This is a genomic window from Streptomyces sp. A 4/2 (genome assembly GCF_940670765.1).
Taxonomy (GTDB): domain Bacteria; phylum Actinomycetota; class Actinomycetes; order Streptomycetales; family Streptomycetaceae; genus Streptomyces.
In genome coordinates this window covers 57,672-114,025 of sequence record NZ_CALNVW010000051.1, presented here as the reverse complement: position 1 = coordinate 114,025, position 56,354 = coordinate 57,672, and the positions used below count along the sequence as shown (strand labels likewise).

The 56,354-nt window shown below is 70.9% G+C and carries 50 protein-coding genes and 1 pseudogene (2 of these 51 cut by a window edge); 24 read left to right on the top strand and 27 right to left on the bottom strand.

Translation table 11 applies throughout. From position 1 onward, the window contains the following. Positions 1 to 463 carry the 5' portion of a hypothetical protein gene (locus NBY69_RS33995; RefSeq protein ID WP_250305918.1) on the bottom strand. Its footprint begins 20 nt before the window's first position, so only the first 463 of its 483 coding nucleotides appear in the window; its start codon is at positions 461 to 463; the stop codon falls past the left edge of the window. A gap of 270 nt (positions 464 to 733) precedes the next feature. On the opposite strand from NBY69_RS33995, the gene NBY69_RS33990 reads away from it, so the two are divergent. Further along, positions 734 to 1,879 carry a D-alanyl-D-alanine carboxypeptidase family protein gene (locus NBY69_RS33990; RefSeq protein WP_250305917.1) on the top strand — a complete coding sequence of 382 codons (1,146 nt, stop codon included), beginning with the start codon at positions 734 to 736 and terminating at the stop codon, positions 1,877 to 1,879. An 89-nt stretch (positions 1,880 to 1,968) separates the two neighbouring features. Here the strand turns inward: NBY69_RS33990 and NBY69_RS33985 are convergent, their stop codons facing one another. Then, the gene (locus NBY69_RS33985; RefSeq protein WP_250305915.1) at positions 1,969 to 2,838 is read right to left on the bottom strand and encodes a UbiA family prenyltransferase; all 870 of its coding nucleotides are present in this window, start codon (positions 2,836 to 2,838) and stop codon (positions 1,969 to 1,971) included. 157 nt (positions 2,839 to 2,995) lie between these two features. Between NBY69_RS33985 and NBY69_RS33980 the strand changes: the two genes are divergently transcribed. The 8 genes from NBY69_RS33980 to NBY69_RS33945 all read left to right on the top strand — a co-directional run bounded on the left by NBY69_RS33980 (position 2,996) and on the right by NBY69_RS33945 (position 9,914). Next, positions 2,996 to 4,063 carry a type III polyketide synthase gene (locus tag NBY69_RS33980; protein ID WP_250305913.1) on the top strand — a complete coding sequence of 356 codons (1,068 nt, stop codon included), beginning with the start codon at positions 2,996 to 2,998 and terminating at the stop codon, positions 4,061 to 4,063. 13 nt (positions 4,064 to 4,076) lie between these two features. Next, positions 4,077 to 4,622 carry an isoprenylcysteine carboxyl methyltransferase family protein gene (locus NBY69_RS33975; protein ID WP_250305912.1) on the top strand — a complete coding sequence of 182 codons (546 nt, stop codon included), beginning with the start codon at positions 4,077 to 4,079 and terminating at the stop codon, positions 4,620 to 4,622. Further along, on the top strand, positions 4,619 to 5,632 hold the full coding sequence (locus NBY69_RS33970; protein WP_250305910.1) for an NAD(P)/FAD-dependent oxidoreductase: 1,014 nt from the start codon (positions 4,619 to 4,621) through the stop codon (positions 5,630 to 5,632). Before NBY69_RS33975 ends, NBY69_RS33970 begins: the two co-directional genes overlap by 4 nt. 49 nt (positions 5,633 to 5,681) lie before the next feature. Next, a complete protein-coding gene (locus NBY69_RS33965; protein WP_250305909.1) occupies positions 5,682 to 7,397 on the top strand; it encodes an FUSC family protein in 1,716 nt (571 codons plus the stop codon). A gap of 55 nt (positions 7,398 to 7,452) precedes the next feature. Next, complete coding sequence (locus tag NBY69_RS33960) at positions 7,453 to 7,959, top strand: MarR family winged helix-turn-helix transcriptional regulator (protein ID WP_250305907.1); 507 nt, start codon at positions 7,453 to 7,455, stop codon at positions 7,957 to 7,959. A 95-nt stretch (positions 7,960 to 8,054) separates the two neighbouring features. Beyond that, positions 8,055 to 8,234, top strand: a complete 180-nt coding sequence (locus tag NBY69_RS33955) for a hypothetical protein (protein ID WP_250305904.1) — start codon at positions 8,055 to 8,057, stop codon at positions 8,232 to 8,234. Positions 8,235 to 8,460: 226 nt separating this feature from the next. Further along, complete coding sequence (locus tag NBY69_RS33950) at positions 8,461 to 9,444, top strand: glycosyltransferase family 2 protein (RefSeq protein ID WP_284350081.1); 984 nt, start codon at positions 8,461 to 8,463, stop codon at positions 9,442 to 9,444. Further along, positions 9,441 to 9,914, top strand: coding sequence for a GtrA family protein (locus NBY69_RS33945; protein ID WP_250305902.1), 474 nt, complete (start codon positions 9,441 to 9,443; stop codon positions 9,912 to 9,914). Before NBY69_RS33950 ends, NBY69_RS33945 begins: the two co-directional genes overlap by 4 nt. Here NBY69_RS33945 and NBY69_RS33940 read toward each other — a convergent pair. From NBY69_RS33940 to NBY69_RS33915, 6 genes are all read right to left on the bottom strand, one after another. Beyond that, a complete protein-coding gene (locus tag NBY69_RS33940; RefSeq protein WP_250305900.1) occupies positions 9,889 to 11,385 on the bottom strand; it encodes a DUF6056 family protein in 1,497 nt (498 codons plus the stop codon). The genes NBY69_RS33945 and NBY69_RS33940 overlap by 26 nt on opposite strands. Before the next feature lie 137 nt (positions 11,386 to 11,522). Beyond that, positions 11,523 to 12,674 carry an XdhC family protein gene (locus NBY69_RS33935; protein ID WP_250305899.1) on the bottom strand — a complete coding sequence of 384 codons (1,152 nt, stop codon included), beginning with the start codon at positions 12,672 to 12,674 and terminating at the stop codon, positions 11,523 to 11,525. A gap of 36 nt (positions 12,675 to 12,710) precedes the next feature. After that, positions 12,711 to 14,189 carry an NCS2 family permease gene (locus tag NBY69_RS33930; RefSeq protein ID WP_250305898.1) on the bottom strand — a complete coding sequence of 493 codons (1,479 nt, stop codon included), beginning with the start codon at positions 14,187 to 14,189 and terminating at the stop codon, positions 12,711 to 12,713. A gap of 274 nt (positions 14,190 to 14,463) precedes the next feature. After that, positions 14,464 to 16,848: a xanthine dehydrogenase family protein molybdopterin-binding subunit gene (locus NBY69_RS33925; RefSeq protein WP_250305897.1), complete on the bottom strand. Its 2,385-nt coding sequence runs from the start codon at positions 16,846 to 16,848 to the stop codon at positions 14,464 to 14,466. A 2-nt stretch (positions 16,849 to 16,850) separates the two neighbouring features. Continuing rightward, positions 16,851 to 17,444, bottom strand: a complete 594-nt coding sequence (locus NBY69_RS33920; protein WP_250305894.1) for a (2Fe-2S)-binding protein — start codon at positions 17,442 to 17,444, stop codon at positions 16,851 to 16,853. Next, positions 17,435 to 18,334 (bottom strand): xanthine dehydrogenase family protein subunit M, encoded by a 900-nt coding sequence (locus tag NBY69_RS33915; RefSeq protein WP_250305893.1) that lies wholly within the window; start codon positions 18,332 to 18,334, stop codon positions 17,435 to 17,437. The genes NBY69_RS33920 and NBY69_RS33915 overlap by 10 nt, the downstream gene beginning before the upstream one ends. Positions 18,335 to 18,619: 285 nt before the next feature. Between NBY69_RS33915 and NBY69_RS33910 the strand changes: the two genes are divergently transcribed. Both NBY69_RS33910 and NBY69_RS33905 read left to right on the top strand, forming a co-directional pair. Continuing rightward, the gene (locus NBY69_RS33910) at positions 18,620 to 20,320 is read left to right on the top strand and encodes a PucR family transcriptional regulator (protein ID WP_250305891.1); all 1,701 of its coding nucleotides are present in this window, start codon (positions 18,620 to 18,622) and stop codon (positions 20,318 to 20,320) included. Positions 20,321 to 20,472: 152 nt separating this feature from the next. After that, positions 20,473 to 21,243, top strand: coding sequence for a hypothetical protein (locus tag NBY69_RS33905; protein WP_250306025.1), 771 nt, complete (start codon positions 20,473 to 20,475; stop codon positions 21,241 to 21,243). Between the two features lie 99 nt (positions 21,244 to 21,342). Here the strand turns inward: NBY69_RS33905 and NBY69_RS33900 are convergent, their stop codons facing one another. Beyond that, complete coding sequence (locus NBY69_RS33900; protein WP_250305890.1) at positions 21,343 to 22,143, bottom strand: GntR family transcriptional regulator; 801 nt, start codon at positions 22,141 to 22,143, stop codon at positions 21,343 to 21,345. Between the two features lie 120 nt (positions 22,144 to 22,263). Between NBY69_RS33900 and NBY69_RS33895 the strand changes: the two genes are divergently transcribed. Together NBY69_RS33895 and NBY69_RS33890 are read left to right on the top strand one after the other, a co-directional pair. Next, the gene (locus tag NBY69_RS33895) at positions 22,264 to 23,115 is read left to right on the top strand and encodes a (2Fe-2S)-binding protein (protein WP_250305889.1); all 852 of its coding nucleotides are present in this window, start codon (positions 22,264 to 22,266) and stop codon (positions 23,113 to 23,115) included. Positions 23,116 to 23,281: 166 nt separating this feature from the next. Beyond that, positions 23,282 to 24,343: a DUF2637 domain-containing protein gene (locus NBY69_RS33890; RefSeq protein WP_250305887.1), complete on the top strand. Its 1,062-nt coding sequence runs from the start codon at positions 23,282 to 23,284 to the stop codon at positions 24,341 to 24,343. Between the two features lie 109 nt (positions 24,344 to 24,452). Here NBY69_RS33890 and NBY69_RS33885 read toward each other — a convergent pair whose 3' ends face one another. Then, complete coding sequence (locus NBY69_RS33885; protein WP_374211370.1) at positions 24,453 to 25,007, bottom strand: ATP-binding protein; 555 nt, start codon at positions 25,005 to 25,007, stop codon at positions 24,453 to 24,455. Positions 25,008 to 25,184: 177 nt separating this feature from the next. On the opposite strand from NBY69_RS33885, the gene NBY69_RS33880 reads away from it, so the two are divergent. Then, positions 25,185 to 28,355: a glycoside hydrolase family 38 C-terminal domain-containing protein gene (locus tag NBY69_RS33880; RefSeq protein ID WP_250305886.1), complete on the top strand. Its 3,171-nt coding sequence runs from the start codon at positions 25,185 to 25,187 to the stop codon at positions 28,353 to 28,355. Between the two features lie 137 nt (positions 28,356 to 28,492). Here NBY69_RS33880 and NBY69_RS33875 read toward each other — a convergent pair whose 3' ends face one another. The 5 genes from NBY69_RS33875 to NBY69_RS33855 all read right to left on the bottom strand — a co-directional run bounded on the left by NBY69_RS33875 (position 28,493) and on the right by NBY69_RS33855 (position 33,072). After that, the gene (locus tag NBY69_RS33875) at positions 28,493 to 30,007 is read right to left on the bottom strand and encodes a hypothetical protein (RefSeq protein ID WP_250305884.1); all 1,515 of its coding nucleotides are present in this window, start codon (positions 30,005 to 30,007) and stop codon (positions 28,493 to 28,495) included. Positions 30,008 to 30,635: 628 nt separating this feature from the next. Further along, positions 30,636 to 31,229 (bottom strand): hypothetical protein, encoded by a 594-nt coding sequence (locus tag NBY69_RS33870; RefSeq protein ID WP_250305883.1) that lies wholly within the window; start codon positions 31,227 to 31,229, stop codon positions 30,636 to 30,638. 54 nt (positions 31,230 to 31,283) lie between these two features. Next, positions 31,284 to 31,490 carry a hypothetical protein gene (locus tag NBY69_RS33865; RefSeq protein ID WP_250305877.1) on the bottom strand — a complete coding sequence of 69 codons (207 nt, stop codon included), beginning with the start codon at positions 31,488 to 31,490 and terminating at the stop codon, positions 31,284 to 31,286. Between the two features lie 455 nt (positions 31,491 to 31,945). Further along, positions 31,946 to 32,728 (bottom strand): NUDIX domain-containing protein, encoded by a 783-nt coding sequence (locus NBY69_RS33860; RefSeq protein WP_250305874.1) that lies wholly within the window; start codon positions 32,726 to 32,728, stop codon positions 31,946 to 31,948. Further along, positions 32,725 to 33,072: a hypothetical protein gene (locus NBY69_RS33855; RefSeq protein WP_250305873.1), complete on the bottom strand. Its 348-nt coding sequence runs from the start codon at positions 33,070 to 33,072 to the stop codon at positions 32,725 to 32,727. The genes NBY69_RS33860 and NBY69_RS33855 overlap by 4 nt, the downstream gene beginning before the upstream one ends. Positions 33,073 to 33,176: 104 nt before the next feature. Here NBY69_RS33855 and NBY69_RS33850 point away from each other — a divergent pair, with 104 nt between their 5' ends. Continuing rightward, on the top strand, positions 33,177 to 34,007 hold the full coding sequence (locus NBY69_RS33850) for a helix-turn-helix transcriptional regulator (protein WP_250305872.1): 831 nt from the start codon (positions 33,177 to 33,179) through the stop codon (positions 34,005 to 34,007). Next, positions 34,004 to 34,207, top strand: coding sequence for a DUF397 domain-containing protein (locus NBY69_RS33845; RefSeq protein WP_250305870.1), 204 nt, complete (start codon positions 34,004 to 34,006; stop codon positions 34,205 to 34,207). The genes NBY69_RS33850 and NBY69_RS33845 overlap by 4 nt, the downstream gene beginning before the upstream one ends. A 112-nt stretch (positions 34,208 to 34,319) precedes the next feature. Here the strand turns inward: NBY69_RS33845 and NBY69_RS33840 are convergent, their stop codons facing one another. Continuing rightward, positions 34,320 to 34,937, bottom strand: a complete 618-nt coding sequence (locus NBY69_RS33840; RefSeq protein WP_250305867.1) for a TetR/AcrR family transcriptional regulator — start codon at positions 34,935 to 34,937, stop codon at positions 34,320 to 34,322. Between the two features lie 68 nt (positions 34,938 to 35,005). Between NBY69_RS33840 and NBY69_RS33835 the strand changes: the two genes are divergently transcribed. Next, the gene (locus NBY69_RS33835) at positions 35,006 to 36,340 is read left to right on the top strand and encodes an alpha/beta fold hydrolase (protein WP_250305865.1); all 1,335 of its coding nucleotides are present in this window, start codon (positions 35,006 to 35,008) and stop codon (positions 36,338 to 36,340) included. A gap of 144 nt (positions 36,341 to 36,484) precedes the next feature. Then, a complete protein-coding gene (locus NBY69_RS33830; RefSeq protein ID WP_250305863.1) occupies positions 36,485 to 37,030 on the top strand; it encodes a hypothetical protein in 546 nt (181 codons plus the stop codon). 193 nt (positions 37,031 to 37,223) lie between these two features. On the opposite strand, the pseudogene NBY69_RS33825 reads toward NBY69_RS33830, so the two are convergent. From NBY69_RS33825 to NBY69_RS33805, 5 genes and pseudogenes are all read right to left on the bottom strand, one after another. Next, positions 37,224 to 37,619, bottom strand: a pseudogene (locus NBY69_RS33825) (VOC family protein); the annotation flags it as partial. Continuing rightward, positions 37,620 to 38,111 (bottom strand): MarR family winged helix-turn-helix transcriptional regulator, encoded by a 492-nt coding sequence (locus tag NBY69_RS33820; RefSeq protein WP_250305861.1) that lies wholly within the window; start codon positions 38,109 to 38,111, stop codon positions 37,620 to 37,622. A 237-nt stretch (positions 38,112 to 38,348) separates the two neighbouring features. Beyond that, the gene (locus tag NBY69_RS33815) at positions 38,349 to 38,504 is read right to left on the bottom strand and encodes a hypothetical protein (protein ID WP_250305860.1); all 156 of its coding nucleotides are present in this window, start codon (positions 38,502 to 38,504) and stop codon (positions 38,349 to 38,351) included. After that, complete coding sequence (locus NBY69_RS33810) at positions 38,501 to 39,433, bottom strand: DMT family transporter (RefSeq protein WP_250305858.1); 933 nt, start codon at positions 39,431 to 39,433, stop codon at positions 38,501 to 38,503. The genes NBY69_RS33815 and NBY69_RS33810 overlap by 4 nt, the downstream gene beginning before the upstream one ends. Further along, on the bottom strand, positions 39,430 to 40,248 hold the full coding sequence (locus NBY69_RS33805; RefSeq protein ID WP_374211371.1) for an SDR family NAD(P)-dependent oxidoreductase: 819 nt from the start codon (positions 40,246 to 40,248) through the stop codon (positions 39,430 to 39,432). The genes NBY69_RS33810 and NBY69_RS33805 overlap by 4 nt, the downstream gene beginning before the upstream one ends. A gap of 158 nt (positions 40,249 to 40,406) precedes the next feature. Between NBY69_RS33805 and NBY69_RS33800 the strand changes: the two genes are divergently transcribed. Continuing rightward, positions 40,407 to 41,018, top strand: coding sequence for a TetR/AcrR family transcriptional regulator (locus NBY69_RS33800; RefSeq protein ID WP_250305855.1), 612 nt, complete (start codon positions 40,407 to 40,409; stop codon positions 41,016 to 41,018). Positions 41,019 to 41,185: 167 nt separating this feature from the next. Here the strand turns inward: NBY69_RS33800 and NBY69_RS33795 are convergent, their stop codons facing one another. Both NBY69_RS33795 and NBY69_RS33790 read right to left on the bottom strand, forming a co-directional pair. Then, positions 41,186 to 42,928, bottom strand: coding sequence for a pyruvate dehydrogenase (locus tag NBY69_RS33795; RefSeq protein WP_250305853.1), 1,743 nt, complete (start codon positions 42,926 to 42,928; stop codon positions 41,186 to 41,188). An 89-nt stretch (positions 42,929 to 43,017) separates the two neighbouring features. Further along, positions 43,018 to 44,844 carry a protein phosphatase 2C domain-containing protein gene (locus NBY69_RS33790; protein WP_250305851.1) on the bottom strand — a complete coding sequence of 609 codons (1,827 nt, stop codon included), beginning with the start codon at positions 44,842 to 44,844 and terminating at the stop codon, positions 43,018 to 43,020. A gap of 289 nt (positions 44,845 to 45,133) precedes the next feature. Between NBY69_RS33790 and NBY69_RS33785 the strand changes: the two genes are divergently transcribed. The 4 genes from NBY69_RS33785 (at position 45,134) to NBY69_RS33770 (ending at position 49,681) form a co-directional block, all read left to right on the top strand. Further along, positions 45,134 to 46,123, top strand: coding sequence for a helix-turn-helix domain-containing protein (locus NBY69_RS33785; protein WP_250306022.1), 990 nt, complete (start codon positions 45,134 to 45,136; stop codon positions 46,121 to 46,123). 80 nt (positions 46,124 to 46,203) lie between these two features. After that, a complete protein-coding gene (locus NBY69_RS33780) occupies positions 46,204 to 46,686 on the top strand; it encodes a DUF456 domain-containing protein (protein ID WP_250305850.1) in 483 nt (160 codons plus the stop codon). A 216-nt stretch (positions 46,687 to 46,902) separates the two neighbouring features. After that, complete coding sequence (locus NBY69_RS33775) at positions 46,903 to 49,260, top strand: glycosyl hydrolase family 95 catalytic domain-containing protein (protein ID WP_250305848.1); 2,358 nt, start codon at positions 46,903 to 46,905, stop codon at positions 49,258 to 49,260. Between the two features lie 55 nt (positions 49,261 to 49,315). Next, on the top strand, positions 49,316 to 49,681 hold the full coding sequence (locus NBY69_RS33770) for a PPOX class F420-dependent oxidoreductase (protein WP_250305846.1): 366 nt from the start codon (positions 49,316 to 49,318) through the stop codon (positions 49,679 to 49,681). Positions 49,682 to 49,769: 88 nt separating this feature from the next. Here NBY69_RS33770 and NBY69_RS33765 read toward each other — a convergent pair whose 3' ends face one another. From NBY69_RS33765 to rsgA, 3 genes are all read right to left on the bottom strand, one after another. Beyond that, on the bottom strand, positions 49,770 to 51,083 hold the full coding sequence (locus NBY69_RS33765) for a DNA-3-methyladenine glycosylase 2 family protein (protein WP_250306020.1): 1,314 nt from the start codon (positions 51,081 to 51,083) through the stop codon (positions 49,770 to 49,772). 79 nt (positions 51,084 to 51,162) lie between these two features. Then, positions 51,163 to 52,446, bottom strand: coding sequence for a mannosyltransferase family protein (locus NBY69_RS33760; RefSeq protein WP_250305844.1), 1,284 nt, complete (start codon positions 52,444 to 52,446; stop codon positions 51,163 to 51,165). A 436-nt stretch (positions 52,447 to 52,882) separates the two neighbouring features. Next, positions 52,883 to 54,001 (bottom strand): ribosome small subunit-dependent GTPase A, encoded by a 1,119-nt coding sequence (rsgA, locus tag NBY69_RS33755; RefSeq protein WP_250305842.1) that lies wholly within the window; start codon positions 53,999 to 54,001, stop codon positions 52,883 to 52,885. 796 nt (positions 54,002 to 54,797) lie between these two features. Between rsgA and NBY69_RS33750 the strand changes: the two genes are divergently transcribed. Beyond that, the gene (locus NBY69_RS33750; RefSeq protein WP_250305838.1) at positions 54,798 to 55,382 is read left to right on the top strand and encodes a cutinase family protein; all 585 of its coding nucleotides are present in this window, start codon (positions 54,798 to 54,800) and stop codon (positions 55,380 to 55,382) included. A 126-nt stretch (positions 55,383 to 55,508) separates the two neighbouring features. Here NBY69_RS33750 and NBY69_RS33745 read toward each other — a convergent pair whose 3' ends face one another. Next, positions 55,509 to 56,354, bottom strand: the 3' portion of a protein-coding gene (locus NBY69_RS33745; protein ID WP_250305836.1) for a tetratricopeptide repeat protein. Its footprint extends 135 nt past the window's final position; the window shows 846 of its 981 coding nt (coding positions 136–981); its start codon lies off the right edge, out of view; its stop codon occupies positions 55,509 to 55,511.

Genomic DNA, 56,354 nt, shown 5'->3' with positions numbered 1-56,354 from the left:
CGCGACGGCGCAGGTGGATCACGCCGCCGAGGGCCGCGGCGATCAGTACGCCGCCCGCTGCCAGTTCCATGGTGTTCATCCCGGTGATCGATCCGCCGAGACCGGCCCTGACACCCTTGGAGGGGCTGGAGATCGTGAGGGGGGTGGTGCCCGTCTCGCCTTTGCACTCGAACGTCACGTCGTACTGGGCGCCGACCCTGGCGTCCGGATCGACCCTGGCGGTGGCGGAGTGGCCTTCTTCGAGCGTGACGGTGTCGAAGACCCCCGACGAAGCGGTGACGCTGGGCACTTCGCAGCCGTTGGCGCTGAGGGTGACCGTGCCGCCCGGGGCGACGGATGCGGGCGAGACGCTGAATCCGAAGGACGTGATGTTTCCGTTGTCGCCCGCCATGGCTGCCGGGGCGGTCAGAGATATGACGACGGCGCTCAGCAGGGCGGCGGACCCGACACTCGTCAAACGCATGGGTGTACCTCCGGGCACAGGAATGCATGTGCGGCAATTGCCGACGCTCAGCAGGAAATGCACCCCATTGGCGAGCAACGCTAGGCCGGGAGTGATCACCGTGCGAGCCCGGCCACCCGAACGGGTAAGCCGGTTGCGCTGGACGGTCCAGCCGTCCGCCGCACGGCAACAGGGCTCCTCCGCAGCGCCCTTGCTCCGTTCGGACTCCGCGGTCAACCCTGCGGCGACTCCTGGGATGCGAGCGGCGCCGCCCCTTCTTAACGTGACGGAATGATCTTCAGACCAGCCGTACGTAGTCTCTGCGCGGGAGCTGTGGTGCTGGCGGCGAGCACCGCCATGATCGCTCCCTGCGCCGCCGAAGCCCCGCTTCCGGGCCCGCACGCACCGGCCGGACAGACCGGGCACAAGACCCGGGCCCCCGCCCTGCCCAGTCAGGTGTCGGCCCTGTCCTGGGTGGTCGCGGACGCCGCTACGGGCGATGTGCTGGCCTCCAAGGACGCGCACCGCCATCTGCCCCCGGCCTCCACGCTCAAGACGCTCTTCGCGCTCACGGTGCTCCCCAAGCTGTCCGGGCAGGGGCTGCACACCGTGTCGCACGAGGACCTCGCGGGGATGGGCGAGGGCAGCAGCCGGGTCGGCCTCGTCGAGGGGCGCGCGTACCGGGTACCGGACCTGTGGCGCGGGGTGTTCCTGAGTTCCGGGGGCGATGCGGTACACGTGCTGGCCGCCATGAACGGCGGCTGGCAGAAGACCACCGACGAGATGCGGAAGCGGGCCGTCGAGCTGGGGGCCCACGACACGCAGGTCATGTCCCCGGACGGCTACGACACCCCGGGCCAGTACTCCTCGGCCTACGACCTGGCGGTCTTCGGCCGGGCGGGCCTGTCCGACCCGGCGTTCGCCCGGTACTGCTCGACCAGCGTCGCCCAGTTCCCCGGCGGCCTGGACAAGGACGGCCGGAGCGGCCCGTCCTTCGAGATCCAGAACACCAACCGTCTCCTGGCGGGCACCCAGGACGTCAGCCCCTACCCCGGCCTCATCGGGGTCAAGAACGGCTACACCACGGACGCGGGCAACACCCTGGTCGCCGCCGCCCGCCACGGGGACCGCACCCTGATCGTGACGGTGATGAACCCGCAGGAAGGCTCGGTGTACGAGGACGCCCGTGCCCTGCTCGACTGGGGCTTCGCCGCCGACGGCGCGGTCAGGCCGGTCGGCACCCTCCAGCCCGCCGCGGCGAAGACCACCTCCGACGCCAAGGGCGCGCAGGCACCCCCGGCGGCAGCGGCGGCTGCGGCCGGTCACCACACCACGACGAAGAAGTTCTCGGTGCTGGCGGGGGTGGCCGCGGTCGGCGCCCTCCTCGCCTCGCTGGCCTGCTCGCTGTGGCTGCTGCGGCGCCGGATGCGCCGCTAGGACCTGTCACGGCGAGCCGTGCCCCGTCACGGCACCGGATTCCGCGGACCCCGGTCTCGACCGCCGACTCGCGTCGTACGGCGGTCCGTTCAGGCGATGGTGGCGCCGCTCCACAGCAGCAGCGCCACATCCACCACCGCGACGGTGACCGCCGCGGCGAACGCCGCCCGCTCCCGGCGGCGCCCCACGACCGTCCCGGCCACCGCGACAGCGGCAGCCACTCCGAGAGCCGCCGGCGCCCAGCTGTCCGGCGTTCCGGCGGGTCCCAGCACCAGTACGGCCGACGCGGCCACCAGCGGGACCGGCAGCAGCAGCCGCGCGCCGTCGGGGCCCAGCCGGTGCGGCCAGCCCCGTACCCCCAGCTCCAGATCGCTGCGGATGTCGGGCAGCACATCCCCGAGATGGGCGCCGATCCCCAGCAGCGCGCCCGCGACGACGATCCACCACGCGGGCCACGGCTGCCCCGGCAGCCCCAGCGCGACGAAGGCCGGAAGGCCCGCGAACCCGATCGCGTACGGCAGCCAGGACCAGGCGGTCGCCTTGAGCTTGAGGTCGTACGCCCAGGCCCACGCGACCCCGGTCAGATGCACGGCGCCCGCCCGCGGCCCGCAGCCGAACGACAGGGGCACGCACAGCGCCAGCGCGAGGAACGCGGCAGTCCAGACGGTGCGTACGCCGACCGCGCCGTCGACCAGCGGCTTGCCGCGCTGCCGGGCGGCGATGTCCCTGGGCGCGTCGAACGCGTCGTTGCACCAGCCGACCGACAACTGGCCGGTGAGCACGGCGGCCACGGTCAGCGCACACCGCGGCGCGCTCTGCCCGGCGGTGACGGCGAGCGCGGCCATCAGGGCGGTGACCGCCAGCACGGGGCCGGGGTGACACGAACCCGCCAGAGCGGCCGTCACACCGCCGCGTCGACCGGCCGGGAGACCGGCCGGCGGCTGTTCGGGAGTTCCCACCCGGCGATCGTAGGGTCGGCCCCCTGCCCGGTGGCGCTGCGCCGCTCCCGCGCGTACGGGCGAACCGACCGTCGGGGCACCGGGTGTGTCGGGACCTCCGCCGAGGGGGCGGGGATGCTGCAATGCAGGGCAAGCCATCCCCGAGGCGGGAGAGCACATGACCCGGATCGCAGCCGTTCACGGCACCTTGGCACCGCACCGCCATCCCCAGCACGAGATCACCGACATGGTGGCCCGCGCCTGCCTGCCCGCGGGCGCCGACCGGCGGGCGCTCGACCGGCTGCACCGGAGTGCGAAGGTCCACTCACGGCACATGACGCTGCCGCTGGAGGAGTACGGGAAACTCGACGGGTTCGGCGCCGCGAACGACGCGTTCATCACCGGCGCCACCGAGCTGGGCGCGAAGACCGTCCGGGGCGCCCTGCACGCGGCCGGGCTGGCCGCCGACGACGTGGACCTGCTGATCTTCACCTCGGTCACCGGCATCGCGACGCCCTCCATCGACGCGCGGCTGGCCGTGCGTCTCGGTATGCGCCGCGACATCAAGCGGCTGCCGCTGTTCGGTCTCGGCTGCGCCGGGGGCGCCGCGGGGCTGGCCCGGATGCACGACTTCCTGGTCGGCAGACCGGACCAGGTGGCGGTGCTGCTCTCCGTCGAGCTGTGCTCGCTCACGCTTCAGCGCGGTGACAGCTCGATGACCAACCTGATCGCCTCCGCCCTCTTCGGGGACGGCGCGGCTGCGGTCGTCGCCTGCGGTGCGGACCGCTCCGACGTGGCGACCGGCGGTCCGGGGGCGACCGTCGTGGACACCCGCAGCACGCTCTATCCCGACACCGAGCACATCATGGGATGGGACATCAAGAGCTCCGGCTTCCAGGTCGTGCTCGACCCTTCCGTACCGGACATGATCCGCCGTCATCTCGCCCCGGACGTACGGAGTTTCCTCGGCGATCACGGGCTGAAGCCGAAGGACGTGGCGGCCTGGGTCTGCCATCCCGGCGGCCCCAAGGTCCTGGAAGCCGTCAGTGACGCGCTCGAACTGCGGGACGGGGCGCTCGACATCACCTGGCGTCACCTCGCCGACGTGGGCAACCTGTCCTCGTCCTCGGTGCTCCATGTGCTGCGCGACACCCTCGCCGGGGACCGTCCGGCACCGGGCACCCCCGGGCTGCTGCTGGCGATGGGCCCCGGGTTCTCGTGCGAAATGGTTCTGCTGCGCTGGTAGTCCGGAGGACCCCATGATCTGGTACGTGCTGCTGGTGGCCGCGGTCGCCGCCGAACGCGTCGCCGAACTCGCCGTCGCCCGACGCAACGAGCGCTGGAGCACGGCGCGCGGTGCGACCGTCGCGGGGCGCGGCCACTATCCGGCGATGGTCGCCCTGCACACCGGCCTGCTGGCGGGCTGCGTGGCCGAGACCTGGCTCGGCGCCCGGCCGTTCCTGCCCGCGCTGGGCCTGCCGATGCTGGCCGTGCTGGTGGCCGCGCAGGGCCTGCGCTGGTGGTGCATCGGGACGCTGGGGCCGCGCTGGAACACCAAGGTGATCGTCGTTCCGGGACTGCCACTGGTACGGGGCGGGCCCTACCGGTGGATGCGGCACCCGAACTACGTGGCCGTCGTCGCCGAGGGCATCGCGCTGCCGCTGGTACACACCGCGTGGGTGACCGCGCTGGCCTTCACCGCGCTCGACGCCGTACTGCTGTCCGTCCGCATCCGCTGCGAGAACGGGGCGCTGACCGCCGCGGAGGCACCACGGCCCGGTACGGGACAGGACGTCACGGCGTGATCGATGTGCTGGTGGCGGGCGGCGGTCCGGCCGGTCTGGCCACCGCGGTGCGGGCCGCGCTGGCCGGTATGGAGGCGGTCGTCGTGGAGCCGCGGACCACTCCCGTGGACAAGGCCTGCGGGGAAGGCGTCATGCCCGGCGGGGTCGCCGCACTGCGCGACCTGGGCGTCGAGGTGACGGGGCGTGAGCTGCGCGGCATCCGCTATCTGGACGGGGCCTCCCGCGCCGAGGCACCGTTCCGGGGCGCCGCCGGGCTGGGCATCCGCCGGACCGTGCTGCACACCGCGCTCCACCGGCGCGCCCGCGAACTGGGCGTACGGATGGTCACGGGCCGGATCGGCGCGGTCACCCAGACCGGGGACTCCGTCGGCGCGGCCGGTCTCACCGCGCGTTGGCTGGTCGCCGCCGACGGGCTGCACTCGCCGGTGCGCCGCGGCCTCGGCCTGGAGCTGCCCGACCGCTCCCCGGCCAGGTACGGGCTGCGCCGTCACTACCACTGCGCGCCGTGGACCGACTTCGTCGAGGTCCACTGGTCCCCGTACGGCGAGGCCTATGTGACTCCGGTCGGCGAGGACCTGGTGGGGGTCGCCGTACTGAGCCGGATCCGCCGGGGGTACGACGACCATCTGACCCGATTCCCCGCCCTGGCCGCCGCCTTGAGCGGTCCGCACGCGAGCACGGTCCGCGGCGCGGGCCCGCTGCGGCAGCGGGCGAAGCGCCGGTCGGCCGGGCGGGTGCTGCTCGTCGGTGACGCCGCGGGGTACGTCGACGCCCTCACCGGCGAGGGCATCGCCCTGGCGCTGGCCACCGCGGAAGCGGCCGTCCGGTGCCTGGCCGCGGGCCGCCCGGAGGCGTACGAGAGCGCCTGGGCCCGGCTGACCCGGCGCCACCGGCTGCTGACCGGAGCCCTCCTGGCCGCGAGCAGCCGCCCCCGGACCGCGCGCCTCGTCGTGCCCGCGGCAGCCCGCGTACCGGCCGTCTTCGCGGCTGCCGTCCGGGCACTCCAGTAGCCCGCCCCCGACATTCTTTTACGAGTAAAACACCTGTTAAGCTTTTTGCATGCCGAAACACGCCAGCAGCCCGCACGCGGGCGCGCCGCCCCGCCCCCAGCGGGTCCGTCCGCTGCCCCTGCGGACCACCGTGCAGCTGCGACGGCCCGTCGACGGCTGGCACAAGCCCGCCCTGAGCGCGGCGGCGGCGCTCGCCGTGCCCGATGTGACGCTCCTGGCGCTGGGCCGGATGGACCTCGTCCTGTACACCTCGGCCGGTGCGATGTGCGCGCTGTACGCACACGGCCTGCCCTACGCCGCGCGGGCCCGCACCCTGGTGCGGGTGGTGCTGTGCATGGTGGCGAGCCTCGGTGCCGCCCTGCTGGCCGGCTCGCTGATCAGCTCGCCCGCGCTGCTGGTCCTGCTGGCCTCGCTGCTCGCCGCCGTTCACAAGATGGTCTGCGACGCGACGCGTATCGGTCCGCCGGGCAGCCTCATCCTCACCTTCATCGCGGCCTCCGCCTTCTTCGTACCCCAGCACCTGGGCCAGCTGCCCCTGCATCTGGCCCTCGCCGTCGGCGGCGGGGCGGTGGCCTGGCTCGTCTGCATGGCGCCCGCGCTGGTCCGGCCGCAGGGGCCGGAGCGGATCGCGGTCGCCCGCGCCCTGGAAGCGGCGGCCGGACTGTGGCGGGCGGAACGGACGGGCGCGCTCCCCGGCCGGCGGGCCACCGCCACCGCGGTCAACGCCGCCTGGCACACACTCTTCCTCGTTCCCTCCGGCAGCACGGACCGGGCCGGTCTCGAACGGCTGCTCGTCCACGCGGAATCCGCGCTGGCCGCGCCCGCGGCGGAACCGGCCACCGGCCGTCCGGCCGCAGATCCGGCCGCGGAGGCCCAGCGGTGCGCGGAGCTGGCCCGCTCCCTGCGACGCGACCGGTCCCTGCCTGCGTTTTCCCGGACCGCGGCCGGGAGCAACGGGGTCAGCCACCCGCCCAGGCTTCCGGTGCCGGACCGGGCCGGTGGCGTGCGGGCCGTCCTGGCGCGGCTGCGGCCCGGATCTCCGCTGCTGCCGATCGGAGCCCGGGTGGCCGTCGGCTGCACGCTCGCGGGATGGGCCTCGCTGGCGGTCGGCGTCGGGCACCCGTACTGGGCCGTCGTCACGGCGGCCTCGGTCTTCCAGGCGAACACCACGCTCACCTGGCAGCGGGCCGTCCAACGGCTCATCGGCAACCTGCTCGGGCTCGCCCTCTTCTTCGCCCTGCTGCCGCTGATCCACACCGGTCACCTGGCGATGGTGCTGCTCGCCCTGACCTTCCAGATCGGCGCGGAGGCGCTGATCACGCGCAACTACTGGCTCGGTTCGATCTGTGTCACCCCGATGGCGCTGCTGCTCACCGAGTTCGGCACCACCGTGCCGGCCCGCACCCTGATCTCCGACCGCGCCCTGGACACCCTGGCGGGGACGCTGGTGGGGCTGGCCTGCTGCCTGCTGGTCACCAACCGCCGGGCCACCGACCGTATCCACCAGGCCCTGGACCGGGTCACCGCAGCGGAGACCACGGCCCGCGGCGTACTCGCCCCGGACGGGGCTCCCGACCACACCGCGGGATGGGCCCGCGACCGCCTGGCGCTGGCGCTCGTGGAGCTGCGCGAGGCCGTCGACGTGGCGTCGGGCGAGTGGTGGCAGCGGGCCCTGCCCTCGGAGCACGTCGCCTCGGCCGAGCTGCACGGTCACCACACGCTGTCGCTCCTGGTCCGCCACACCGCCCCGCCGGTACTGGCTTAGGCCGCCCGGCGAACGGGAGGCAGAATCGTCCCGGACCGAGAGCGAGGAGGGGTACATGGCCGAGGACATCGTCGCGGGGGTGATCCGGCAGTGGGGGCAGGTGCTGCCCGGTCTCGACACCGGCCCGATGGCCGTGATCGGACGGCTCAACCGCTGCTCCGCACTGCTGCAGCAGGCCGCCGACGCCCCGCTCCGGCGGGAGGGGCTCTCCCGCCCGGAGTTCGACGTCCTGGGCACCCTGCGCCGCGTCGACCACGAGTTGACGCCCGGCCGGATCGCCCGCGAGACCTTCGCCTCCGGCGCCGCGGTGACCAAGCGCGTACGGCAGCTGGAGGAGCGGGGGCTCGTCGCCCGGCGGCCCGACGACCGCGACCGCCGGGTCTCGCACCTGTCGCTCACCGAGGAGGGACGCACCCTCCTGGACCGGCTGCTCCCCGAACAACTGCGGTACGAGGCGGCCCTGCTGGACGGAATCGACGAGCAGCGCCGGGAGGAGCTGTCCGAGTCGCTGGGCGAACTGCTCGTGCTGCTCGAAGGGCGGCTGGGCAGCCTGCTGGGCTGACCCCGCCATCGGCCGGGCCCGATCGCGCATGGTCCGTCGCTTTCCGGGCACCAGCGGCTGGAAGGGACCGCCCAAGAGCGAAGGAACGTACGACTGTGGACTCTCTCCCCACCCCCGGTTCGCCGATATACGACCAGTTGGTCCGGGAACACGGCGACGTGCTCGCCGAGGCCCGGAAACTGGCCGACCAGGCGCTGCTGGAGGCGGACCCGGCACAGTTCTGGGGTCGCACGCCGATGCGCCACCGCGTCCCCGAGGAGGTCCGCGCGGGCTGATCGCGGTGCCCGCACCCGGCACCGGACCGTACTGCCACAGGTAGGTTTTCGGCCACGAAGTCCGGCTCACGCCGTTCGGAGCCTTTTCGAGTGGCATGGCCCATTGGTGCAAAGTCTGAATCGGTTTGGTCACGACAGGCAACCACTCCGTCGTCTCACCGTTCTTCATGAGTAGCGATTCCCGAAGAGGGATCGCCGTTCGCACACAGACACGGAGTGAATGACGATGGTGCACCTTTCGGTTGTCGTACCGTGCTTCAACGAAGCGGAGGTGATCGACGCGTTCCACACCGCGTTGGTCGCCGCTCTCGAACCGACCCGGGAGACCTTCGAGATCTGCTACGTCGACGACGGCAGCAGTGACCAGACCCTGCGTCAGCTGCGTCGACTCGCGGCCGACGACCCCCGGGTGCGCTTCACCTCCTTCAGCCGCAACTTCGGCAAGGAGTCGGCCATGCTCGCCGGGCTGCGGATGGCGGGCGGCGACGCGGCCGTTCTGATGGACGCCGACCTCCAGCACCCGCCGGAGTTGCTTCCGCGCATGCTGGATCTGCACCGCCACGGCTACGACCAGGTCGTCGCCCAGCGCGACCGTGCGGGCGAGGGAAAGCTGCGGACCGCGCTCAGCCGTACGTATTACCGGATCGTCCGGCGCTGCATGGACGTCGAGGTCATCGACGGGGCCGGGGACTTCAGGCTGCTCTCGCGCCGGGCGGTGGACAGCGTGCTCTCGCTCCCCGAGAGCAACCGGTTCTCGAAGGGGATCTTCTCCTGGATCGGTTTCGACACGGTCAGCTTCACCTACCGCAATGTCGAGCGGGCGGCGGGCGAGTCGAAGTGGGGTGGCCGCCGACTGCTCAACTACGGCATCGACGGGCTGCTCTCCTTCAACAGCAAGCCCCTGCGGCTGGCCATCCACACCGGGCTCTGCCTCTTCCTCTCCGCTCTCGCGTACGCCCTGTGGATCATCGGCAACGTCGCGTTCGACGGCGTCGACACCCCCGGCTACACGACCCTGCTCACCGCGATCGTCGCGCTCAGCGGCATCCAGCTCGCCACCCTCGGTGTCATCGGTGAGTACGTGGGACGGATCTACCACGAGTCGAAGCGCCGGCCGCACTACGTGGTCCGCGAGACGGACACCGCCCCGAAGGACTTCTCGCCCCGCTCCGCCCTGGAGTCCGCGGTCCCGGCGCGGCCGGCTTCATGAACCCGCAGCAGTCGCAGGACACCCGGGCGCAGGCCCCGCAGGCCCCGCCCACGAAGACCCGTACGCTCGGGCAGTTCCTCACCTTCGCGGCCATCGGGGTCGCCAACACCGCGGTCTACTACGCCGTCTACGCCACGCTGAACCGCTGGATCCCCTACCTGGAGGCCCATGTACTGGGGTGGGCGGTGAGCATCACGTTCTCGTTCCTGCTCAACTCGTACATCACCTGCCGCACCCGGCCCACCTGGCGCGCCTTCGCGCGGTATCCGCTGTCCGGCGCGGTGAACGTCGTGGGCAGCGGAATCCTGCTCTATCTGGCCGTGAGCCTGCTCGGGATGAACAAGGACATCGCCGCTCTCGCCGCGGGTGTCCTTGTCACTCCGTTCTCGTTCCTGCTGGCCAGGTGGGCCATCGACTCCGGGACGTCCGGCCCGAAGGAACCGGTCAGGGCAACCGCTTCCCGTGGGTGACACGGTCGAGGTGGTAGTACTGGGCGACGCAACTGGCGGGCCAGCCGTTCGGTTTGTGGCTGAACGGCTCCAGCATCTTCCCCACGTGCGTCGGCTTGTACGGGAGGACCTTGGCCCCGCCCGCCGCCTGCTGCCGCAGCCACTCGTCCTGACGGTCCCACTGCTTCGCCCTCACGTGCATCTGGTGCCCGAGGGTGTGCAGCGGACCGGCCAGTGAGAAGCAGACACCGGCGCAGAGCACGGCCGCGGCGGCCGCCACCGTCACCGTCCCGAGCGGTCGCCGCCGCATCGCCCGCCCCAGCAGGGCGCCGATCCCGGCGAGCAGCAGCACGTAGAGCAGCAGGTAGTCGTTCCACGTCCGCTCGGTGAGCTCCACCTTCGCGCCGAACACCGGGTACGTGATGACCGTGCAGAGGTACCCGGAGACGAGGAATGCCAGCACGCCCACCCCGGCCAGCAGGAACGGCCGGACGGGCAGCAGCGGTCCGGACGACCTCTCCCGTACGAGCAGCCCGAGCAGCAGTCCCGCGGCGACCGCGCCCAGGTACTGCCAGGTCGAGAAGACCGTCCCCAGGATGTCCAGGTAGTGCGCCATGGAGGCGGACAGCGAGTGGGGGTCGAGCATCGAGGTGCCCGCGCCGTACCGCTGGCGGCGGTTGCGTGAGCCGGGGGAGGTCACCAGCAGGACGATCCCGATGGCGACCCCGGCCATGGTGGCCAGGGACCAGCGGCGGGCGTAGCCCCGTACCTGCTCGGTGAAGACCTGGCCGGCGAAGAGCACGACGGCGGAGAGGACCACCAGCAGGACGACCGAGGTCTCCTCGGACAGCGTCCCCAGGAAGGTCCCGGCGATCACCGCGAACGCGAGGGCGGCGATCCGGCCGCGCGGCCCGCGCACCAGCAGGACCGGGATGAGCGCCGCGCAGGCGAGCACCGGCGCCAGGGTGTGCGACACGGAGGCGGCGGGCCAGTAGAAGGTCTTGTACGTGTTGGTGGAGGCGAGGAAGAAGACCACCGACACCATGGACGCCACCAGCAGCGGCACTCCGCGGGGCGCCGTACGGCCGGACCTGCGCACCACGAGGGCGATCACCACCCACAGCAGGCCCACCATGACGACGGCGCTGACCGGTGCGTACCACTGGTGGCCCGCGACGCCCGGCTTGGCGTAGAGCCCGACGAGCCAGCCGTTGGCGATGCGGCCGTTGTCCTTGAAGTAGAACTTGCCGGTGAGTCCGGAGATGCCGTGGTCCCGTACGTACGGCAGGAAGCACCACTCGTCCGCGCTGGGGCGCACGTACTGCCCGAACCAGCACGCCACGGCGAGCAGTCCGAGGGGCACCAGGGACAGTACCGCCGCCCAGGAGTTCACCAGTTCCCGGACCAGACCGCGGGGACCCCGCTCTCTCGTCGGCCGGGCTCCGTCGCCCGGTTGTCTGGGGACGGTGACGCTCGATGCGTCGACGGCCATGTGCACCACTGCCTCTCGGGGATTCTTCCGGTCGGTCCCCAAGACGTGATTCTTCGGGTCGGCGTTCCACCACGTGGCGCAACAGGACCGATATGACCCCCGATCGGGTGAACTCAGGTCGATTCCACACACACGCGTCAGGCGACGGACCCTATCCGGCCGATCGGGCCCTGCGAGCCGTTGTGGTGGATCGGGGTGTGCGCGCCGGTGAGCGGGACGCCGGTGCCGCCGCGGCGGTGGGCGACGATCTCCGCGGCGATCGACAGGGCGGTCTCCTCGGGCGTACGGGCACCGAGGTCCAGGCCGATGGGCGAGCGGAGACGGGCCAGTTCCAGCTCGGTGACGCCGACCTCACGGAGACGGGCGTTCCGGTCGAGATGCGTGCGTCTCGACCCCATGGCGCCGACGTAGGCGACCGGCAGGGTCAGCGCCAGTTCGAGCAGCGGGACGTCGAACTTGGCGTCGTGGGTGAGGACGCACAGCACGGTACGGCTGTCGACCTCGGTGGACTTCAGGTAGCGGTGCGGCCAGTCGATGACGATCTCGTCGGCCTCCGGGAAGCGGACGGCGGTCGCGAAGACGGGCCGGGCGTCGCAGACGGTGACCTGGTAGCCGAGCAGCTTTCCCACCCGGACGAGGGCCGAGGCGAAGTCGATCGCCCCGAAGACGATCATCCGGGGTGGCGGGACGCTCGATTCGACCAGCAGGGTGAGCGGCCGGCCGCAGAGTGAGCCGTCCTCGCCGATCTCGACGGTGCCGGTCCGGCCCGCGTCCAGCATGGCGGACGCGTTGCCCACCGCGGTGCGGTCCAGTTCCGGGTGGCCGCCCAGCGTTCCTTCGTACGAGCCGTCGGCCCGGACGAGGAGTGCGCGGCCGAGCAGTTCGTCCGGGCCGTCGGTGATACGGGCCACGGCCGCCGACACCCCCCGTGCGGCGGCGGCCAGCGCGGCCACGTACACCTCCCGCGACGGTGCGTCCGCGCGGAGCGGGGTGACCAGGATGTCGATGACTCCGCCGCAGGTGAGACCCACGGCGAAGGCGTCCTCGTCGCTGTAGCCGAAGCGTTCGAGAACGGTGGAACCCGTTTCGAGCGCCTGCTGGCACAGTTCGTACACCGCCCCCTCCACACACCCGCCGGAGACCGACCCGATCGCCGTGCCCGCACTGTCGACAGCGAGGGCGGCGCCCGGTTGCCGGGGCGCACTCCCGCCGACCGCCACGACGGTGGCGACGGCGAATTCGCGGCCCTGCTCGACCCACCGGTTGAGTTCCTCGGCGATGTCCAGCATGTCGGTCTCCTTAACGGGTGTGTGAACGGGACAGGGCTACTTGACGCCCAGCCAGCTCTCGATGGGATGAAGCCCGAAGTAGGCCAGGAACAGGGCGGCGAGCACCCACATCAGCCAGCCGATCTCGCGGACCTTGCCCTGCGCCAGCTTGATGACGACGTGGGAGATGACACCGGCCGCGATGCCCACCGTGATGGAGTAGGCGAACGGCATCAGGACGGTGGTCAGGAACACCGGGATGGAGGTGGCCTGGTCGTTCCAGTCGATGTGCTTGGCGTTGGTCAGCATCATCGAGCCGATGACGACGAGGGCCGCCGCCGCGACCTGGGTCGGGATGAGCTGGGCGAGCGGGGTGAACACCAGACAGAGCGCGAAGCCGAGGCCGGTGACGACACTGGCCAGGCCGGTGCGCGCGCCGTCGCCGACGCCCGCGGTGGACTCGACGAAGACGGTCTGGCCCGAGGCCCCGGCGAGACCGCCGACGATGCCGCCGGCCCCGTCGATGGTGAGGGCCTTGTTGAGGCCCGGCATCTTGCCGTCCTGGTCGACCAGGTCGGCCTGCTGGCCCACGCCGATGATGGTGCCGATGGCGTCGAAGAATCCGGCGAGGACCAGGGTGAAGACGATGACACCGACCGTGATGCCGCCGACGTTGCCGAGGCCGTGGAAGGAGACGCTGCCGAGGAGGCCGAAGTCGGGTGCGCTGACGACGGAGCCCTTGAGTGCGGGGGCGTTGAGACCCCAGTCCTTCTGGCTGAGACCCGCGACCTGGTGGACGATCGCTGCGAAGACCGTGCCGCCGACGATGCCGATGAGGATCGCGCCGGGGACCTTGCGGACCTGCAGCACGAAGATCAGCAGGACGGTGACGGCGAAGCAGACCACCGGCCAGCCGGTGAGCATGTCGGCCGTGCCGAGCTGGAGCGGCTTCGCGCCGGTGACACCGCCGGGGCCCTTCATACCGGTGACGAATCCGGCCTGGACGAGGCCGATGAGGCAGACGAAGAGGCCGATTCCCATGGTGATGGCGTGCTTCAGCGCCAGGGGGATGGCGTTCATGATGAGTTCCCGCAGGCCGGTGACGACCAACAGGACGATGATGGCCCCGTAGATGAGGCACATCGCCATCGCGTTGCCCCAGGTCATCTCCGGGGCGACCTGGTAGGCCATGACGGCGGAGACACCGAGTCCGGCGGCGAGGGCCAGCGGCACGTTGCCGACGAAGCCCATCACGATGGTGGTGACGGCCGCCGCGAGCACGGTGGCGGTGGTGATCTGGCCGCCGTTGAGATGGTGGCCGGTGACATCGGCCCCCGAAAGGATCACCGGGTTCAGCAGGACGATGTACGCCATCGCCATGAAGGTGGTGATGCCGCCGCGCACCTCCGTCCCTACGGTCGAACCGCGCTGCGATATGTGGAAGTACCGGTCGAGCCACGATCTGCCGGCGGGCTGGCGCGCGCCCTCGCCCGCGTCTTCCGGCACCGTTTCCGGGTCAATCGACTGCTGGGTCATGGTGCTTACTCCCAAGGTTCAAAGGGGCACCCGCGAGAAGGCCGGCTCTGCGGGTTTTGGGATGTGCTGCACGACCCGGGGGACGGCCCGAGACGAACTGGGTACTGCCGTGTGCGTACTGCGTCGTGCGTACTGCCGTGTGCGTACTGCGATGTTGCGTACTGCGATGTGGGGGCAAGGACCGCGAGCGGGGCGGTACTGCGGTGCTCCGGGCGGCGCGCGCTGGGAAGTGTGACGTTCCCAGGAGGCACACGCCGCCCGGAGAGTTCGGGAATCAGACGCCGGTCAGGTGCTCGGGTCGCACCGGCGTCCTGTCGAGTTCCAGACCGGTCGCGTTGCGGATCGCCGCGAGGACGGCCGGGGTGGAGGAGAGTGTCGGCGCCTCGCCGATGCCGCGCAGGCCGTACGGGGCGTGCTCGTCGGCGAGTTCGAGCACGTCGACCGGGACGGTCGGTGTGTCGAGGATCGTCGGGAGCAGGTAGTCCGTGAAGGACGGGTTGCGTACCTTCGCGGTCTTCGGGTCGACGATGATCTCTTCCATGACCGCGATGCCCAGGCCCTGGATCGTGCCGCCCTGGATCTGGCCCACCACGGAGAGCGGGTTGAGCGCCTTGCCGACGTCCTGGGCCACGGCGAGTTCGATGACCTTGACCAGGCCGAGTTCGGTGTCGACCTCGACGACGGCGCGGTGCGCGGCGAACGAGTACTGGACGTGGCCGTCGCCCTGACCGGTCTTCAGATCGAAGGCGACCGTGGGCCGGTGGCGCCACTCGAGCTCCAGGTCCACCGCCTCGTCCTCCAGTACGTCGACCAGGTCCGCCAGGATCTCGCCGCCGTCGGTGACGACCTTGCCGCCCTCCAGGAGGAGTTCGGCCGTCGCCCAGGCCGGGTGGTACGTGCCGAGCTTGGCCCGGCCGATCTCCAGTACCTTCTCGCGGACCGCCTCGGCGGCGTTCTTCACCGCGCCGCCGGTCATGTACGTCTGCCGGGAGGCGGACGTCGAACCGGCCGAGCCGACCCTGGTGTCGGCCGGGTGGATGGTGACCTGGTTGACGCCGAGTTCGGTGCGGACGATCTGCGCGTGGACGGTGACGCCGCCCTGGCCGACCTCGGCCATCGCGGTGTGCACGGTCGCGACCGGCTCACCGTTGATGATCTCCATCCGCACCCGTGCGGTGGAGTAGTCGTCGAAGCCCTCGGAGAAGCCGACGTTCTTGATGCCGACCGCGTAGCCGACACCGCGTACGACGCCCTCGCCGTGCGTGGTGTTGGAGAGTCCGCCGGGCAGGGCGCGGACGTCCGCGGCCTCGCCGGCGGCGAGCCACTGCTGCTCGGGCGGCAGCGGACGCGCCTTGACCAGACGCAGCAGTTCGGCGACGGGTGCGGGCGAGTCACAGGCCTGGCCGGTCGGCAGCAGCGTGCCCTGCTCCATGGCGTTGATCTGGCGGAACTCCACCGGGTCCATGTCCAGCTTCGCCGCGAGTTTGTCCATCTGCGCCTCGTACGCGAAGCACGCCTGGACCGCGCCGAAGCCGCGCATGGCGCCGCAGGGCGGGTTGTTGGTGTAGAGCGCGATGGCCTCGATGTCGACGTCCTCGATGACGTACGGGCCCGCGGAGAGGGAGGAGGCGTTCCCGACGACGGCCGGGGAGGCGGAGGCGTAGGCCCCGCCGTCCAGCACGATCCGGCACTTCATGTGGGTGAGCTTGCCGTCCTTGGTGGCCCCGTGCTCGTAGTGCAGCTTCGCCGGGTGGCGGTGGACGTGGCCGAAGAAGGACTCGAACCGGTTGTAGACGATCTTGACCGGCTTGCCGGTGCGGAGCGCCAGGAGACAGGCGTGGATCTGCATCGACAGGTCCTCGCGCCCGCCGAAGGCGCCGCCGACGCCCGACAGCGTCATCCGCACCTTGTCCTCGGGCAGGCCGAGCACCGGGGCGATCTGGCGGAGGTCGGAGTGCAGCCACTGGGTGGCGACGTACAGGTCGACGCCGCCGTCCTCGGCCGGTACGGCGAGACCGGACTCCGGGCCGAGGAACGCCTGGTCCTGCATGCCGAACGTGTAGTCCCCGGAGACGATGACGTCGGCGCGCTTCGCGGCCTCGTCCGCGTTGCCGCGGATGATCGGCTGGCGGTGCACGATGTTCGGGTGCGGGACGTGACCGATGTGGTGGTCGTCGCGGCCCTCGTGCACGAGCAGCGCGTCCGGCCCGGTGGCCGACGCCTCGTCGGTGATGACGGGCAGCTCGACGTACTCGATCTTGATCTTGGCAGCGGCCCGGCGCGCGGTCTCCGGGTGGTCGGCGGCGACGATGGCCACCGGCTCACCGTGGTGGCGGACCTTTCCGTGGGCGAGAACCGGGGTGTCCTGGATCTCCAGGCCGTAGTTCTTCACGTCGGTGGGCAGGTCGTCGTAGGTGAGCACGGCGTAGACACCGGAGGTGGCGAGCGCCTCCGAGGTGTCGATCGACCTGATCTCGGCGTGCGCGGTGGTGGAGCGGAGCGTGAAGCCCCAGAGCATGTCCTCGTGCCACATGTCCGAGGAGTACGCGAACTCGCCGGTGACCTTGAGGGTCCCGTCGGGGCGGAGCGTGGACTCGCCGATACCGCCCTTGGTCTTCGACCCCTGCTGGATGTTGGTGGGGGAACCAGTGACGCCCATGATCAGACCGTCTCTTCCTGGCGAGCGGCCGCGAGGCGGACCGCGTCGAGGATCTTCTCGTAACCGGTGCAGCGGCAGAGGTTGCCGGAGAGCGCCTCACGGATGTCCGCGTCGGACGGGGAGCTGTTCTGCTCCAGCAGTTCGTCCGCCGCGACCAGCAGACCGGGGGTGCAGAAACCGCACTGCACGGCGCCCGCGTCGATGAACGCCTGCTGGATCGGGGAGAGTTCGTCCGCTTCGCCGGTGCGGCCGTCGGTCGGCTTGGACTGCCAGCGCTTGGCGGCGTCCAGGCCGGTGCCACAGGATCCGGCGGCGCAACCGGTGCCGGGGTGGGCGTCGTCGCGGTGCTTGGCGTAGTCCGCCAGGCCCTCGACCGTGACGACCTCGCGGCCCTCGGCCTGACCGGCGGCGACCAGGCAGGCGCAGACCGGCACGCCGTCGAGGCGGACCGTGCAGGAACCGCATTCGCCCTGCTCGCAGGCGTTCTTGGAACCGGGCAGGCCCATGCGCTCACGGAGCACGTACAGCAGGCTCTCGCCCTCCCAGACGTCGTCGGCCTCCTGCGGGCGGCCGTTGACCGTGAAGTTCACGCGCATGATGCGACTCCCTCTGTGCTGCGGCCGTTGCCGCGGTAGGACTCCCAGGTCCAGCCGAGCGTGCGGCGGGCCATGATGCCGACGGCGTGACGGCGATAGCTCGCGGTGCCGCGGACGTCGTCGATCGGGTTCGCCGCACCGGAGACGAGGTCGGCGAACTGCTTGGCGATCGACGGGGTGATGATCTTGCCGCTGTCCCAGAAGCCGCCCTCGTCTAGTGCCGCGTTCAGGAACTCCTCGGCCGCCTTGGCCCGGATGGGGGTCGGGGCCGCCGAGCCGATGCCGGTGCGGACCGTGCGGGTCTCGGGGTGCAGCGCGATGCCGAAGGCGCACACGGCGATGACCATCGCGTTGCGAGTGCCGACCTTCGAGTACTGCTGCGGGCCGTCGGCCTTCTTGATGTGGACCGACTTGATGAGCTCGTCGGGGGCGAGCGCGTTGCGCTTCACCCCGGTGTAGAAGTCGTCGATGGGGATCAGCCGCGAACCGCGCACCGACTCGGCCTCGACCTGGCAGTCGGCGGAGAGCAGCGCCGGGTGGGCGTCACCGGCGGGGGACGCGGTACCGAGATTGCCGCCGACGCCGCCGCGGTTGCGGATCTGCGGGGACGCCACGGTGTGCGAGGCCAGTGCGAGACCGGGCAGCTCCGTGCGCAGGTGCTCCATGATCTTGGCGTAGGGGACGGAGGCGCCCAGCTGGACGGTCTCCTCGCCGACGTGCCACTCGCTGAGGAGGCCGATGCGGTTCAGGTCCAGGAGGTACTGGGGTCGGCGGTGATCGAAGTTGATCTCGACCATGACATCCGTGCCGCCGGCGATCGGCACAGCCGTGGGGTGCTCGGCCTTGGCGGCGAGCGCCTCCTCCCAGCTGGCGGGGCGAAGGAAGTCCATGAAGCGGCTCTCTTCTTCTCATTCGGGTGTTCGCTGGGGCCCGGGACGGCCGGCCCTCGACTGGACGTTCATCTGCTGTTCATTGCTTGACGGCACAAGTACACAAGCCGTGCGGCGTGCGGTGCAGTCACCGAAACCATGAAGGAGTTGGCTGGTGACCTTGGTCGTCTTGTATGTTCGAACGAAGGACGGGAACGAGATACCTCTTCGGATCCCCCTGAAAACGACAAGCTCCGCCGATCGGCAGTATCGGAACGGCGGACCACACAGATCGGCGGCGACGAGATGCGGCTGCGCGCACTGCTGGACACCGACGCGCTGGGCCTGCGGCTGCTCGGCGGCGAGGACGAGCTGGACCGCACCGTGCGCGGTGTGATGACGACGGATCTACGCGATCCGAGCCGGTATCTGACCGGGGGTGAGCTGGTCCTCACCGGGCTCGCCTGGCGGCACTCCGCAGCGGAGTCGGAGCCGTTCGTTCGAACGCTCGCGAGCGCCGGTGTCGTCGGGCTCGCGGCCGGCGAGGCCGAACTGGGTGATGTACCGGAGGACCTGGTGGCGGCGTGCGCCCGCCACCGGCTGCCGCTGTTCGCGGTGAACGAGTCGGTCGCCTTCGCGACCATCACCGAGTACGTGGTCCGCCAGGTGTCCGGCGAGCGGGCCGGGGACCTCGCCGCGGTCGTCGACCGGCACCGCAGGCTGATGACGTCCGGTCCGGCGGGTGGCGGCCCCGATGTGGTGCTCGACCTGCTCACCACCGACCTGGATCTGCACGCCTGGGTGCTCTCCCCCACCGGCCGTCAGATCGCCGGGGCCGGTGACCCGCTGACGGCCGAGGTCGGCGCCGTACTGGCGGCCGGGCACCTCGCGGCGACCCGCACCGGGCGTCGGGGGCCGCACCGGGTCACCGTCCAGGGCACGGTGTACTCGCTGTTCCCGATCCGCAGCAGTGGCCGCGGCGCGGGCCCCGCCGCCCGTGATGTGCGCGAGACGGTGCTCTCCGACTGGCTGCTCGCGGTCGAGGCGGACGCGGGCGACTGGCCGGCCGCCCGGCTGGATCTGCTCCAGGGGGTGACCCAGCTGATCGCCGTGGAGCGCGACCGCCGGGACGCGGCCCGTACGGTTCGGCGCAGGCTCGCCCAGGAAGTCCTCGAACTGGTCCAGACGGGCGCCGCGCCCGCCGAGATCGCGGCCAGGCTGCGGGTGGCCGCTCCGGTGCTGCTGCCGGGGATCGGGGCCGCGCCGCACTGGCAGGTGGTGGTCGCCCGGGTCGACTGGGACCAGCAGGACGGTCCGGCGATCGACGCGGGACCGGTGGCCCAGTCGCTCCTGGAGGAGATCCTGGTCGATCAGGCGCTGCCGGGTGGCGCGGGCACCGGGTCCTCCGACCGGATCGCGGTGGCGCACACCGGGGACGAGGCCATCGCACTCGTCCCGCTGTCGACGCTCACGACCGGCGCGGGAGAGCCGGATTCCGGCGGCCAGGACGCCGGGCTGCACGCCGACGCGCTGCTCACCGCCGTACGCGAGCCGCTCTCGGCGGGCCTCGCCGACGACGGCAGGCTCACTCTGGGTGTATCGGCGTCGGTGCACTCGGCGGAGGGGCTGCGGGGTGCGCTGGAGGAAGCCAGGCACGCCCGGCGGGTGGCCGCGGCCCGGCCCGGCCGGGTCTGCGCGGCGGGCCATCACGAGCTGGCCTCGCATGTGCTGTTGCTGCCGTTCGTCCCCGACGACGTGCGCAAAGCGTTCACCGCCCGGCTGCTCGACCCGCTGCGCGACTACGACCGCCGGCACCGGGCCGAGCTCATCCCGACGCTCGAAGCGTTCCTCGACTGCGACGGTTCGTGGACCCGCTGCGCGACCCGGCTGCATCTGCACGTCAACACTCTGCGCTACCGGGTGGGCAGGATCGAGCAGCTGACGGGCCGTGATCTGTCGCGGCTGGAGGACAAGCTCGATTTCTTCCTCGCGCTGCGGATGAGCTGACGCGACGGGGGGCGCCCGGGACAGCGGGTAGCTCCAAGATTGTGAATCAATTCACCCAACCCCTTGGCCCGGCATGCGTTTCCGTGCTGAGATGCGCCCGTACTCAACAGCTCAATGGCGCGCTCGGGGAGGGCAATGTGGCCTATACCGCCATGTCTGGTTACGGAACGACAGCTGATGACGATCCTCCGCTCCAGACCGCGGTATGGCGGCTGCGCTCGCGCGGCTGCTGGGCGGACGCGGCCGCCCTGCTCGAACCGCACGCGAAACACGACGCCGAGGCCGCGCTGCACCGGGCCGCGCTGCTGATCGAGCGGTGCCTCTACACGGAGCAGGGCTGGACGGACGCGGAGGACGCGCTGCGCACCGCCGAGGCCCTCGCGCGCGGCGACGAGGCACGCGGCGCCGCCGCCTGCGAACGGGGTCAACTGGGCTACGCGTCCACGCTGTTGGGGGTACGGGACCGGGCCGACGAGGCGCGGGCCGCCATGGGCAGGGCCGCCGCACTGATCGCACCGGGCTCGCCGGGCCGTCCGCTGCTGGACTTCCGCCGGGGGCTGATCGCACAGGATCTCGCCGATTCGGCCCAGTCGGCCCGCGCCGCCTTCCGTCGGGCGCACGCCGGCGCGACGGCACACGGCCAGACCTTGCTGCTCTCCTTCACCTGGCGCCATCTGGCGTCGCTGGCGCTGCGGGAAGGCGAGCTGGCGGAGGCCAGGCACGGTTTCGCGGAGTCCCTGCGGATCAGGGAGGAGCTGGGCTATCTCGTGGGTACGGCCCCGGCGTTGGCGGCGCTGGCCGACGCGGAGTCCGAGCCGGAGGCGACCCGGCTGCGGGCCGAGGCCGCCCGGCTGTTCCGGCTGCTGGACGGCGTACCCACCTGGCTGGCGGCGCGGCTCGCACCGCCCGCAGCGGCGGTCTGACGCGGTGACCTGCCGGGGCTGCGGCGCCTGCGGCGTCTGCGCGGGGTGCGGTACGTACGCCCGGAGCGGACCGGCTCCCGGAGGGCACCCGACAGCCGCTCAGCCGTGGGCGCCGGTGAAGTGCTCCCGTACGAGTGACTGGACGACCGTCAGGTCCTGGGCGATCAGGGCGTCGAGCAGCGCCGTGTGCTCCGCCGCGTCGGCGAGGAGGTCGGCGCGGCGGGTGACGGGGGCGCTCACCAGCGGCCACTGGGCCCTGCGGTGGAGGTCGTCGGCGACCCCGACCAACTGCTGGTTGCCGGAGAGTCCGAGGACCGCGCCGTGGAAGGCGCGGTCGGACTCGGCGTAGCGGGCCCGGTCGCCGACCGCGGCGGCCGACACGGTGGCCTCGGCCAGGGGCCGCAGCTCCGTCCAGCGCCGGGCCGGGACGGAACGGGCCAGCCTCAGCATCACCGGAACCTCGATGAGGGCCCGCACCTCGGCCAGTTCGGAGAGTTCCCGCGCGCTGCGCTCGGCCACCCGGAAGCCCCGGTTGGGCACGACCTCGACGGCGCCCTCGACGGCGAGCTGCTGCATCGCCTCGCGTACCGGCGTGGCGGAGACACCGAAGCGCATCCCCAGGACCGGTGCCGAGTAGACCTCACCGGGGAGCAGTTCGCCGCCGACCAGGGCGGCGCGCAGCGCGTCGAGGATCTGGCCGCGCACCGAGTGGCGCTGCACCACTTTCGGCCCAGCGAACGGCGGTGTCACCGACGGCTCTCCGTGGGTGTGCTCGCCGCGGACCTGCCCGGCGCCGCCGAGCGGCTCGGGGCTGCGGGCAGGTCCCGGGATACGGGCCTGCTCAGGCGGGTGCGCGGAGACGTGCGGCCGTGCCGCGTCGCGCGCTCTGCCCTGTTCCACCTGGGTCCTCCTCCTGCGTCCTGTTCAGCACGATAGGCGGACCTGGCGTCAGTTCACACATCCGCCGAATCGGATAAGGTAAGGCTTACCTGCTCACGATCGCGATTCGGTGGTCCCTGCATGACTCTCCCCACCATGCTGCGCAGCCCGGTCTCGGCCGCCTACGAGCGACTGGCCGAGGTCTTCCCCGGCCTGTCCGTCACCGAACTGGCGGGCGCCGAGCAGCCGCCGGTCACCGGTGGCTGGGTGACCGCCACCGCGCTCGCGGCCGGTGGTCCGGCGCTCGACGCCTTCCTCGACTGGGACCGGGCGCAGGTGCAGCGGGACTACGGGCAGTCGGCCCGGCCCGATGTCATCGCCGGCTTCGGCTTCCACCGCTACGCCTGGCCCGCCTGTCTGCTGATCACGGTCCCCTGGTTCCTGCACCGCAGGGTGCCCCGGCTCCCGGTCGGTTCCGTCGCCTTCCAGCGCACGCTGGGCCGGATGACCGTCCGGACCGGTGAATTCGCCTGCCTTCCCGACGACCCGGCGGCGGCGCTGCCGGGCGCCAGGGTGGTGGCCGACGAGGACGCGCTGCGCACCGAGGTGCGGGCGGCCGTCGCCGAGCACCTGGATCCGGTGCTCGACGGCTTCGGGCCACGGATGCGGCGCGGCAGGCGTGCGCTGTGGGGCATGGCGACCGACGAGATCGTCGAGGGGCTCTGGTACATCGCGCATCTGCTCGGCGAGGAGCAGCGCGGGGTGACGGAGCTGGAGCGGCTGTTGCCGGGCGCGACCGCCCCGTACGTCGGTGCGGCGGGCTTCCGCGAGCTGACCGGACCGCAGGGCCGGCCACTGCCGACCCGGGACCGGGCGAGCTGCTGCCTCTTCTACACCCTGCGCCCCGAGGACACCTGCGTCACCTGTCCCCGGACGTGCGATGCGGACCGAGTCGCGAGGCTCAGCTCTGACACCGCCCGTTCGGCTGACTGAATTCGCACGCAACAGGACGCGCACGCAAGGCAGTTCGACCAGATCACCCCTATCCGGTGTTCCCCGCCCTCCGTTGGCGTGCTCTTGTCCCGAAACGCCCTGAGGGCCCCGGGATCTGAGCAACCATTGCGCCCGCAAGGCACTGACGCGATGCAAGGGACACCGCATGCGACTGACCGACATATCTCTGGACTGGCTGCTTCCCGGTGGCGTGATGATCGCGGGGGTCCTGGTCGCGGTGGCGGTGCTCGCGCGCGGCAAGCGCGCCGCGGACAAGGCCACGACCGACGACACCTGGGAACGCAGCGAAGAACGCAGACGGCACAAGGAAGCGGTCTACGGGATCGCCTCCTACCTGCTGCTGTTCTGCTGCGCGGCGGTCGCCGCCGCGCTCTCCTTCCACGGCCTGGTCGGCTTCGGCCGGCAGAATCTCGACCTCACAGGGGGCTGGGAGTACCTCGTCCCGTTCGGCCTGGACGGCGCCGCCATGTTCTGTTCGGTGCTCGCCGTACGCGAGGCCAGCCACGGCGACGCGGCGCTCGGCTCCCGGCTGCTGGTGTGGACCTTCGCGGGTGCGGCGGCCTGGTTCAACTGGGTCCACGCACCGCGCGGGCTGGACCACGCGGGCGCTCCGCAGTTCTTCGCGGGGATGTCGCTCTCGGCCGCGGTGCTCTTCGACCGCGCGCTGAAGCAGACGCGGGTGGCCGCGCTGCGCGAGCAGGGGCTGGTGCCCCGTCCGCTGCCGCAGATCCGGATCGTACGGTGGCTCCGCGCCCCCAGGGAGACCTTCGGCGCCTGGTCGCTGATGCTTCTGGAGGGGGTACGGACGCTGGACGAGGCGGTCGACGAGGTACGCGACGACCGGCGCCGGAAGGAGGAGGACCGGCTCCGCAGGCGGGACCACGAGAAGCTGGAGCGGGCCCATCTCAAGGCCATCAACCGGCAGCACCGTTCCTTCGGACGCGGTCGCGGCGGCCGTCAGGTGGAGGTGGCGGGCACGGCTCCGGCTGTGACCGCCGCGAAGGCCGTCGCGGAGCCCGCCATACCCGAGCCGGGACAGCTGCCCTTACGACCCAGGCCCTCCCTGCAGGCGGTGACCGGCCCTGAGGCCGCGAAAGGCGCGGAGCCCGCGCCGGTCGACCTCACCGCCGAGGACGACACCCAGACCCTTCCGCGACTCGACTCCCTGGAGCAGAAGCTGAAGGATCTGGAACAGCAATTCGGCTGAGCGCGACGTGCCGTGGGCCCTATCCGGGCTCACGGCACAGCACTCGGTTCACAGCTCTCGGTTCACGGCGCTCAGCTCTCGGCTGTACCGGCGGCGGTCAGGCGGCACCTCACAGCTGACCGCCGCCCGGAGCGGCCCCCGGCACAGGGCCCAGTTCGAACCAGACCACCTTCCCCAGCCCGTGGGTCCGTACGCCCCAGGCGTCGGCCAGGGATTCCACCAGGACCAGTCCCCTGCCGTGCGTGCCCGCAGAGGTGGCCCTGGCGCGCCGCTCGGGCCGCCCGGCCGCGAAGTCCCGTACTTCCACCCGGAGTCCGGACGGGCCGATGCCCGCCGTGACCACCGCTCCGCGGTCGGTGTGGATCAGTGCGTTGGTCACCAGCTCGCTCGTGAGCAACTCCGCGACATCGGCAAGATCTGCGACAGCGGCGGGATCCGGCGCGCCGATGGCTCCCGAAGCGCCGACGGACCCTGCGGCATCGGAACTCCCGCACTGCCGGAGCAGTTCCCGGAGGCCGCGCCGGACCTCCCGGACCGCCGCCAGATCCCCGTGCGCGAGTCTGTGCTGCAGCCGTCGGCTCCCCCTGACGTCCTCACCGTCCGCACCGAAATCCTGGCCGCACCGGCCCGGCACGGTGTCCACCACGCTCTGACACACCGTCATATCCCCCGCCCACGCATCGCCGTACTCGCTCGTGCTCGAACAGCTTCACCGGAATGCATGCCCGGCAGGTGGTCGCTCACGCCTTCGGGGCCCGGAGAACCACAGGTGGGTGCCGCGCGCCCGGCCGGGGAAGTGAAGCGGAGAACGTCACGCCGAGCCGATCCTTGAGGAGCAGCGATGCACGACGACCGATCGCTGGTGGAGGGCCGCCTGGAGCGGGCCCTGCACCAGTTCATCCGGCCCGCGCAGTACGCGGACCGGGCGCCCCTCGCCCTTTCTGTCTGGCATGTCCCAGGCGAACCGGTGCCCGTGGCGGAGGCGCTGCGGGCGACGTACGAGCCGTTCACGACCGGTACTCCATGGGGAAGCCCCTGGTCCACGAGCTGGTTCCGACTGGAGGGCACCGTCCCCGAGAACTGGGCGGGCCGTCGGGTCGAGGCCGTGATCGACCCGGGGTTCACCGGTGACGGGCCCGGCTTCCAGGCCGAGGGCATGGTCCACGACGCCGACGGGGTCCCCGTCAAGGGCATCCATCCGCGTAACCGGCATGTGCCCGTGGCCGCGCCCGCCGCCGGTGGTGAGCAGGTGCGCCTGCTGCTGGAGGCGGCGGCCAATCCGGCGGTGCTGCACGGATTCGAGCCGACACCGCTGGGCGACGTACTGACCGCGGGCGACGACCCCGTCTACCGCTTCGCCTCCGCGGATCTGGCCGTGCTGGACGAGAACGTCTGGCATCTGGTCCTGGACATCGAGGTGCTCTCCGAGCTGATGCGGGAGCTGCCCGCCGACCGGTCCAGGCACCACGAGATCCTGCGTTCCCTGGAGGACATGCTCGACGCGCTGGATCTGCACGATGTGGCGGGGACCGCGGTCGCGGCGCGCGAAGCGCTCGCGGACGCGCTGTCCCGGCCCGCCGAATCGGGCGCCCACCGCGTCTCGGCCACCGGCCACGCCCATATCGACTCGGCCTGGCTGTGGCCACTGCGCGAGACGGTACGGAAGGCGTCCCGCACCTTCGCCAATGTGACCGCGCTGGCGGCCGACTACCCGGAGCTGGTCTTCGCCTGCTCGCAGGCCCAGCAGTACGCCTGGGTGAAGGAGCACCAGCCGCACATCTGGGAGCGGATCAAGAAGGCCGTGCAGGACGGCAACTGGTCGCCGGTGGGCTCGATGTGGGTCGAGTCGGACGCCAACATGCCGGGCGGCGAGGCGCTGGCCCGGCAGATCGTGCACGGCAGGCGCCTCTTCGCCGAGGAGTTCGGCGTGGACACCGAGGAGATCTGGCTGCCCGACTCCTTCGGCTACACGGCGGCCTTCCCGCAGCTGGCGAAGCTCGCGGGGATCAAGTGGTTTCTCACCCAGAAGCTGTCCTGGAACCAGGCGAACAAGATGCCCCACCACTCCTTCTGGTGGGAGGGCATCGACGGGACCCGCGTCTTCACCCACTTCCCGCCGGTCGACACCTACAACTCGCAGCTGCACGGCGCGGAACTCGCCCACGCGGAACGGAACTTCGCGGAGAAGGGCCGGGCCACCCGCTCCCTGGTGCCGTTCGGCTGGGGTGACGGCGGGGGCGGTCCGACCCGGGAAATGCTGGAGAAGGCGCGCAGGCTCAGTGATCTGGAGGGCTCGCCACGGGTGGAGATCGAGAGGCCGTCGGTGTTCTTCGCGGCGGCCGAGGAGGAGTACGGGCCCCAGGCGCCCGTCTGGTCGGGCGAGCTCTACCTGGAGCTGCACCGGGCCACGTACACCACGCAGGCGAAGACGAAGCAGGGCAACCGGCGCAGCGAACACCTGCTGCGCGAGGCCGAGTTGTGGGCCACGACGGCCGCGCTCAGGTCGCCGCGCTACGCCTATCCGTACGACGATCTGGACCGGATCTGGAAGACGGTACTGCTGCACCAGTTCCACGACATCCTGCCGGGTTCGTCCATCGCCTGGGTGCACCGGGAGGCGCGGGAGACCTATGCGCGGGTACGGGAGGAGCTGGAGGGCATCATCGCCGCAGCAGTGGCGGCGCTCGAACTCGGCCCGGACGTGCGGCCGTCGAGTGGCGGGCCCGGCCGGGCGACGGCGCTCAACGCCTCACCGTACGCGCGCCGCGAGGTGATCGGGACGGCGGACGGGGGCCTCGGCTTCGTCGACGTACCGCCACTGGCGTCCGCCCCGGTCTCGGCCTCGGTCCGGGCCGCCACGACAGCGGCGGGCTCCGACTCGCTCTCCGGCGGCGCGGCGGGAGACGCAACTACCGTGCAGGCGACCCGGGTCGGGCCGGACACGGTGCTCGACAACGGGCTGCTGCGGGTCACCGTCGACAGCGACGGGCTGCTCACCTCGGTACGGGACCTGGTGGCGGACCGCGAGGTGCTCGCCCCGGGCAGCCGGGGCAACCTGCTCCAGCTGCACCCCGACCACCCCAACCAGTGGGACGCCTGGGACATCGACCGGCACTACCGGCGTAGCCACACCGATCTCACGGCGGCCGACTCGGTGGAACTGCTCGGGCAGGGACCACTGCGGGCCGCGGTGCGCGTCGTACGGACCTTCGGGAAGTCCCGTATCACCCAGGAGCTGCGGCTCGACGCGGCGAGCCCGCGCCTCGATGTCGTCACGGAGGTCGACTGGCAGGAGTCGGAGAAGGTCCTGAAGGCGGCGTTCCCCCTCGACGTACACGCCGAACGGTCCACGGCCGAGATCCAGTTCGGGCATGTGCACCGCGCCACGCACACCAACACCAGCTGGGACGCGGCCCGTTTCGAGATCTGCGCGCACCGCTGGCTGCGGGTCGCCGAGCCGGGGTACGGGGTCGCGGTGCTCAACGACTCGACGTACGGCCACGATGTGACGCGTGCGGCGCACGAGCACGGCCTGGGCACCACCGTACGGCTGACCCTCCTGCGCGCCCCGCACAGTCCCGACCCCGGGACGGACCTCGGCACGCACCGGTTCAGCTATGCGCTGCTGCCCGGCGCGGGGGTGACGGACGCGGTCCGGGAGGGGCTCGCGCTCAACCTGCCGCTGCGGACGGCCGACGCCCCGGAACTGGCACCGCTGGTCTCCACCGGCCACCCGGCCGTGACGGTCGAGTCGGTGAAGCTCGCCGAGGACCGCAGCGGGGACGTCGTGGTGCGGCTGTACGAGTCGGCCGGTGGCCGCGCCGACACCACGCTCCGTCTCGGCTTCCCCGTGGCCCGCGTCCAGGTCACCGACCTGCTGGAGCAACCGCTCCAGGACGCGACGGGAGGCACGGAGGCAGATGCGGAGGCAGATGCGGACGGAGACTCCGAGGAGCTCGCGGTGAGTCTGCGCCCCTTCCAGATCCTGACGCTGCGCATCCGGCCGGCCTGACCGTCGCAGCCCGTCCGTCCGCCCGCCCCGGACCGGTCCCGGGACGGGCGGACGAGCGCCGTGGCGATGTCGGCCACGGTGCCGCCCTCGGAGGCGGCGCGCAGCACGTCCGCCTCGCATCCGGTCAACGGCCTTCTTCAATCCCTGACTTTGAGGAAACGCATCCGGGTCGCCCCGTTGCTGTCGGTACCGCCGGCCTCGGCGTCGGTGACCCTGCCGCCGGTGAGGACGAACATCAGGTGCAGGCGGACCGTCCGGGGGCCCGATGTGACGGTGTACTCGGTCATGATGTGTGTGGTTCCGCCCTGCTCCTCCTGCCCTGCCGCGTTGATCGCCGCGATCTGGGTGAAGCTCGTCAGGAGGGTGTCCGTCGTCTCGTCCCTGAGCCAGCCGATGATGTAGCCGCTGCCGCCGGTGGCGGTACCGAGCGCGTACCGCACATCGCTGTCGATGTGGTAGACCCCGGCTTCCGGGAGCACGACGTCGGACTCGGGGATCGGCACATCGGTACCGGTCTTGGCCAGGAGGTTGGCATGCTGCCGCTCGGCGTTGAGGAACCCGCTCACCGGCGTGAGGCGGGCGCCGATCCTCCACTCTTCGGGGCAGCCGGGCATTTCGGCGATGTCGATGTCCACCGACCGTTCGAGGCTGGTGTTGCCGCCCGGTGCGATGCCCGTCAGGTCGACCCGCGGTACGAGCAGCCCGCCGGCCGTGTTCCGCGCGGCGTTGCACGGGGACGGGTCCAGAGCGGGCGTGTCGGGCGCGTACAGACACCCGTCGCTGCCCCGGGTGATGGCGTTGCCCAGGTCGGTGGAGATGCACGGGGGCCGGGCGGTGGAGCATCCGTCCTGGCAGGAGGAGACCGGGATGACCGGCGGGACCGGGGCGTAGGGGGCTGCGCCGTCGAGGGTGTCGGTCGTGCATGTGACCACACCCTCACAGTTGCGACAGGTGGTACGGAGGAACGGCCTGCCGCAGCCCGGGGCGGATGCCTGGACGGTGAGGACGAGACTGTCGACGGTCCACTGCTTGGGGCCGACCCGGCAGGTGTCGTCGTTGCCTGTTTCGAGGTTGAGCTCGACGACGATCTTTCCCGCGAGGACGTCCGCGAGGGACACGGTGGTCGGTGGGATGACGCCGTTGTCGTCACCACCCGCCGGCAGATCGGGTGGGCCCAGGAGATCGGTGCGGATCGGGGTCGTGCCGTTCCACAGGGCGAAGCGACCGTAGAGCTGGCAGGCCGCGTTCGGGCCGTCGTTGTGGACATGGACCGAGGCACTGATCGTGAGGCTGGTGGGGTTGCCGCGCAGTGACGCGGGGTCGATGTGCACGACACCGGCGAGCCAGGTGTGCTGGCCGTTGTGTGTGCCGTCGTCAGCCGGGAACGTGCCCGTACCGCAGTTCAGGATGGTCTGAGCGACGACAGGGTCCAGTGCGGCATGGGTGTTGGCGATGGTGTAGTAGGGCGTCGGGTCGGTGCTGGCGGCGGTCGCTGCGACCCGGTACGGTGCGGAATCGCGCAGTGGGGTCGTCTCGCAGTGCTGGCACGGCTCGGAGCCGGGACAGAGGACGCCGACGGGGCGACAGGCCGCTTCAGTGGGCTGACAGCCGCCGATGACGATCGGGGACTGCCTGCAGCCGCATCCACTCATGGTTCAACTCCTGGTGTGAGGTGGGGTGGTGTGGTGGCAGCGGCGTGTGCGCCATGCCTCTTCGGCGCCGTTGCGCCCGGGGTGGTGGTGTGCCGGCTCGCCAACCGCGCGAAGGAAGTCGCGCTGGACGCAGGCACGTTGAGGGATACCGGCGACCCCGGAGCCGGTCGCGACCGGGCAGAGGAAGACGGCCGTCTACCGGACTGTCCACCGGGCCGTGGCTGATATGACGTCGGGCGTCAACCAGCTACGTATTCCCTCAGCTGGTCACGCCCTTGAGGTGGGAAACAGAAGCGGCCATGTCGGCCCCTCTTCGAGAGTCTGCTGCTGGGCAAACCCGCGTGGGGCGCTCGGACATGGGCAAACTCAAGCTCAGTCACTTACCGTCTTCGTTACAAGACTTAATGTACTGTTTCAGCATCTGTATGGCATTACGCCGTTAGGGTGGCTGATTTCACCGTCTGACGGCAGAGCGCTCGCAACCTTCCGCCGGACAGACCCCGGACGCATCCAGTGATCGGTTCCCCACGGCTCGACCCACAGGCCGACCATGCTGCCGGGCTCGTCGCTCACGCTCGTCCTGGACATGCTCGCACCCTGACCAGCAACATGATCGGCCGGACACGTCTTAGCCGTTCACCTCGTACTGACCGGTCAACCGGAAGTACCGCAGAGCCTCCGGGGAGCCGTCGTCGAGCACCTTGTTGACGGCAGCGCGCAGAGCGTCGCTGATGTTCGGGTCCGTGAGCATGTGAACGATGTAGACGGCGTCGTCCTCGGCCTGGGCGAGCCGGTACCCGGTTTCCCGGAAGGCTCGCGCCGCTTCGGGAGTTCCGGCATCAAGAGCCTCGTTGCACCCCTTGATGACCGCCTTGTCGCCATTCTCCGTCGCCCCGTTGAGAATCCGGGCGATGGCAACCTGGTCATCCTCGAACTGAGCCTTCTGGTAACCGGTTTCGAGGAACGCGCGCATGTCCTCCACGGTCCCGCCGAGAGCCCTGTCGGCTTCTCGGACGACCGCCCTGCCGCTGTTCTTCGCCAGGATGTCGGCTATCGCGGCGCGCAGTTCGGCTTCCGTCATCTCGTCCACCGGCGTGTCGGACCTGACCGTCGCGGTAACGGACGTGGCAGCCGGGGCGGCGGCGAATGCCGGGGTGGTGAAGAGCAGGGCAGGAGTGAGGGCGGTGACAGCGACGACGAGCGCGGCGCGGGTCGGTCTCATGAGTGTGTGCCTCCACGGGCGGGTTATGGGCGGGTTACGGGCGGGCGGACTCTTTCACGGGTATTCACGAGGAAGATACTCATCGATCTCCCCGCCGTGCTCGTCGCACCACCACGCGATGCGGCAGTCCAGACACGTGTACCGCCACCGCAGGCCATCGGCGATGGGGTCCCGCGCCTGCGACATGACGACGTGGATGTCACCGCACTTCAAGCACCGGAGAGCGGGCTTCACCGGCCCTGTGCCGTAGGCGTCGTACACGCAATTAATTCCTCTGCTCGGAACGCGATTCGGGACGCCCAAGTCTCTCGCAGGTGCAAACGGTGGGAGCGCGGTCGGCCGAACGCACGCCCCCACCGCCCTTCCGTGCGCTGGCTGTTGTGACGAGCGAGCGCGCGGGTCCGGGTGGGCAGGCCACGGACCGTCAGGGCGCGGCCTGCCCGGTCCCACGCGCAGGGGGGAGCATTGCGCGCGTGGGAGCTTCAGCGGTTTCACGCGGGGCTGCCGACGTCCCCGTGTGGATCGGGCACCGGCAGTCCGGCCACGTGGCCCGCTTCGCTTCGCGGTGGATCACCCGAAGCGCTTCACCCGGGGCGCAGTTGACCCCTGCCTGGTGGCAGTCGGCGCACTGGGTGAGGTGGTTGAGGTACTCGCGGTACGTCTGTTCCGCACGCGCCCGAGCTTCCGCCCCCGAGGGCGTATTCAGCACCATCGCGTCACTCGCCGAGTACCAGCAGCGGCAGCCGCAAGCCCCTTTCGAGGGCGGTTACGGCGGCGCGGATGCGTCGTTCCTGGTAGGGCGGGGTGTACTCGCCGAGTTGGGCCAGCGGTACGCACGTGAGGGCGCCGATCTCGTCGGCCGCGTCTTCGGGTACGGCGAGCGCGGATTCCTCTTCGGGGGTCAGGCGTCCCCCGTCGCAGACGATCGTGAACCCCTCGGCCGACCTCTTGCCCTCGGTCGGTGCGGGGACGTGGTCGAGGGCGAGGAAGTGGGTGAGGCGGCGGTAGAGGCCGGTCTCCTCGGCGAGTTCGCGTGATGCAGCGGTGGCGATCCGTTCCCCCTGATGGGATCCACCCCCGGGCAGTTGCCAGCCCTCGCGGTAGGTGGTCTTGACCAGGAGTACGGCCCCTTCGCTGTTGCGCAGGACCGTGACGGCGCCGATGTGTCGGCGGGGCGGATTCACGGAGTCGATGTCGGCGTGGGGCATGGGGAGTGCCTCGTTCCCAGGGGCCGTGGACGGCTCAGCACCCTCGGTGAGTTCGTCGAGTCGGCGGTCGATGCGGTAGGCGAACCGGGTTGCTTCCGCTACCGAGATGGAGCCCAGAGAGATCTTGTGCAGCGGGTGATTGCAGGCCGCGCACGGCTCTTCGATGCCGATGTCGTCGAAGTCGACCTGGAGCCGCCGGAGAGCGTTGACGAACGCGGTGGCGGCGTCCTCGGCGTTCTCCCGGTCGTTGTTCGTCCAGTACCCACGGTCAACAGGGCCGAAGTCGTTCATGCGTGGGTCTCCCTGTTCTCCCGGAGCTGTGCGCGAGCCCGGGTCATCGTGGACGACTCCCCGGCGTCGCCCTTCGGGGCGTCGGGACAGACCGGGTTGCCGCACCGGCAGGGCGGCCACTTGTGTACGGAGAGATCCGGTTCGGGTTGCTCGCCCATGTCGTTCAACTGCCTTTCCAGCCCGGTGACGACCTCACGGAGGACGTCCTTGGTCAGGGGTACGTATCCGGTGCGTGGCACCCGGTCCGGGGCCAGGTGCCAGAACCCGCCAGCCGCCACCAGGGCTGCCAACTGGGCAGCACCGGAAGCGGGCTGGGCAGTGGGGGGAATCCGTTCCCCGCTCAATATTCACTCCCCTCTGTAGTCATTCCGCTACCGAGGGGGTTCAGCGTGGCCTACTCTCAAGAGACCTTCAACCTCCACATAGTTGAATGAAAGAGCGGTGAAGTGTGGCTAACCGTAAGGAGCTTGACCCCGATGGGGGGCCGAGGGCTGCGTTCGGGGACCGTCTCCGCAGGCTGCGAGAAGAGCGCGGCTGGACCCAGGACGACTTGGCAGACCGCACGGGATACTCCCCGTCACATATTTCGGGCGTAGAAACCGGGGCCCGAAATCCAACTGCCAAGTTCACTGCGAGTGCGGACAAGGCGCTCGGCACCGGGGAAGCACTCGTCCGACAGGGGGCAGCCGTCCGCGACTCGGCGATACTCGACGGCTTCCCGGAGTTCGTCGGGTTCGAGGGCAAGGCCTCAGAGATCCGCCTGTTCGAGCTGGGGATCATCCCGGGCCTGCTCCAGACGCCGGAGTACGCCGCAGCCATCACCACGGGGGCCGTGCGGCGCGGTGCGATCACGGAGCAGCAGGCAGAAGAACGGCTTGAGCTGCTGGCCCGACGGCAGCAGTCGGTCGGGCGGACACCGCCTCCGCAGATGTATGTCCTGCTCGACGAGAGCTGCATCAGGCAACGCGTAGGCGGGCCAAGGGTCTTGGCCGATCAGCTGGGGCGACTCCTGGATATCGCGGACATGCCCAACACCGTTGTGCAGGTGGCCACGTACGAACTGGGCGAACGCCGTTCCTTTGATTCGCCGGTTACGCTCGTCACCCTCCCCGACGGGTCCTGCATGGCCTACGCGGAGTCCGCGCACTCCGGCCGTTTGGAGCGCGATACGCGGTTGGTCCGGCCGCTTTTCACGGCCTACCATCAGCTACAGGCTGAGGCGCTCTCCCAGACAGAGTCCGTGGCCATGATCAGTCAGGTGAGAAAGGGCATCCTGTGACAACCGATTCGCTCCGCTGGTTCAAGTCCTCCTACAGCTCCAACGGTGGCCAGTGCGTTGAGGTCGCCGCCGACCTGGTCGCCTCACACGGCGTTGTTCCCGTGCGCGACAGCAAGATCCCTACTGGCTCTGTCCTGCTGATCTCCGACAGTACGTGGGGCGTCTTCGTCGACGGCGTGAAGGCCGGCGGCCTCGTCTAGTTCAGCGACGCAACGAGCCCCCTGTCTCTCGGTGAGGCAGGGGGCTCGACGCATCCCGGACGGGGACGTCGCGCCTCCGACAGCCCCTACGGCCTTGGCATCAGAGCAAGCTCTACGCCTCCGGGTCCGGGCGTCGAAGGCCGGGGAAGGCGGCGGGGGTTGCCCAGCCCCGCAGTACGGCATCAACCGTTGACCAGAACGCCGCCTCGGCCGCGGCGCCGTTGAGGCCGCCGGCCAGTTCGAGGGTCACGAGCCCGTGCAGGGCGACCCACAACGAGACGGCGATCAGCGTGGTGTCGCCCGCGAGGATCTGGTCCGCCACGGCACGGTCGATCGCCGCGACAAGCGGTCGCACCGGGTCTCGGTCGCCGACCCGGGCCGACGGTACGAAGGACTGAGCGCCACCGAACAACACCGCGTACAGGTAGCGGTGTTCGCGTCCCCAATGGCGATACGCCACGGCCAACGCGTACAGATCCTCCAGGGCGGCCTCCGAGCGGGGAACGGCCGTCAGGTCCTGGAACAGGCCGGCGACCGCCTGGTCGCGCACCTCGCGGATCACTCCGTCCTTCCCCTGGAACAACGTGTACACCGCCGCCGTCGACGTTCCGGCGGCGGTGGCCAGCGCGCGGACCGTGACCGACTCCTGCGGGCGGGTGGCGAACATCTCGGTCGCGCATGCGATGAGCCGCTCTCTGACGTCGGCGTCGTTCGTTCTCGGCCTTCCCATGGAAAGCAGTCTACCCATGCTGATAACATCGTTTCAAAACAGCGTTCCAAAACTCGGGGGAGCTCACCGTGCCACCGTCCGTCATACGTCCCTTGCACCTTGTCGGCCGCCTGCTGGCGGCCACCGCCGCGGTAGTGGGGCTGGTCGCCCTCTTCCTCGCGCTGATCGTCGCCACCGATGGCACGGGGTCGGGGTTAGCCGCATGGTCCGTGGCTGTGGGCATCGCGGTCATCGCGGCGCTGTGGCGGGGCCGCCGCCGCTCCTGGCGGGGGCGGCTGGTGCCATTCCTGCCGGTCCTCGTCGCGGCAGCCCTGGCCCTGTCGGTGTGCGTCCCCACCGTCCCCACAACGCGCCACCGCCCGCCCGCCCTGTCGTTCGTGACCACCGAGCACGTGCGCCTGTCCACCGGCAGCCGGGTCGCGGTCTACCACTACCCGCCCACCGGCAACAGCCCTCGGCGACGCACCCCGCTCGTCTATCTCAACGGCGGCCCGGTGCGCGGCATCTCAGTGCTCGACCACCGCTTCCTGCAGCGGCTCGCGGGACAGGGCTACGACGTGTACGCCTACGAACAGGCCGGTGGCGGACGCAGCGACCTGCTGCCCATGAACCAGTACTCGATCACCCGGTCCGTCCAGGACCTCGGCGCCTTCGTCAGCACACTCGGCAAGGGCCGCGCCGACGTACTGGGTTTCTCCTCGGGCGCGGTCGTGCTCACCCGCGCACTGGCCGACCCGGCCATCGCCGACCACCTGCACCGGGCGGTCATCGCCGAGCCGGGCCCGATGGACGGCCCCACCGCCCGGATGGCCGGGCAGAAGGGTCGGCCGTCGGCCCGCGACATCGCGCCGGCCATGACCGGACCGCGCTCCACACGCGTCCCGCGGTACGCGGTCGCCTTTGGCCTGATGCGGCTCGGACTGCTCGGCCCGGACAACGGGCTGGTAGGGCAGGCGGAGGGCGACAATGCCTTCACCGCTGCCGATCTCGGCAGCGACACCGCGTCCGCCTACTGCGCGCGGGACGCGCACCGCATCCCGGTCGAGGACACTGCGGAGAACTTCTCCTTCAGTGCCGCTGCCAGTCTCCGCATCCAGCAGACAGTCAAGGACTCCCCGTCCATGGCCCCTCAGTTGAGGCGCTCCCGGACGCCCGCGATGCTGATGATCGCCGAATGCTCCTCGCAGGTCCGCCAGTGGGAGACAACCGTCCTCGCAGACAACCCCGCCATCCAGCGCACTCAGTACATGCCCGGTGTCGGCCACCACATGTGGAACGGCCTGGGTGACAACGACCGACGCGCAGCAGCTGTCATCACCGCATTCCTCCAGGGCAAGCCCGCACCGCTGCCCGACTACCCGACCCGAGCCGACATCCCGGCCTTCCTCCGTGACCACAAGTGAGCGGCCAGACCATGGACGTCGCACCCGAGTTGCAGGGACCAGTTGGCACGATCTACGGGACAGGAGCGGATCGGCCTCAGCCGCGGCACCGGACGCAGCCGCGCCGACGGAGAGATCCTTCCCATCGGGTCCTAAGCTTCGCGGGTGACCTACGAAGAGCTGTGCTGGGAACCGCTAGCGGCGCTTCCAGAAGGCGAGCCCGAGACGTCCTTCGGTGGGCGTTGGGAGGACCGGCTCTGGTTGAACGTTCCTGGCCCTTTCTACACCGGCATCGCCGACAACTGTTGGACGGGCCGGCTGCACGCACCGCGTCATGTGCTCTACGGCGGCGAGTACTTCGGTGAATATGTGTATCGTCAGCCGGCGACCACGGCCGAGGTCCTGAACCTGGTGACAGCGGCCCAGGAAGATCCGTACCGCGGCTATGCCTGCGACGGCGACAGCCGATGGACACCGGAGGCTGTTCGGGACTGGTGGCGCGACCGTGGGCGGGTCACCGAGTACCTGGAGTCCCTCCTACCCAGATGGTCGTCCAGCGACAGGTCTGACGAGCGGGAAGCCGCGGAGGGACTGAGGGACTTTGCCGCCTACACCGCTGAAGGGCTCGACGCGGACCTCCGGAAGTACCTCTTCCGGCTTGAAGAGGGCTGCTACCCGAAGAGCTCCGGACCACTGCCTGAGCTCCGATAAGCAATGACGGCCATGGGGTGCTCGGTGCGCTCGCACCTGGACACCGATCTCCTGGCTCGCCGGGCCCTTGCCGAGCAGGAGGGCTGGCTCGGAGAGATCGAGGGAATCGACCTCACCCTCACCTTCCTCCGTCAGAAACGCGAAGAGAGCCAGCGGCTGGCTCGCATCGCGCCGGTCAACCTCGCTCCGGGGCTTATCGGGGGGTCAACACACAGAACTCGTGACCGTCGGGGCCGGCCATCACCACCCAGTTGACGTCCCCTTGGCCGATGTCGATGCGCGTTGCCCCAAGGGAGACGAGCCGGTCGGCCTCCGTCTGCTGGTCACTGCCGGCCGGTGGAGCGAGGTCGATGTGCAGCCGTTCCTTCCCCGTCTTCGGCATCAGGGGTGGACCACCCCACGTGGCCTTCGGACCACCGTGCGGTGAGCGGATCGCGGTCTCCTGGTCCTGGTCCCAGACCAATGGCCAGCCCAGCGCTCGGTTCCAGAAGTACCCGGTCTCCTGCGAACCATCGCCCGCCAGCGCTCCCATGAATCCGCACTCGGCGAGGAAGCTGTTGCCCGGCTCGATGACACAGAACTCATTGCCCTAGGATTCCCCGGCCTCCTCGACGTTGGCGACCATCCTGCGCAGCACCTTGAGCGCGGCCACGTACTCTTCATCGCTGATGCCCTCGTGGACCACGGCGCGCAGCTCGGTCACCATCTCGCGCAGCCGCACCCTGGCGGCCTCCCCGGCATCGGTAAGCTGCAGGCGCTGCCCGGCGTCGGTCCGGAGCCAGCCTCGGTGGAACAGCTGGTCGATGACACGAGCGATCTCATGCGGCCCGTCCGCGAGGGGCGTCAGCTGGATGACGACCTCCTCGCGACTCGGCGCCGCGGGGCCGCCGTTTACCCGGTTGAGCACCCAGTACTGCGGCTGCGTGACGTCGATCCTGGCCATAGCGTCACGCAGATGCCGGGTGACGGCTACGTGGGCGAGGCCACTCCAGTACCCAATGGGCTGGGTGGCCAGCATGTCGTCGGTGGCGGCCGGATCAGCCGGCGCCTGGTCGGTGGTGATGTCAGTCAGCGGTCCCATGATCGCGACGCTATATCCCCCAACGCTCACACGCCCCCATCCGAGGGACGAATAGTCGTACCGGGCAGGGAGGTCAACTGTCCGCGCACAAGGATCTGAGATGTCCGCTCACCCGGACGGCCCGCTGTCCGTTGACACTGGGCCCAGCCAGCCAGGCCGGAGCGTTTCGCGGATCAGCTTCTGGGCGGGATCGGAGCAAGGCCGAGCGTGTCGAGCGGGGGCTCGATCTGCACGCGGTCACCGCTTCGCATCGCGCCGGTCAGGGATGGTCGCTCCGGTCAGGCGGCGGACCATGACGTGAATCATCGCCCAGTGGACGCGCGAGGCCTTGTGGAGCTGGAAGCAGTACTTGCTGTCCGCGAAGGGGACGGGCCCGGGGGCGAAGGCAGTCATGACGCCACGGAGGCCTGTGACGCGGCGGGTTCGCGATCGACCGCGACCTCCGAAGGCTGTGACACCCGGCCGGTGTCGCCGCTCCGGCGCAGCCCCATGACCACGCCCACCGCGACGAGCAGCGCGCCGGCGACGTCTGCGGGGCCCGGCCTGTCCAGGCCGAGGGCGACGGTCGTGAGCAGGGCGCCCACGGGGACGAGGCCGGCGAAGAGGCCTGCGCGGTCGGTGCCGAGGCGGCGCAGGGCGTCGTACCAGAGGAAGAAGGCGGCTGCCGTCACGATCGCCCCGAGGTAGCCGAAGGCTGCCGCCTCGCCGGGCGTGGGGAGACGCAGCGCGGACGTTCCGTCCAGGGCGAGGCTCGCGGCCAGCAGCATGGGGACGGACAGCGCGGCGGGATACGCGGCGACCCGCAGCGGACCCAGCTTGGGCAGGAGCGGGACGGCGAGCAGGGAGAACGCCACCTCGCAGGCGAGCGCGCCCAGTGAGAGGAGCAGGCCCGGCAGGCTGCCCGAGCCGAGGCCGGCGGCGACGGCCGCGCCGACCGCGACCACGAGTGCGGCGCCGACCGTGCGCGGGGACGGTCGGCGGCGTTCGAGGAGCGGCCCGACGAGGGCGAGGACGAGGGGGACGGCCCCGACCACGCTGCCGATCATCGCGGGTCCGGCGTGCCGGGTGGCCTCGACGAGGAAGAGGTTGAAGCCGGCCAGACCGGTGGCGGCCAGCGCCACCAGGAGCAGGAGTTCACGCGGCGTCAGACGGACGCGGGGCAGCCGCCGTCGGCGTACCACGGCGAGCAGGATCACCGCGGCGAGCGCGTAGCGCAGGGCCTGCCCGGCGAAGACCGGATAGTCGGCGACGGTGGCGGAGACGGCCGTGGATGTGCCGACGAGGAGCATCGCCGAGGCCGCTCCGGCGGGGGCGGATTTCATACGGTGCGCTCCTGAAGGGTCGGGGCGGCGGCGGGTGTGGACAGTACCTTGCGGGTGATGCGTTCGGCGATGGCGGCGACCACGGTGCGGGGACGGCGCGGCGTCAGATGCGCGGCGAGAGCGTTGCCGAACCCGGGAGCGACATAGCCGCGGTCGCGGTCCAGCGCCCGCAGCGCGGCACGTACGACGGGCTCCGGAGTGGTCATCGAGCCCATGACGGCCGCTTCGCGGGTGCCGATGGTGTCGAAGAAGGCGGTCTCCACCGGGCCGGGGCACAAGGTGAGCACCCTGATGCCGCGCCGCCGGTACTCCTGGCGCAGGGCGAGCCCGAAGCTGAGGACGAACGCCTTCGCCGCGCCGTAGACGGCGAAGTACGGGGAGGGCTGGAAGGCGGCGTTCGACGCGACGTTGACGACCGCGCCGCGGCCCCGCTCCAGCATGGCGGGCAGCAGTTCATGGGTGAGGTCGACGAGCGCGACGACGTTGACCATCAGCTGGTCGTGGTCGCGGGCCCCGGATATCTCTTCGAAGCGGCCGCAGGTACCGAAGCCGGCGTTGTTGACCAACAGGTCGACGCTCAGCCCGCGGGCCGTCAGCTGTTCGGCGATGCGGCGGGCCGCGTCCGGCTCCGCGAGGTCCTGGACCAGTACGTGCGCGCGGACTCCGTACTCGGCGACCAGACGCTCGGCGAGCGCGGCGAGCCGGTCGCCGGACCGCGCGACCAGGATCACCTCGTGCCCCTGGGCGGCGAGTTGCGCGGCGAACTCCGCGCCGAGACCCGACGATGCCCCGGTGACGAGGGCGGTGCGGTGCATGAGGGCAGTGCCGTGCATGAGTCCTCCTCAGTCAGATACCAACTGAGAGTGGAGAGTACCGGTACGACTCACAAACGCAACAGATCTGATGCAATTAATAAGTGGATTGCATCCCTGCTGTACTGTGTTATGGGTCAAGTGGTCCAGCTGGAGGCGTAATGGGCGAGACAGCGGCACGAACGTTGCGGGCGGACGCGGAGCGCAGCGTGCGCGCGATCCTGGAAGCGGCCGAGCGGGTGCTCGCCGAGGATCCCGGTGCGTCCATGGAACAGATCGCCGCGGCGGCGGGGGTGGCCCGGACGACGATCCACCGGCGGTTCGCCAACCGGCAGTCGCTGATCGAGGCGCTGGCGTCGTCCGCGGCCCGCCAGCTCGCCCAGGCGGTGGACGACGGCAGGCCCGACACCGCACCGCCCCTGGTGGCGATGCACCGGATCACGGCCAACGTGCTCCAGGTGAAGGGTGCTTGGGCTTTCGCCCTGGAGCTTCCGGCCACCCCGGACAGCGAGGCCGCCGCCCTCCACCGGGACATCGACGACCGCTGCACCGCCGTACTGAAGCGGGCGCGGGCCGACCGTCTCATCGACGAAGCGGCCGACCTCGACTGGGTGCGCCGCGTCTACTACGCACTCATCGGCGAATCCCTGCGCGAGAGCGCGGCGGCCACCGACCCGGACACCACCGGCTCCTACCCGGGTAACACCGATCCGGACGCCCTCGCCGCCCGGATCATCGACACCCTGCTGCGCGGCGCCGGCCCGCGCGCCTGACAGCGGTTCCCAACTGGGCGTGTTCCGCAGGTCGGAGCGCGCCACCTGCGGCGGTCGGCGTGTTCAACTCCGGCCGACCGAGGGATGGTTGCGTACGCCGGTTCCCACGCGGGTGAGGCAGCGGGCCCGACGCATCCCGGACGGGGCCGCCACGCCTCCGACAGGCCCTACGGCCTGGGCACGTTCCGCAGGTTGGAGCGTGCCATCTGCACCATGCGGCCCACCCCGCCGTCCAGCACGATCTTGGAGGCGGAGAGCGCGAACCCGGTCACCATCTCGGCGCTGATCCGCGGCGGGATGGAGAGCGCGTTGGGGTCGGTCACCACGTCCACGAGCGCGGGCCCCTTGTGCTTGAAGGCGTCCTTCAGCGCTCCGGCCAGCTGCTTCGGCTTCTCCACCCGTACGCCGTACGCCCCTGCCGCCCGCGCGATCGATGCGAAGTCGGGGTTGTGGTTGGTCGTTCCGTAGGCGGGCAGGCCGGAGACCATCATCTCCAGTTCGACCATGCCCAGTGAGGAGTTGTTGAAGAGGACGATCTTCACCGGCAGGTCGTACTGGACCAGCGTGAGGAAGTCGCCCATCAGCATCGAGAAGCCGCCGTCGCCGGACATCGAGATGACCTGCCGGCCCGGATCGGTGAACTGGGCGCCGATGGCCTGCGGCAGCGCGTTGGCCATCGATCCGTGGCTGAACGAACCGATCACCCGGCGGCGGCCGTTGGGCGAGAGGTAGCGCGCGGCCCAGACGTTGCACATCCCGGTGTCGACCGTGAACACCGCGTCCTCGTCGGCCAGTTCGTCCAGGACGGACGCGACGTACTCGGGGTGGATCGGGACGTGCTTGTCGACCTTGCGGGTGTACGCCTTGACCACGCCTTCGAGCGCGTCAGCGTGCTTCTTCAGCATCTTGTCGAGGAACTTGCGGCTGGTCTTGGCCTTCACCCGGGGCATCAGCGCGAGCAGCGTCTCGCGGACGTCACCCCACACCGCCAGATCCAGTGTGGTGCGGCGGCCGAGGTGCTCGGGGCGGACGTCGACCTGGGCGATCTTGACGTCGTCGGGCAGGAAGGCGTTGTACGGGAAGTCCGTGCCCAGCAGGATCAGCAGATCGCACTCGTGCGTGGCCTCGTAGGCGGCGCCGTAGCCGAGCAGCCCGCTCATGCCGACGTCGTACGGGTTGTCGTACTGGATCCATTCCTTGCCGCGCAGGGCGTGCCCGACCGGGGACTTGACGCGCTCCGCGAACTCCATCACCTCGGCGTGCGCGCCCGCGGTGCCGCTGCCGCAGAAGAGCGTGACCCGCTCCGCCTCGTCGACCAGCCGGGCGAGCTTGTCGATCTCGGTGTCACCGGGGCGTACCGAGGGGCGCGAGGTGACCAGTGCGTGTTCGATGCCCTTGTCGGGCGCCTGCGCCGCCGCGATGTCGCCGGGGAGGGTGACCACGCTGACCCCGCTGCGGCCGATCGCGTGCTGGATAGCCGTCTGGACCAGCCGTGGCATCTGCTCCGGGTTGGAGATCATCTCGCTGTAGTGGCTGCATTCCTGGAACAGCCGGTCGGGGTGGGTCTCCTGGAAGTACCCGAGGCCGATCTCGCTGGACGGGATGTGCGAGGCGAGGGCGAGGACCGGCGCCATGGAACGGTGGGCGTCGTACAGGCCGTTGATCAGATGGAGGTTGCCGGGACCGCAGGAGCCCGCGCAGGCGGCGAGCTTGCCGCTGATCTGGGCCTCGGCACCGGCCGCGAAGGCGGCGGTCTCCTCGTGCCTGACCTGGATCCAGTCGATGGCCGAGTTGCGCCGGATGGCGTCGACGACCGGGTTCAGGCTGTCGCCGACGACTCCGTACAGGCGCTCCACGCCTGCGCGGACGAGGATGTCGACGAACTGCTCGGCAACGTTCTCTTTGGCCATGGCTCCATCAAGCCATGGCCGGGTCCGTTGCGCCTGCGCTGTTAGGCCCATCTGCGGAACCCGGCCATGCCCCCGGCTTGCCGGTCGGTCTACGCCTCCCAGACGGCGGCGGCCGTACGGTCGTCCGCGTACCCCTTGACCCGGATCTGCGCGTCGGACAGGAACTCCGTCAGGCCCGGCGGTTCGGCGGACGCCCAGCGCTCGGCGAGTTCTCCGGCCAGTTCGGGTTCGCCGCGCAGCGGTTCGGCGAGGCCCGCGCTGCACAGCAGCAGGGTGTCCCCCGGCCGCGCCGTGGACGCGCGGAAGAGGAAGGGTTCGGCGGTGAGCGGCGGCACCGGCCGCTCGGCGGAGGCGTACGGGGAACCAGCCGCGGCCCTGCCGAGGTCCATCGTCAGCCTGTCACCCTCCGGTGTCTCGGCGAGCGCCTGGGGGAAACCCGCGACAGCCGCTCGCGGGTCGGTGACGTACTCGGGCGGTAATGGCTCCAGGTCCTGCCAGGTGCCGTCCCGGAGACGGAAGAGCCCGCCGTCTCCCACGCCGAAGAAGACCCGGGTACGGCATTCGGGGTCGCCGGAGAGCAGCAGACAACGAAGGCTCGTGGTGTACTCGTGCGGCTCCAGGCCGAGTTCGTCGGCGCGGGCACGCAGTTTGCCGAAGCCCCGTCCGGTGAGCCGGTGCAGACCCGATTTGAGGTCACCCCGGCGGTCGGCCCGGATGTCCTCGGAGAGCCGCGCCCGGCTGCGGCCGACGGCCCCGCCGATCCAGCGGCAGGCGTCGGCCGCCGCGAGATGCGCGCCGTCGGCCGGGCGGGCGCCGCCTGCCACGGCCACCAGGACGAGCGCGCTGTCGCCGCTGCCGAAACGGGCGGTGAGCAGGGCGTCGCGGCGGGGTTCTCCGCGGTAGCGGGCGGAGTCTCCCCGTACGGACATGGTGCGCAGGGTGTACGAGCCGTAGCGGGCGCCGTCGAGGACGGTGTCGGCGGTGAGTTCGGCGAGGGCGTCGGGGTGCGCGCCGGGGAGTGCGGTGGGCTCGGCGTCGTAGGTGGGCGGGCCGTCACCGACGTGGACCACGGCGGGGCGGGGAACCGGCCCGGCACCCGGCTGCGGAGCCGGCTCGGAGCGGTTGAACTCCTGTGCGGGGAGCTGTGGTTGAGCGGGAAGGGGCCGGGGCGACAGGGGCGGTGCGGCGGGCGGCCCCAGCTGCTGAGCGCCGAATCGCGTGGCGGGGTAGATCAGTTGAGCGGGCGGCGCGGTCTCCAGGGGCGGGGGTGGTGGTGACGGTGGTGAGGGAACAGAAGGGGACGCTGGCGGAGGCGGTGTGGGAGACGGTGCCGGAGGCGGCAGAACGGTGTCGGGCGGACGGTGCGGACCCGGCCGGAACGGGAAGGTGCGCGACGGTAACGCGTCGTCGGCCGGTGGCTCCCAGGGGGCTCTCGCCGGTGGCTCCCAAGGGTCTCTGGTCGTCGGCTCCCACGGGTCTCTGGTCGGTGGCTCCCACGGGACTCCGGCCCGCGGTTCGGCGCCCGGCCACCGAGTGCCCTCCGGTTCGGACACCGGGGCGTCCTCCCGGGCGTCCTCCGGCTCGGACACCGGAGCGGGCGCCGGGGCCGGGTCGCGCGCGAACACCGGCTCGTCGTACGGCTCCGGCTCGGTCTCCGGTTTCGGGTCCGGCTCCGGCTCCGGCTCCATTTTCGGCTCCGACTCGATCAGCGGCTCCGGTTCCCTCAGTGGCCCCGGCCCGAGCAGCGGCTCCGGCAACGGCTCGCGCGAACCGCTCACCGTCCCCGCCACGGAGTCGAATCGGTCGTCGAGGCTCTCGCCCGTGGCGGCGGCCCCCTGGTCCTCGGCGGTCTCGTCGTACAGCCGGCTCCACCAGTCGTCCTCGGCGGCGGTGGGCCTCTCCCCCTGCTGACTCATGCCCCTATTGTCCATCGATGGGGTGGTCCTGGTACAGGGTGCGCCGAAATAGCCGTTGGGCCGTACCGCCCCCCACGGGGGTACGGCCCAACGGAACCGAGGTCCGGGCCGGTTGCCGCCGTCGATGCGGTCGGCTTGGCGCGTGGTCCGATGCGGACTGCCACGCCGGTTCGCTCACCCGTCTCCTCACTCGGTTCGATCACCCTGGCAGAAACAGCACTCCAACGGCGATGATGTGCCGCGGCGGGTATCCGCCGTGGCTCAATCCCGCCATCGGATCGAGGTCCTCTTGCTCGGCGTCATAGGTCTGGACGACCTCCAGGAATCGGCGTACCGCTCACTCGTCGCACTGGGTGCGGCCGAGGTCGCCGATCTCGCGCACCGCCTCGCGCTCTCCGAGACCGATACCGAACGGGCCCTGCGCCGACTGGAACGGCACGGTCTCGCCGCCCAGTCCTCCGCCCGTACGGGCCGATGGGTGGCGGCGCCGCCGGGTGTGGCGCTGGGCGCGCTGCTCACCCAGCACCGCCACGAGCTGGAGCAGGCGGAGATCGCGGCGGCGCTGCTGGTGGAGGAGTTCCGGGCCGAGGCCAGGGAGCCCGCCGTACTCGATCTGGTCGAGGTGGTCACCGGCGCGAACGCCGTCTCCCAGCGCTTCCTGCAGTTGCAGCTCGGCGCGTCCGAGGAGGTCTGCGCCCTGGTGACGGGCGGCAACCCGATCGCGGTGTCCGGCGACGACAACGACGCCGAGGCCCAGGCGGCGACCCGCGGGGTGTCCTACCGGGTGGTACTGGAGCGCGTGGTACTCGAAGCGCCCGGTGGGATCGCCGGGCTGGCGGCGGCGCTGGGCCGCAAGGAACAGGTACGGGTCACCGACCGGGTGCCCACGAAACTGGTCATCGCCGACCGGAGCCTGGCCATGGTGCCGCTGACCGGCCGGGGCGCGGAGCCCGCCGCGCTCGTCGTCCACGAGAGCGGGCTGCTGGAGTCGTTGCGGGGACTGTTCGAAGCGGTGTGGCGGCAGGCGCTGCCCCTGCGGCTCAGCGATCAGGGGGAGCTCTCGGAGGTGACCGAACCCGGCCCCGACAGCATCGATCTGCAGATCCTGTCGCTGTTGCTCGCCGGGATGACGGACGTGAGTGTCGCCAAACAGCTGGAGCTGGGACTGCGGACGGTGCAGCGGCGCGTGAAGAGACTGATGGAGCTGACGGGGGTCACCACACGGCTCCAGCTCGGCTGGCACGCGTACGAGAAGGGCTGGGTCACCAGGGACCGCTGATCCGCTCCGCGGTTCTTCCCGTCCGGACCGGGGCGGTATTCCATGCTGCGGTGTCCGGTCACTTCCTGCACGCTTGGCAGATGAGTGTGTGGCAGCTCGTCGCGGTCGCCCTGGTGATGCTGCTCGGTCTGGTCGGGGTCCTGGTCCCGGGTGTGCCGGGACAGGCGATCGTCTGGGCGGCCCTCGCCTGGTGGGCGCTGACCGACACCACAGGCCTGGCCTGGGGAATCCTGGCCGGGGCCACGGCCGTGCTCCTGCTGAACCAGGCCCTGCGCCCGCTGCTGCCCGCCCGCCGCCCCCGCGAGTCGGGGGCCCCGCGCAAGACCGTGTACATCGGCGGGGCCGCCGGGATCGTGGGCTTCTTCATCGTGCCGGTACTGGGCGGCATCGTCGGGTTCATCGGAGGAATCTACGGGGCCGAGCGCGTACGCCTCGGCGGCCACGGCGCGGGCCGGGCCTCCACCCGTACGGTCATGCGCGCCATCGGCACCTCGATCCTCGTCGAGCTCTCGGCCTGCCTCATGGTCGTGGGCGCCTGGGTGGGCGCACTCATCCGGGGCTGAACACCGGCCGCCGTGTACGGGTCCCGGCCAGATCCTCGCAGCACGCGGGGAGCAGGCCTTGCGGCGCGGGGGGAGGCAGGCCCTCGCAGCACAGAGGGCCGGACCGACCAAAAGATGGGATCTCTCCCGACTCATTGACGCACCCGGGCACCGTGCTTACCTTTCTTCAGGGAATAGCTCGGATGAATGTCTGGATACGAGCCGCCGGGAGGCGTCATGGTCGCTGTACCTGAACCACCGAAACGACGAACCGTTCTCGCCACGGGCACCGCCCTCGGCGGAGCGCTGCTGACCGGCGGCCTGGCCGCCGTGCCCGCGCAGGCGGCCCCGGCGCCGGGGAACGCGCACCCGGCCACACCTCGCCCGGCGACGTCGGTGAAGTCATCGGATGACAGCTGGACCACGGTTCTCTCCGACGCCGATCTCGTCTGGCAGAAGATGCCGCAGACCTGGTACGAGGGCCCGTACCTCGGCAACGGCTATCTCGGCTCCGGCATCTACGCCGAACCCGGCAAGAACGCGGTGCGGTTCAACGTCCAGCACTCCGAGGTCACCGACCACCGCCCGGAGTTCGGCTCGCTCTTCGGCCTCGCGCGGCTGCCGATCGGCTACTTCACGCTGGAGCCGGTCGGCACCATCACGGCCGTCGACTGGCGCCTCGGCCTGCGCGACGCCGAACTCACCGGCACGCTGACGACCGACCGCGGCACGCTGACGGTGCGCGCCCTGGTCCACAACTCCCTCTCGGTGCTCGCCGTCGAGATCACCCCGAGCGCGGGCGAGAAGGACTTCCGCTGGGTCTTCCACCCCGCCGAGTCCATCAGCCCGCGCGCCGCTTCGAAGCCCCTTCCCGACGGGTACGCGGCCAACCCGCCGGCCGTGACGGAGCAGCACAGCGGGGTGACGGCCGCCGTACAGCCGCTGCTCGCAGGCGGCCAGCACGTCACCGCCTGGCAGGAGCGCACCCGGGGCGCGCGGCGCACGCTGTATGCCACCGTGGCGCACTCCCACCCGAAGACCACGGCTCGCGACCGCGCGGTCCGGGTGGTGCGCGGCGCGGCCACGGCCTCGTACGACGTGCACGCCCTGACCCACCGCGCATGGTGGCACCGCTACTACCGCAAGAGCTTCCTCTCCGTGCCCGACGCGCGGATCCAGCGCTTCTACTGGATCCAGCTCTACAAGGTGGCCTCCGCCGCCCGCGCGGACGCTCCGGTGATGGCGACGTCCGGCCCGTGGCTGGAGCCCACGCCGTGGCCCAACACCTGGTGGAATCTGAACGTCCAGCTGGAGTACTGGCTGATCCACGGCTCCAACCACCTCGAACTCGACGCCGTGACACGGGCGTTGAGCGAATTCCGGGACAACCTCTCCAACCAGCTGGCCGGCCCGTACCAGAAGGACTCCGCGGGTATCCCCCGCACCACCGACCCCCAGCTGATGAACGGCGCGGATGTCCCCAACGGCGGTTTCGGCGTGGGCATCCCGGGCCAGGACCCGCCGACCCCCGAGGTCGGCAACCTCACCTGGGCCCTGCACAACGTCTGGCTGAGCTACCGCCACACCATGGACGAGCGCATCCTGCGCGACACCCTCTTCCCGTTGCTGCGCAAGGCGGTCAACTACTACCTGCACTTCCTGACACCGGGCCCGGACGGCAAACTGCACCTCCCGGCCACCTTCTCGCCGGAGTACGGGGTCAACGCGCCGGACACCAACTACGACCTGATGCTGCTGCGCTGGGGCTGCCGCACCCTCGTCGAATCGGCGGGCATCCTCAAGATCAAGGACCCGCTGACGGCCCGCTGGCAGGAGGTGCTGACGAAGCTCACGCCGTACCCGGTCGACGAGAACGGCTTCATGATCGGCGCGGGGGTCCCCTTCGCGATGTCCCACCGCCACTACTCGCACCTCCTGGCGGTCTACCCGCTGTACGAGCTCACCGGCCGCACACCCGACGAACTCGCCCTCATCGAGAAGTCGCTGGCCCACTGGGTCGGCTTCGAGGGCGCCCTCCAGGGCTACACGTTCACGGGTGCCGCCTCCATGTCGGCGCTGCTCGGCAAGGGTGATGACGCGCTCAAGTACCTCGGCGAACTGATGGCCCGCTTCATCCAGCCCAACACCATGTACAAGGAGTCGGGGCCGGTCATCGAGACGCCGCTGTCCGCGGCCCAGTCACTGCACGACATGCTCTGCCAGTCCTGGGGCGGCGTGGTCCGTGTCTTCCCCGCGATACCGGCGGCCTGGCAGGACCTCGCCCTGCACGACTTCCGTACGCAGGGCGCGTTCCTGCTCAGCGCGGTACGGGAGAAGGGTGCGACCCGGTGGGTCAGGGTCACCAGTGAGGCGGGCGCGCCGTGTGCGGTACGCCATGGGATCGCGGGCCGGATCGACGTGCACGACTCTCACGGGCGCCCGCTGCGGTACGAGGACCTGGGCGACGGCACGGTCCGGATCCCGCTGCGCAAGGGCGAGTCGGCGCTGATCACCGCGGCGGGCGACCGCCCGGATCTGACCATCAGGCCCGTCACACCCAACGAACCGGCCGCTCACTGGGGTCTGCCGGCATGAGGGCCTGACACCGGGTGACGATGCGGTGGGGAGCTGGGCGCGCGATGCTGGAGGCATGAGTGAATTCACCGAGGCCGAGCGCGCGTATCTCTCCACCCAGCGCCTGGGGCGGCTGGCCACCGTGGACCGCCGGGGCCAGCCGCAGGCCAATCCGGTCGGCTTCTTCCCGCAGAAGGACGGGACGATCCTGATCGGCGGGTACGCGCTGGGCACCACCAAGAAGTGGCGCAATCTGCAGGCGAATCCGAAGGTCGCGCTGGTGGTCGACGACGTGGTGAGCGTGCAGCCGTGGGAGGTGCGCGGGGTGGACATCAGGGGCGAGGCCGAGCTGTTGACGGGTCCGCACGAGTTGGGCCCGCAGTTCAGCGAGGAACTCATCCGGATCCACCCGAAGAAGATCCACAGCTGGGGCCTGGAGTGACCCGGCGGGGCACGGTCGTCGCCTGACGTACCATCAGCTCTCTTGCTGCACAGGGCAATTCGCCGTCCATGGCCCTTCGAGGAACGGCTCACTCCAGCCACAGATGCCGCAGTGCGTACGAGCGCCAGGGCCGCCAGAGTTCCGCGTCCGGTTCGCCGGGCAGCGCCACATCGGGATCACCCAACGCGCGCATCCGGACCAGGGCCGCGGCCCTCGGTGTCATGCCGGGCAGCGCCAGCAGTGCCTGCTCGGTCCCGTCGCGGTCGGCGCCGACGTCCAGCCGTACACCGGCCACGGCGCCCAGCGACGGCTCGTCCGCCATCAGCTCCGCGGGCGCGGGGAAGACGTGGGTGAGCCCGCCGCTGGGCCGGTCGAGCACGGTCCCGTACCGCTCCACCAGCCATGCGGACTTCTCCCGCCCGGCCAGTGCCCGTACCGCGAACTCCTCGGGTTCGGCCGCGCCCGGCGAGCGCAGCCCCGGCCGCCGCGCGACCAGTGGCGCCAGCCGGGGGTCGGCGGCCAGCCGCTCGTCGATGGCGTAGGGATCCGCGTCCAGGTCGAAGAGGCGGCGCAGGCGCTGGACGGTGGTGGTCAGGTCGCGCAGATCGGTGAGGTGGATCCGCGCGTCCAGCCAGCGCCCCGCGGACCGTTCACCGACGGCGACGACGCCGGAGCCGTGCGGCAGCCGCAGGGTACGCCGGTAGGTACGGGATCCCGGCGTGCCGGTCATCTCCTCGATCCGGGGCAGGGCCTCCCGGCCGAGGAGATCGAAGACGTCCTTCGCCGCGTAGGCACCGCGGTACGCGAGCCGCAGCGGGATGCCCGCGGCCGTCGCCGCTGCCGGGGCGGCGGCCTCCGCGCGCAGGTCGCTCGGCGTGCGGGCGTAGATCTGCCGGATCGTGTCGTTGAACTGCCGCACACTCGCGAACCCGGACGCGAACGCGATCTCCGTGACGGGCAGCCGGGTGGTCTGGAGCAGCACACGCGCGGCCTGCGAGCGCTGCGCGCGGGCCAGCGCCACCGGGCCCGCGCCCACCTCGGCGGTGAGCTGCCGCTGGACCTGCCGGGTGCTGTAGCCGAGCCGTTCCGCGAGACCGGGCACGCCTTCGCGGTCCACCACGCCGTCGCCGATCATCCGCATGGCGCGGCCGACGACATCGGCGCGTACGTTCCAGGCGGCCGATCCGGGCACGGCGTCCGGCCGGCAGCGGCGGCAGGCCCGGAACCCCTGCCCCTGGGCCGCGGCAGCGGTCGGATAGAAGCGGACGTTCTTACGCTTGGGGGTCACCGCGGGACAGCTCGGCCGGCAGTAGATGCCCGTGGTGCGGACGGCGAAGAAGAACTCGCCGTCGAAGCGCGCGTCGCGGCTGCTCACCGCTTCGTACCTGGTCTCTTCATCCATCACGGGTACCAGTGTGCCCCTGGTCCGGGCACCCGGCTGGCGGGATTCGGACGGCACTGCCTTCACAGTCCGGGTGCCGTCAGCCCGCCCAGCGCCCGGACAGGAAGGCCAGGGAGTACGCGCCCATCAGGGGAACGGCGAGGCTCAGGTAGACGGTCTTGACCCGCGGGTTCCGCAGGGACCATCCGGCCAGGCCGATCCACAGGGGCCACCACAGGAGCGTGGCGCGCGGGATGGAGGTGTACCAGTAGGAGGTGCCCAGCGCCCACAGGCTGAGGCCGATGTAGAGGGCCTCGGCCCAGCGGCGGCGCCATGCCAGCAGTCCCACCAGGAGCAGCCCGACGACCATGGCGGCGAGTTCGGCCTGGAACATGAAGGCGTACCCGCTGGCCTGGGTGTGGCCGAAGGCGGAGTGCCAGGTGGTCGTCCAGGCGTCCCAGGGGGCGTGGAAATCGCGGTACCAGCCGCGTTCCTCGGCGTGCTTCCAGGCCATCCAGTCGCCGGTGTGCCCGTGCAGGTACCAGCTGTAGATGCCGGCGGACAGGGCGGGCAGGGCCAGCCAGGGCAGCGAGCGCCACTCCTTGCGGGTGCGGGTGGTGAGGAGGAAGTGCAGGGCGATGGCGGCGGCGACGAAGAGGCCGCTGATGCGGACCGACGTGGCCAGTGCGGTCAGGACGGCCGCGAGGGGCCAGTTGCGCCGCTGGGCGGCGAGCCAGGCGGGCAGCGCGAAGGCGAGGAAGAGGGCTTCGGTGTAACCGACTGCGAGGAAGATCGCGCACGGTGAGAGCAGCAGGAACAGCACGGTGCGCGTGCCCGCGCCCGGGTCGGGCAGATACAGCCGGGCGATGCGGGCCAGTGCCAGGACGGCAAAGGCTCCGGCGACGAAGGAGACCAGCAGGCCCGCCGCGGCCCAGCTCGGGACCACGACGTGTACGGCCCGGAGCACGAGCGGGAATCCGGGGAAGAAGGCCTCCCGGTTGTCCCAGCCGCTCTGCCAGGGGCCGGCCTGCCCGGGGAAGTAACCCTGCTGCGCTATGTGCAGGTAGTGGTACCAGTCCCACTGCTGGAAGGGCGCGAGGACGGGCTTGACGTCCCGGGAGTCACCGGTGGGGGGAAACACCCATCGGACGCAGTAGGCCGTGGTCCATATGCCTATGCGGGTCCACAGGTACAGCCACAGCACCTCGCGGTCGGCCGGGCCCAGCCGGAGGGGCAGGCGCAGGGGGCCGGGGAGGACCGCTCGCTTGCGGGGCCCGGACCCGTCTCCCCCGTGGCCGGACGGTGACGGCTGTTCCCGCGTCCCCGGGGGTTGCGTGGGTACGGGAACGCCGCTCGCACGCAGCTCGGGCGACACAGCGGGCATAGAGAACTCTCCTGGGTGTGCGGGTATGCGCGAACGTCGAGGTGTGCGGTGGCATCCGGACGCGCGGGCCGACGGCGCCCGCCCGGCCGCGGTACGGAAAGGAACGGCCTTGTGAGGGACGGATCCCGCGCGGCGGGGGTTGCGTCGGCCTGCTGCCTCCGCACCCCCGGACGGTCACGCACCACTCGCCACTCCCTGACGTCCGCACTGCCGGATCTCTCGCTTCACCAGGCATACGCACGGCGCGGGGCATCCGGCCGACACCGGCAGCGAGAAACCGACGTGAGGATCGTCACGGAACCGGGCCAGGCCGACACGCGTCGACCGGGCCCGCCACACACACGTACACACACGTACACACACGTACACACACGTACACACACGTACACGCGCACACACACCGAACGCTCCGCGGACCCGCCCCGCGGGGCAGGCCCTACGGCTTGCGGACCTTACCCCGCTTGGCCTCCATGTTCGCCCGCCCCTCCGCACCCTTCATCTTCCAGTCCCGCCGGATCTGGGCGCGCATCCGGGCATCGGTCTTGGCGACGATGCGCTGGTTCTCCCGCAGCAGCTTGCGGTAGCTCTCCAGCCGGCGGACCGGCAACGAGCCGTCGTCGATCGCCGCGAGCACCGCACACCCCGGCTCCGCCTCATGGGCACAGTCGTGGAACCTGCACTCCCGCGCGAGCGCGTCGATCTCGGAGAAGACCTGGGTGACCCCGCTCGAAGCGTCCCAGAGGCCGACCCCGCGGAGCCCCGGGGTGTCGATGAGGACTCCCCCGCCGGGCAGGGCGAGCAGATTACGGGTGGTGGTGGTGTGCCGGCCCTTTCCGTCCACGTCCCGGATGGCCTGCACCTCCATGACGTCCTCGCCGATCAGGGCGTTGGCCAGCGTGGACTTGCCCGCACCGGAGACCCCGAGCAGCACGCTCGTGCCGCCCGCCACCACCGCCGCGAGGATGTCGACCCCGGCGCCGGTGGCCGAGCTGACGGCCAGCACCTGCACACCCGGTGCGGTCGTCTCGACGTCCTCGACGAGATACGAGAGCCCGGTGGCGTCCGGCACCAGGTCGGCCTTGGTCAGCACGACCAGCGGTGTGGCGCCGGACTCCCACGCCAGGGCGAGGAACCGTTCGATCCGGCCGAGATCCAGCTCGACGGAGAGCGGCACCGCGATGATCGCGTGATCGACATTGGCCGCGAGGATCTGCCCCTCGGACCGCTGCGAGGAGGTCGACCGTACGAAGGCGGTCCGCCGGGGCAGCAGCGTCCGCACGAACAGCGGATCACCCACGGCGTCGACCGCCGCCCAGTCGCCGGTGCAGACGACCTTCATCGGGTCGCGCGGCACGACGTACTCGGTGTCGGCCCGCACGATGCCGTCCGGGGTGATCACGTCGCACTGCCCACGGTCGACCCGCACGACCCGGCCGGGAACAAGACCGCGTTCGGCGTACGGGGTGAACTCGGCTTCCCAGGCCGCGTCCCACCCGTACGGCGCGAGCGGGTGCGAGGACGCGGAGGAAGCCTGCGGGAAAGAAGAGAAAGACAAGGGGTGACCCTTCACAAGGGCGGCCCCGGCACCACGCTCACTGGCGTGGAGGAAGAGAGATCAGCCGGAGGCCACGGAGGTGGAGTGGATGAGCTTCCGGGTGCGCGCGGCACCCACCATGGCGACAGTCATCGGTCACCCCTCCTGCCTTGCTTCAGCTGATCCCGGCAGCGGTCGGCCGCCGGAGGAACGCTGCAAACCATAACCACAGGCTCCGGTAGCGCACCAGCTCTTTTCTCCCGCCGAACCCGGTCATGCCGCCAGGCGTAAACGAGCCTGCTCCGGCGCCCGGCGTCACCCTCCGAGCCCGCACGGCCTCAGGACGACCGTCACGCTGTCGCGCAAACCGGCGCGGCCTCTGCTCGGACCCGCATGCGGTCAGGGAGAGCACGCAGCGGGTGCCCGCCGATCGCGCTTCCCCTCGGCCAGGCTCTGACCACGTGGCGCAACAGTCAGGGCACCAGGGCAGTCATCGGTATGTCATCGCAATGTCAACAGCCGCTCCTAGCGTCTGATGCGTTCGTTGCCGGACACGTCCACACTCCAGGGGGAGATCAGGCAATGTCGAAATCGAGCAGGATGGCACGGGCTGTTCGCACCGCGGTCATAACGGCGGCGCTGGCCGCCGGCACCGCTGTCGCGTTCCCCGCCGCCGCGCACGCGGCCGACGCGGAGCACTACTACATCGTAGATCGGCGGCACCGGCCCGACGCCGGCCGACGCGGGGCAGGGGCACTGCGACACTTCCTACGACGAGGGGAACAAGGCTCTCCCGCCCGGCTCCACCGCGGTCGATGTGTGCTATCCGCACACCGCCGGCCCGTTCATCGGCTACAGCGGCTCGCTCATCGAGTTGCCGGGCCTGCAGGTCCACCCCGACGCCCTCACCGCACCGAACTACGACTCCAGCGTCCAGCAGGGCTACCAGAAGGGGTTGCAGGCGGCGGAGGACACCCACCGCGCCCACCCCGACGCGCGCATCACGATCACCGGCTACTCCCAGGGCGCGCAGGCCGCCGACCAGGTGCTCCAGACGATCGCGGGTGACACCACCGGCATTCCGCTCTCGCAGGTCGACGGCATGCTCTACGCCGATCCCATGACGCCCGGCACCGGCTTCACAGCCCAGTTCCCGAAGGGATTGGGCGTGCCCGGGTTCACCTCCCCCGGCGCCGGCCCGGCGGAGTTCAACGGCATTCCGGTCACGCGGTACTGCATCCACGGCGACCCGGTGTGCGACGTGTCCCTCGTGAACGCGCCCCACTATTTCGATCTGCACCCGAAATACCCGGCGCCCGGGAACGTCATAGCCCAGACCCTCGCCGACGTCGGCCACGCCGACGGGATCCAGTGGAGGAATCCTGACGGGAACGCCGGGTAGGAAATGAGGAAGTCCTGACGGGAGTTCCGCGTAGGACCCCTGGCAGGAGCGAGACAGGGCCCGGCCGACCACGCTTCAGCCGGGCCGACTCGCGACCGGAAATCCCCTGTTCGTCCAAGACGGTCTCTACGTGCCGTCGGCACTCGGCCGGCGCCTGCGGCCGAGGTCGTCCAAAGCGCGGGAGATTCTCGCGTGATTGGCGCCGGTATCGGGGAGGGCGGTGGCCCGTTCGAAGAAGTCGCGTGCCCCGGCCAGGTCTTCCACCGCGGCGCCGTGCCAGATCAGCCGATGGCGTATGGCGATCTCCGACTCGGTGCCGGTCTGCTCGTCCAGGACCGCGCGTGACCGGCGGCGGAGTTCGGCAGCCGCCTCCGGGTTGCCCAGGTTCGCTTCGGCCGTGGACAGTCGGCCGAGGACGGCGGAGTACAGGGGGACATCCCCGAGACGCCTGGCCAGGTCCTCGGCTCTCCCCAGTGTGCCGACGGCCTCGGTGGGTCGGCCGAGGCCGAGTTGGAGACTCCCGAGGCGGAGCAGAGTCTTTCCGAGGAGCCTGGGACTACCGGTCCTGTCGGCGAGGTCGATCGCCTCCGTGTACCGGTCGTATGCCTTGTCGTACTCGCCGAGCTGGTGGTGCATGTCACCGGCACGGCTCATGATCGAACCCGTGAGCCAGTCGTCTCGTTCCAACTTCCCTGCCAGGCGGATGACTTCGGCGAAATGGGTCATGGACTCGGCTATGCGACCCTCCAGATTGGCGAATGTCCCGAGACCGGCCGCGGCTCTGGCCTGCTCATGCGGGTCGCCCGCCCGGCGACTGATGTCCAGCGCTTCTGCGAACCATAAGCGGGCCTGCTGGTAACGGCCCTGCAGGCCGTACATGATGCCCAGACCCGTGCGCAGTGCGGAGTCCATCCGCCGGTCGGTGGCCTGACCGGCCATGGGCAGCACGATCTCCAGGGCGGTGCGGCACTC

What these genes read in the sequence shown, in the direction of transcription:
- NBY69_RS33860 (WP_250305874.1), bottom strand. Translation starts at nt 32,728, where the DNA reads ATGAACGACTTCGGCCCTGTTGACCGTGGGTACTGGACGAACAACGAC.
- NBY69_RS33950 (WP_284350081.1), top strand. Translation starts at nt 8,461, where the DNA reads ATGGTGCACCTTTCGGTTGTCGTACCGTGCTTCAACGAAGCGGAGGTG.
- NBY69_RS33890 (WP_250305887.1), top strand. Translation starts at nt 23,282, where the DNA reads ATGCGACTGACCGACATATCTCTGGACTGGCTGCTTCCCGGTGGCGTG.
- NBY69_RS33775 (WP_250305848.1), top strand. Translation starts at nt 46,903, where the DNA reads ATGGTCGCTGTACCTGAACCACCGAAACGACGAACCGTTCTCGCCACG.
- NBY69_RS33925 (WP_250305897.1), bottom strand. Translation starts at nt 16,848, where the DNA reads ATGGGCGTCACTGGTTCCCCCACCAACATCCAGCAGGGGTCGAAGACC.
- NBY69_RS33820 (WP_250305861.1), bottom strand. Translation starts at nt 38,111, where the DNA reads ATGGGACCGCTGACTGACATCACCACCGACCAGGCGCCGGCTGATCCG.
- NBY69_RS33790 (WP_250305851.1), bottom strand. Translation starts at nt 44,844, where the DNA reads ATGAGTCAGCAGGGGGAGAGGCCCACCGCCGCCGAGGACGACTGGTGG.
- NBY69_RS33895 (WP_250305889.1), top strand. Translation starts at nt 22,264, where the DNA reads ATGACTCTCCCCACCATGCTGCGCAGCCCGGTCTCGGCCGCCTACGAG.
- NBY69_RS33990 (WP_250305917.1), top strand. Translation starts at nt 734, where the DNA reads ATGATCTTCAGACCAGCCGTACGTAGTCTCTGCGCGGGAGCTGTGGTG.
- NBY69_RS33840 (WP_250305867.1), bottom strand. Translation starts at nt 34,937, where the DNA reads ATGGGAAGGCCGAGAACGAACGACGCCGACGTCAGAGAGCGGCTCATC.
- NBY69_RS33915 (WP_250305893.1), bottom strand. Translation starts at nt 18,334, where the DNA reads ATGGACTTCCTTCGCCCCGCCAGCTGGGAGGAGGCGCTCGCCGCCAAG.
- NBY69_RS33765 (WP_250306020.1), bottom strand. Translation starts at nt 51,083, where the DNA reads ATGGATGAAGAGACCAGGTACGAAGCGGTGAGCAGCCGCGACGCGCGC.
- NBY69_RS33810 (WP_250305858.1), bottom strand. Translation starts at nt 39,433, where the DNA reads ATGAAATCCGCCCCCGCCGGAGCGGCCTCGGCGATGCTCCTCGTCGGC.
- NBY69_RS33800 (WP_250305855.1), top strand. Translation starts at nt 40,407, where the DNA reads ATGGGCGAGACAGCGGCACGAACGTTGCGGGCGGACGCGGAGCGCAGC.
- NBY69_RS33815 (WP_250305860.1), bottom strand. Translation starts at nt 38,504, where the DNA reads ATGACTGCCTTCGCCCCCGGGCCCGTCCCCTTCGCGGACAGCAAGTAC.
- NBY69_RS33885 (WP_374211370.1), bottom strand. Translation starts at nt 25,007, where the DNA reads ATGACGGTGTGTCAGAGCGTGGTGGACACCGTGCCGGGCCGGTGCGGC.
- NBY69_RS33975 (WP_250305912.1), top strand. Translation starts at nt 4,077, where the DNA reads ATGATCTGGTACGTGCTGCTGGTGGCCGCGGTCGCCGCCGAACGCGTC.
- NBY69_RS33875 (WP_250305884.1), bottom strand. Translation starts at nt 30,007, where the DNA reads ATGAGTGGATGCGGCTGCAGGCAGTCCCCGATCGTCATCGGCGGCTGT.
- NBY69_RS33805 (WP_374211371.1), bottom strand. Translation starts at nt 40,248, where the DNA reads ATGCACCGCACCGCCCTCGTCACCGGGGCATCGTCGGGTCTCGGCGCG.
- NBY69_RS33960 (WP_250305907.1), top strand. Translation starts at nt 7,453, where the DNA reads ATGGCCGAGGACATCGTCGCGGGGGTGATCCGGCAGTGGGGGCAGGTG.
- NBY69_RS33940 (WP_250305900.1), bottom strand. Translation starts at nt 11,385, where the DNA reads ATGGCCGTCGACGCATCGAGCGTCACCGTCCCCAGACAACCGGGCGAC.
- NBY69_RS33870 (WP_250305883.1), bottom strand. Translation starts at nt 31,229, where the DNA reads ATGAGACCGACCCGCGCCGCGCTCGTCGTCGCTGTCACCGCCCTCACT.
- NBY69_RS33905 (WP_250306025.1), top strand. Translation starts at nt 20,473, where the DNA reads ATGTCTGGTTACGGAACGACAGCTGATGACGATCCTCCGCTCCAGACC.
- NBY69_RS33935 (WP_250305899.1), bottom strand. Translation starts at nt 12,674, where the DNA reads ATGCTGGACATCGCCGAGGAACTCAACCGGTGGGTCGAGCAGGGCCGC.
- NBY69_RS33795 (WP_250305853.1), bottom strand. Translation starts at nt 42,928, where the DNA reads ATGGCCAAAGAGAACGTTGCCGAGCAGTTCGTCGACATCCTCGTCCGC.
- NBY69_RS33965 (WP_250305909.1), top strand. Translation starts at nt 5,682, where the DNA reads ATGCCGAAACACGCCAGCAGCCCGCACGCGGGCGCGCCGCCCCGCCCC.
- NBY69_RS33980 (WP_250305913.1), top strand. Translation starts at nt 2,996, where the DNA reads ATGACCCGGATCGCAGCCGTTCACGGCACCTTGGCACCGCACCGCCAT.
- NBY69_RS33780 (WP_250305850.1), top strand. Translation starts at nt 46,204, where the DNA reads ATGAGTGTGTGGCAGCTCGTCGCGGTCGCCCTGGTGATGCTGCTCGGT.
- NBY69_RS33945 (WP_250305902.1), top strand. Translation starts at nt 9,441, where the DNA reads ATGAACCCGCAGCAGTCGCAGGACACCCGGGCGCAGGCCCCGCAGGCC.
- NBY69_RS33760 (WP_250305844.1), bottom strand. Translation starts at nt 52,446, where the DNA reads ATGCCCGCTGTGTCGCCCGAGCTGCGTGCGAGCGGCGTTCCCGTACCC.
- NBY69_RS33920 (WP_250305894.1), bottom strand. Translation starts at nt 17,444, where the DNA reads ATGCGCGTGAACTTCACGGTCAACGGCCGCCCGCAGGAGGCCGACGAC.
- NBY69_RS33770 (WP_250305846.1), top strand. Translation starts at nt 49,316, where the DNA reads ATGAGTGAATTCACCGAGGCCGAGCGCGCGTATCTCTCCACCCAGCGC.
- NBY69_RS33910 (WP_250305891.1), top strand. Translation starts at nt 18,620, where the DNA reads ATGCGGCTGCGCGCACTGCTGGACACCGACGCGCTGGGCCTGCGGCTG.
- NBY69_RS33930 (WP_250305898.1), bottom strand. Translation starts at nt 14,189, where the DNA reads ATGACCCAGCAGTCGATTGACCCGGAAACGGTGCCGGAAGACGCGGGC.
- NBY69_RS33880 (WP_250305886.1), top strand. Translation starts at nt 25,185, where the DNA reads ATGCACGACGACCGATCGCTGGTGGAGGGCCGCCTGGAGCGGGCCCTG.